47 protein-coding genes and 1 rRNA gene (1 of these 48 only partly in view) are annotated in these 48036 nt (G+C 73.9%); 27 read left to right on the top strand and 21 right to left on the bottom strand.

All coding sequences use genetic code 11. From position 1 onward, the window contains the following. Positions 1-256 precede the first annotated feature (256 nt). Complete coding sequence (locus D459_RS0123140) at positions 257-598, top strand: hypothetical protein (RefSeq protein ID WP_017595390.1); 342 nt, start codon at positions 257-259, stop codon at positions 596-598. Positions 599-602: 4 nt separating this feature from the next. Here D459_RS0123140 and D459_RS0123135 read toward each other — a convergent pair whose 3' ends face one another. Then, positions 603-977, bottom strand: a complete 375-nt coding sequence (locus D459_RS0123135) for a cupin domain-containing protein (RefSeq protein WP_017595389.1) — start codon at positions 975-977, stop codon at positions 603-605. 98 nt (positions 978-1075) lie between these two features. On the opposite strand from D459_RS0123135, the gene D459_RS0123130 reads away from it, so the two are divergent. From D459_RS0123130 to D459_RS0123120, 3 genes are all read left to right on the top strand, one after another. Continuing rightward, the gene (locus D459_RS0123130) at positions 1076-1522 is read left to right on the top strand and encodes a MarR family winged helix-turn-helix transcriptional regulator (RefSeq protein ID WP_017595388.1); all 447 of its coding nucleotides are present in this window, start codon (positions 1076-1078) and stop codon (positions 1520-1522) included. A 103-nt stretch (positions 1523-1625) separates the two neighbouring features. Continuing rightward, positions 1626-1744 (top strand): 5S ribosomal RNA (rrf, locus tag D459_RS0123125). Positions 1745-1912: 168 nt separating this feature from the next. Beyond that, entirely contained in the window at positions 1913-2548 is a 636-nt protein-coding gene (locus D459_RS0123120) for a suppressor of fused domain protein (protein ID WP_017595387.1), read from the top strand. 86 nt (positions 2549-2634) lie between these two features. On the opposite strand, the gene D459_RS32475 is transcribed toward D459_RS0123120, so the two are convergent. Continuing rightward, positions 2635-3657 carry a DMT family transporter gene (locus D459_RS32475; protein WP_051065518.1) on the bottom strand — a complete coding sequence of 341 codons (1023 nt, stop codon included), beginning with the start codon at positions 3655-3657 and terminating at the stop codon, positions 2635-2637. Positions 3658-3731: 74 nt separating this feature from the next. On the opposite strand from D459_RS32475, the gene D459_RS0123110 reads away from it, so the two are divergent. After that, positions 3732-4625, top strand: coding sequence for a LysR substrate-binding domain-containing protein (locus tag D459_RS0123110; protein ID WP_017595385.1), 894 nt, complete (start codon positions 3732-3734; stop codon positions 4623-4625). A gap of 48 nt (positions 4626-4673) precedes the next feature. Here the strand turns inward: D459_RS0123110 and D459_RS0123105 are convergent, their stop codons facing one another. The 4 genes from D459_RS0123105 to D459_RS0123090 form a co-directional block, all read right to left on the bottom strand. Then, positions 4674-5525 (bottom strand): inositol monophosphatase family protein, encoded by an 852-nt coding sequence (locus D459_RS0123105; RefSeq protein ID WP_017595384.1) that lies wholly within the window; start codon positions 5523-5525, stop codon positions 4674-4676. Between the two features lie 97 nt (positions 5526-5622). Continuing rightward, positions 5623-6834, bottom strand: coding sequence for a phosphoserine phosphatase SerB (serB, locus tag D459_RS0123100; protein ID WP_026120688.1), 1212 nt, complete (start codon positions 6832-6834; stop codon positions 5623-5625). 101 nt (positions 6835-6935) lie between these two features. Then, on the bottom strand, positions 6936-7559 hold the full coding sequence (locus tag D459_RS0123095; RefSeq protein ID WP_017595382.1) for a DUF1707 SHOCT-like domain-containing protein: 624 nt from the start codon (positions 7557-7559) through the stop codon (positions 6936-6938). 50 nt (positions 7560-7609) lie between these two features. Further along, on the bottom strand, positions 7610-8245 hold the full coding sequence (locus tag D459_RS0123090; RefSeq protein WP_017595381.1) for a DUF1707 SHOCT-like domain-containing protein: 636 nt from the start codon (positions 8243-8245) through the stop codon (positions 7610-7612). A 144-nt stretch (positions 8246-8389) separates the two neighbouring features. On the opposite strand from D459_RS0123090, the gene D459_RS0123085 reads away from it, so the two are divergent. Together D459_RS0123085 and D459_RS0123080 are read left to right on the top strand one after the other, a co-directional pair. Next, positions 8390-9175, top strand: coding sequence for an ABC transporter ATP-binding protein (locus tag D459_RS0123085; protein WP_026120686.1), 786 nt, complete (start codon positions 8390-8392; stop codon positions 9173-9175). Positions 9176-9394: 219 nt separating this feature from the next. Beyond that, positions 9395-10333, top strand: coding sequence for an SPFH domain-containing protein (locus tag D459_RS0123080; protein WP_017595379.1), 939 nt, complete (start codon positions 9395-9397; stop codon positions 10331-10333). Between the two features lie 27 nt (positions 10334-10360). Here the strand turns inward: D459_RS0123080 and D459_RS0123075 are convergent, their stop codons facing one another. After that, positions 10361-10651: a WhiB family transcriptional regulator gene (locus D459_RS0123075; protein WP_017595378.1), complete on the bottom strand. Its 291-nt coding sequence runs from the start codon at positions 10649-10651 to the stop codon at positions 10361-10363. A 369-nt stretch (positions 10652-11020) separates the two neighbouring features. Between D459_RS0123075 and D459_RS0123070 the strand changes: the two genes are divergently transcribed. Then, on the top strand, positions 11021-11779 hold the full coding sequence (locus D459_RS0123070) for a sulfite exporter TauE/SafE family protein (RefSeq protein WP_017595377.1): 759 nt from the start codon (positions 11021-11023) through the stop codon (positions 11777-11779). Between the two features lie 16 nt (positions 11780-11795). Here the strand turns inward: D459_RS0123070 and D459_RS0123065 are convergent, their stop codons facing one another. Further along, on the bottom strand, positions 11796-12416 hold the full coding sequence (locus tag D459_RS0123065) for an HD domain-containing protein (protein WP_017595376.1): 621 nt from the start codon (positions 12414-12416) through the stop codon (positions 11796-11798). A gap of 140 nt (positions 12417-12556) precedes the next feature. On the opposite strand from D459_RS0123065, the gene D459_RS0123060 reads away from it, so the two are divergent. Continuing rightward, a complete protein-coding gene (locus tag D459_RS0123060; protein ID WP_020380302.1) occupies positions 12557-13924 on the top strand; it encodes an FAD-dependent oxidoreductase in 1368 nt (455 codons plus the stop codon). 116 nt (positions 13925-14040) lie between these two features. On the opposite strand, the gene D459_RS0123055 is transcribed toward D459_RS0123060, so the two are convergent. Next, a complete protein-coding gene (locus D459_RS0123055) occupies positions 14041-14703 on the bottom strand; it encodes a TetR/AcrR family transcriptional regulator (RefSeq protein WP_081620672.1) in 663 nt (220 codons plus the stop codon). Between the two features lie 116 nt (positions 14704-14819). On the opposite strand from D459_RS0123055, the gene D459_RS0123050 reads away from it, so the two are divergent. Together D459_RS0123050 and D459_RS0123045 are read left to right on the top strand one after the other, a co-directional pair. Beyond that, positions 14820-16208 carry a GH1 family beta-glucosidase gene (locus D459_RS0123050; protein WP_017595373.1) on the top strand — a complete coding sequence of 463 codons (1389 nt, stop codon included), beginning with the start codon at positions 14820-14822 and terminating at the stop codon, positions 16206-16208. After that, positions 16205-17668 (top strand): aldehyde dehydrogenase (NADP(+)), encoded by a 1464-nt coding sequence (locus tag D459_RS0123045; RefSeq protein ID WP_020380301.1) that lies wholly within the window; start codon positions 16205-16207, stop codon positions 17666-17668. Before D459_RS0123050 ends, D459_RS0123045 begins: the two co-directional genes overlap by 4 nt. Positions 17669-17802: 134 nt before the next feature. Here D459_RS0123045 and D459_RS0123040 read toward each other — a convergent pair whose 3' ends face one another. Together D459_RS0123040 and D459_RS0123035 are read right to left on the bottom strand one after the other, a co-directional pair. Then, entirely contained in the window at positions 17803-18753 is a 951-nt protein-coding gene (locus D459_RS0123040; protein WP_449289438.1) for an NAD(P)-dependent oxidoreductase, read from the bottom strand. A 591-nt stretch (positions 18754-19344) separates the two neighbouring features. Then, the gene (locus tag D459_RS0123035) at positions 19345-19752 is read right to left on the bottom strand and encodes a type II toxin-antitoxin system VapC family toxin (RefSeq protein ID WP_017595370.1); all 408 of its coding nucleotides are present in this window, start codon (positions 19750-19752) and stop codon (positions 19345-19347) included. A 213-nt stretch (positions 19753-19965) separates the two neighbouring features. Between D459_RS0123035 and D459_RS0123030 the strand changes: the two genes are divergently transcribed. The 4 genes from D459_RS0123030 (at position 19966) to add (ending at position 23693) form a co-directional block, all read left to right on the top strand. Beyond that, positions 19966-21000: a hypothetical protein gene (locus D459_RS0123030; protein WP_241485109.1), complete on the top strand. Its 1035-nt coding sequence runs from the start codon at positions 19966-19968 to the stop codon at positions 20998-21000. A 108-nt stretch (positions 21001-21108) separates the two neighbouring features. Next, on the top strand, positions 21109-21474 hold the full coding sequence (locus D459_RS0123025) for a VOC family protein (protein WP_017595368.1): 366 nt from the start codon (positions 21109-21111) through the stop codon (positions 21472-21474). A 288-nt stretch (positions 21475-21762) separates the two neighbouring features. Then, the gene (locus D459_RS0123020) at positions 21763-22584 is read left to right on the top strand and encodes a helix-turn-helix domain-containing protein (RefSeq protein ID WP_017595367.1); all 822 of its coding nucleotides are present in this window, start codon (positions 21763-21765) and stop codon (positions 22582-22584) included. 65 nt (positions 22585-22649) lie between these two features. Continuing rightward, complete coding sequence (add, locus tag D459_RS0123015; RefSeq protein WP_017595366.1) at positions 22650-23693, top strand: adenosine deaminase; 1044 nt, start codon at positions 22650-22652, stop codon at positions 23691-23693. A 6-nt stretch (positions 23694-23699) separates the two neighbouring features. Here add and D459_RS0123010 read toward each other — a convergent pair whose 3' ends face one another. Next, positions 23700-24797 carry a CapA family protein gene (locus tag D459_RS0123010; RefSeq protein WP_017595365.1) on the bottom strand — a complete coding sequence of 366 codons (1098 nt, stop codon included), beginning with the start codon at positions 24795-24797 and terminating at the stop codon, positions 23700-23702. 605 nt (positions 24798-25402) lie between these two features. On the opposite strand from D459_RS0123010, the gene D459_RS0123005 reads away from it, so the two are divergent. The 3 genes from D459_RS0123005 (at position 25403) to D459_RS0122995 (ending at position 29947) form a co-directional block, all read left to right on the top strand. Then, on the top strand, positions 25403-26539 hold the full coding sequence (locus tag D459_RS0123005) for a chaplin family protein (RefSeq protein WP_017595364.1): 1137 nt from the start codon (positions 25403-25405) through the stop codon (positions 26537-26539). Between the two features lie 72 nt (positions 26540-26611). After that, positions 26612-27445: an SURF1 family cytochrome oxidase biogenesis protein gene (locus D459_RS32470; protein WP_338044451.1), complete on the top strand. Its 834-nt coding sequence runs from the start codon at positions 26612-26614 to the stop codon at positions 27443-27445. A 150-nt stretch (positions 27446-27595) separates the two neighbouring features. Beyond that, a complete protein-coding gene (locus D459_RS0122995; protein WP_017595362.1) occupies positions 27596-29947 on the top strand; it encodes an ATP-binding cassette domain-containing protein in 2352 nt (783 codons plus the stop codon). A gap of 78 nt (positions 29948-30025) precedes the next feature. Here the strand turns inward: D459_RS0122995 and D459_RS0122990 are convergent, their stop codons facing one another. After that, positions 30026-31681: an OmpA family protein gene (locus D459_RS0122990; RefSeq protein ID WP_241485108.1), complete on the bottom strand. Its 1656-nt coding sequence runs from the start codon at positions 31679-31681 to the stop codon at positions 30026-30028. A gap of 105 nt (positions 31682-31786) precedes the next feature. Between D459_RS0122990 and D459_RS0122985 the strand changes: the two genes are divergently transcribed. The 4 genes from D459_RS0122985 to D459_RS0122970 all read left to right on the top strand — a co-directional run bounded on the left by D459_RS0122985 (position 31787) and on the right by D459_RS0122970 (position 35392). Beyond that, positions 31787-32644 (top strand): class I SAM-dependent methyltransferase, encoded by an 858-nt coding sequence (locus D459_RS0122985; protein WP_017595360.1) that lies wholly within the window; start codon positions 31787-31789, stop codon positions 32642-32644. A 9-nt stretch (positions 32645-32653) separates the two neighbouring features. After that, entirely contained in the window at positions 32654-32905 is a 252-nt protein-coding gene (locus tag D459_RS0122980; RefSeq protein WP_017595359.1) for a Smr/MutS family protein, read from the top strand. A 127-nt stretch (positions 32906-33032) separates the two neighbouring features. After that, entirely contained in the window at positions 33033-34643 is a 1611-nt protein-coding gene (locus tag D459_RS33825; RefSeq protein ID WP_051065515.1) for a serine/threonine-protein kinase, read from the top strand. A gap of 140 nt (positions 34644-34783) precedes the next feature. Next, on the top strand, positions 34784-35392 hold the full coding sequence (locus D459_RS0122970; RefSeq protein ID WP_017595358.1) for a DM13 domain-containing protein: 609 nt from the start codon (positions 34784-34786) through the stop codon (positions 35390-35392). 20 nt (positions 35393-35412) lie between these two features. Here D459_RS0122970 and D459_RS0122965 read toward each other — a convergent pair whose 3' ends face one another. The 6 genes from D459_RS0122965 to D459_RS0122940 form a co-directional block, all read right to left on the bottom strand. Beyond that, positions 35413-36984 carry a long-chain-fatty-acid--CoA ligase gene (locus tag D459_RS0122965; protein WP_026120682.1) on the bottom strand — a complete coding sequence of 524 codons (1572 nt, stop codon included), beginning with the start codon at positions 36982-36984 and terminating at the stop codon, positions 35413-35415. A 117-nt stretch (positions 36985-37101) separates the two neighbouring features. Then, positions 37102-38019 (bottom strand): amidohydrolase family protein, encoded by a 918-nt coding sequence (locus D459_RS0122960; RefSeq protein WP_017595356.1) that lies wholly within the window; start codon positions 38017-38019, stop codon positions 37102-37104. A gap of 10 nt (positions 38020-38029) precedes the next feature. Continuing rightward, on the bottom strand, positions 38030-38695 hold the full coding sequence (locus D459_RS0122955) for a class I SAM-dependent methyltransferase (protein WP_017595355.1): 666 nt from the start codon (positions 38693-38695) through the stop codon (positions 38030-38032). A 207-nt stretch (positions 38696-38902) separates the two neighbouring features. Next, positions 38903-40006 carry a serpin family protein gene (locus D459_RS0122950; RefSeq protein ID WP_017595354.1) on the bottom strand — a complete coding sequence of 368 codons (1104 nt, stop codon included), beginning with the start codon at positions 40004-40006 and terminating at the stop codon, positions 38903-38905. Continuing rightward, complete coding sequence (locus tag D459_RS0122945) at positions 40003-40758, bottom strand: DUF2306 domain-containing protein (RefSeq protein ID WP_017595353.1); 756 nt, start codon at positions 40756-40758, stop codon at positions 40003-40005. The genes D459_RS0122950 and D459_RS0122945 overlap by 4 nt, the downstream gene beginning before the upstream one ends. A 147-nt stretch (positions 40759-40905) precedes the next feature. Next, positions 40906-41397 (bottom strand): hypothetical protein, encoded by a 492-nt coding sequence (locus tag D459_RS0122940; protein WP_017595352.1) that lies wholly within the window; start codon positions 41395-41397, stop codon positions 40906-40908. A gap of 508 nt (positions 41398-41905) precedes the next feature. On the opposite strand from D459_RS0122940, the gene D459_RS0122935 reads away from it, so the two are divergent. The 4 genes from D459_RS0122935 (at position 41906) to argG (ending at position 46694) form a co-directional block, all read left to right on the top strand. Beyond that, entirely contained in the window at positions 41906-43366 is a 1461-nt protein-coding gene (locus D459_RS0122935) for an amino acid permease (protein WP_017595351.1), read from the top strand. Between the two features lie 111 nt (positions 43367-43477). Then, entirely contained in the window at positions 43478-44398 is a 921-nt protein-coding gene (locus D459_RS0122930; RefSeq protein WP_017595350.1) for a helix-turn-helix domain-containing protein, read from the top strand. A gap of 69 nt (positions 44399-44467) precedes the next feature. Further along, positions 44468-45130: a dioxygenase family protein gene (locus D459_RS0122925; RefSeq protein ID WP_017595349.1), complete on the top strand. Its 663-nt coding sequence runs from the start codon at positions 44468-44470 to the stop codon at positions 45128-45130. 112 nt (positions 45131-45242) lie between these two features. Then, a complete protein-coding gene (gene argG / locus D459_RS0122920) occupies positions 45243-46694 on the top strand; it encodes an argininosuccinate synthase (RefSeq protein ID WP_017595348.1) in 1452 nt (483 codons plus the stop codon). 96 nt (positions 46695-46790) lie between these two features. On the opposite strand, the gene D459_RS0122915 is transcribed toward argG, so the two are convergent. Both D459_RS0122915 and D459_RS0122910 read right to left on the bottom strand, forming a co-directional pair. Then, a complete protein-coding gene (locus D459_RS0122915; protein WP_020380299.1) occupies positions 46791-46988 on the bottom strand; it encodes a DUF397 domain-containing protein in 198 nt (65 codons plus the stop codon). 10 nt (positions 46989-46998) lie between these two features. Beyond that, the gene (locus tag D459_RS0122910; protein ID WP_017595346.1) at positions 46999-47847 is read right to left on the bottom strand and encodes a helix-turn-helix domain-containing protein; all 849 of its coding nucleotides are present in this window, start codon (positions 47845-47847) and stop codon (positions 46999-47001) included. A gap of 185 nt (positions 47848-48032) precedes the next feature. On the opposite strand from D459_RS0122910, the gene D459_RS36205 reads away from it, so the two are divergent. Next, positions 48033-48036, top strand: the 5' portion of a protein-coding gene (locus D459_RS36205) for a hypothetical protein (RefSeq protein WP_152523085.1). The gene runs 335 nt beyond the window's last position; only the first 4 of its 339 coding nucleotides appear in the window; the start codon lies at positions 48033-48035; its stop codon lies beyond the right edge, outside the window.

The following is a 48036-nucleotide window of genomic DNA, read 5'->3' as shown; positions in this document are numbered from 1 at the left end:
CTGCGCCGATGGTACTGCCTCCATGGTGGGGGTGGGAGAGTAGGTCGCCGCCGCATTTCTTTTGGGGAGGGGTTTTCGGTGCCTTGGGGTGCCGGGAGCCCCTTTTTCCATGCCCTTCCTTGTGAACAAGTGAAAACTTGTCTGGGAATGAAGAAGGATTTGAGGGCCCGCCGGCTGCTTTTCTGCCCCGGGGGCCTTTCGGTGCCGTTATCGGATGTCTCTACTCTTGGGTTGCACATCCCCAGATCGGAGCACCATGCGCCACATCCACCTCACCTCCGCCCTCCTTCTCGTGGCCCTGGGCGCCACCGCGTGCGGCGGCTCCGAACCCACCCCTGAGAACGCCGTGGCCGGGTGCGAGGACCACATCGAGCGCGATCTGGAGCGTGACCTGGAAGCCCGGGTGGACCTGGAGTTCGATGCCTCCCCCGAAGTCGCCATGACCGGTACCGAGTGGGTGCAGTACGAGGTCGCCGGCGGCTACGACATGGGGAACGGTTCCGGCGAGACGACGCACACCGACTACACGTGCGTGATCGTCAAGAAGAAGACGACCTCCGGTTGGGCGGTGGTGGATCTGCGGACCACCGAGGAGTAGGGGGTCAGCCGGCCCAGGGCGGGGCGACGATCGAGCCGTCGGCCAGCACGCCCGCCAGGCCGACACCGGTGGTCACCCAGGCCGAGGCGGGGCCGGAGGAGAGGTTGTCCAGACGGAGCTCGGAGCGGGCCGGGGCGATGGCGACGTCGCCCGCGCGGAGCCGCTCGGTCCGGCCGTCGATGGTCAGGTGGAGTTCCCCCTCGGTGACGAGGAAGACCTCCTCTCGGGTGATGGTGTGGGCGGCTCCCCGGGTGCCTGCCGGGGTCTGCACGCGCCAGGCGCACAGCTCCCTGCTTCCGGTGCCGGGGTTGGCGAAGGCGGTGAACGTGCTGCCGTGCATCTCGTGGACGACGGCGTCGGCGGGGCGGACGACGGGCATGGGGGCTCCTCGGGCGGTCGCGTCGAATGGTCAAGCCGCTTGACGGAAGCGGGTGAGAACATGGTCAAGGAGCTTGTCTTTTCTGTCAAGATGGGGACATGAGCGATGACGACGGACTGGGGCTCGCGGCCCTGCTGCTGTCCGCGGCCGGGTCCCTGGTGGACCGGATCGACGAGGGGGTGGCCCGGCGGGGCTACGGCGGGCTGCGGCCGGCGCACGGCTTCGCCTTCGTGCGCCTCTCCCGGGGCGGGGCCTCCGTCACCGAGCTGGCCGAGCACCTCGGGGTGACCAAGCAGGCCGCCGGGCAGCTCGTCGACGAGCTGGAGCGGAAGGGGTACGTGCGCCGCGGTCCGCACCCGGCGGACGCCCGGGCGCGCCTGGTGGTGCTCACCGACGCGGGCCGGGCCTGTACCCGGGCGGCGGAGGAGGCGGCGGCCGAGGCGGCCGCCGAGTGGGCCGGGGTGCTCGGCGAGCGGCGCCTGGCCGAGCTGCGGCGGAGCCTGGGGGAGGTCGCGCCCCCGGGGCCGATCCGGCCGACCTGGTGAGCGCGGACCGCGTCGATTTGGCGTCGACCTGGGATGTTGCTATGCTCAGGAGCAGCTGAAACGCACAGGTTTCCGTGCCCCTCGCGGGGTGGCGGGCTAGGGTTTCGGCGGCCATAGCGGGAGGGTCACACCCGGTCTCATTTCGAACCCGGTCGTTAAGCCTCCCAGCGCCGATGGTACTGCCTCCATGGTGCGGGGTGGGAGAGTAGGTCGCCGCCGGACTTTCTTTCGAAGAGGGGATCCGCAAGGGTCCCCTCTTTCGTGTGCCCGGAGTCCCCTCCGGGGCCGGCCCGTCCGGAGGCGGACCGGGGAGAACGGGCGCAGGAGACGCCGCTCCAGGGGAACCGGATCCGGTGCGGGGCCGTCGGTACGGCCATGACCGGAGAAGGCATGACCGAAGAAGAGGACACCGCCGTCGGCTGGCAGGCCATCGGCGCCGCGCTGGAGCGGATCTACGGGGACGCGATGCCGCTGCACGCGGGGACCGAGCACCCGTGGGCGCTGGGCGGGCCGGACCCGCTCGACGGGATCGACTTCTACCCGCGCACCGAACCGGTGCCGCACTGGCACCTGGTCGGCTACGGCATGACCGAGCTCTACACCAAGCAGACCGACGACCCCGCCGAGTCCGGCTGGGGCTTCGAGTTCACCGTTCGGGTGGCCCGCGCCCCGGAGGACGAGCGGCCGCCGATGTGGGCGGCGGTCCTGCTGCAGAGCCTGGGAAGGTACGTCTTCCAGTCGGGCAACCCGTTCGCGGCCGGCCACACCATGCGGGTGGGTCAGCCCCTGGGCGGCCCGGACAGCACCTCGCAGGTGCACGCCCTGGCCTTCACCGAGGACCCGGAGCTGGGGGCGATCGGCACGCCGCACGGCCGCGTCCGGTTCCTCCAGGTCGTGGGCCTCACCCTGGACGAGTACGAGGCCGCTCGGGGCGGCAATGCGGCCGAGGTGCTCCGCGCCCTGGAACCGCGGCTGCCGCTGTACGTCACCGACATCGACCGGGGCTCCCTGCTGGCCGCCCCCTAGCGCCGCGCTCCGCCGCCGCTCGCGGCCGCCCGCCGCCATCGCCGAGGATCCCGGCGGGCGGCGGGCGGCGCGGGCCGGGCGCCGTCTCAGGCCTGTTCGCGCGGCCGCCCGCCGGCCTCCGGCAGGCCGTCGAGGTCCTCCGGGGCGGGCCGAGCGTCCCCGCCGGCGTCGCCGCCGGGAGCGGTGCCGCTCTCGGCGGCGGGCTCCGGCCGTCCCCGGGTGCCGCGGCGGGCGGCGCGCTCGGTCCCCCAGACCGCCAGGACCACCAGCAGGCAGCCGGCGATCTGCAGGACCGAGGGGTACTCGCCGAGGAACAGGGCGCCGACGCCGACCGCCAGCACCGGGGGCAGCACCAGCACGGCCGCGCCGGTGCTGGGGGCGAGCCGGGGCAGTGCGGCGCCGACCAGCAGCCAGGTCAGCACCTGCCCGGTGAGGGCGAGCAGGGCCAGCCAGCCCCATCCGGCCGGGTCCAGCTCCCCCGGGTGGATCCCGGTCCACAGGCCGCCGACGATCGCGGCGGCGACGGCCGCCCCCATGGTCGAGGTGCACACCGGGGTCGAGGAGTGCCCGCGGCCGCCGCCCAGCCGGGACAGGAAGAGGTAGCCGGCGTAGGCGACCCCCGCGGCGCAGCCGTAGACCAGGCCGAGGAGCGCGTCGCCGCCGTCCCCGGCGGTGCCGGAGCCCGGGTCGGCGATCCCGGCGGCCAGGGCCACCCCGGCGAGCATCACCGGGGCGGCGACCAGGAACGAGCGGGGCGCCCGGGTGCCGGTGAAGACCAGGGCGAGCAGCGGGAACACCACCAGCTGGATGTTGAGCAGCACGGTGGCGATGCCCGCGCCGACCTGCTCGATGCTCGCGGTCCACAGCACGTAGTCGGTGCCCAGCAGCAGGCCGGCGGCGAAGTCGGTGGCGAGGAACCGGGCCGGGCGGCGGCCCAGCCGGCGCAGCTCGACGACGGCCATCGGCGCCAGCAGCAGCAGGGCGAGGACGCAGCGCACGAAGGCCGCGGTGCCGGGGTCCGCCCCGGACGCCTTGACGAAGGCGCCGGAGACGGAGATGCAGGCCGCGCCCGCGAGGGCGAGCAGTACCGGGTCGGATCGCTGGAGCATGATCACTACTCTGGCCCGATCGACCGGTCATTAAAAGCGATGATTCGTCGCCGGTATTCGGTAGATTCGGTGATGTGTTCAGTATCGAGCGCCTCCGGGCCCTGGTCGCGGTCGCCGAGCACGGCTCCATCGCGAAGGCGGCGCAGGCCCGCAACGTGACGCCGTCGGGCATGTCCCAGCAGCTCGCCAAGTTGGAGCGGGAGGCCGGGCGCCCGCTGCTCGAACCGGACGGCCGCACGGTCCGGCTCACCCTGGCCGGCCGGGTGCTGGTCGGCCACGCCGAGCGGGTCCTCGACCGGCTCGCCCGGGCCCGCCGGGACCTGGACGACCTCGGCGAGGAGGTGATGGGGCCGCTGCGGATCGGGGGCGTGGGCAGCGCGGTGCGCACGCTGCTGGTCGGGGCGCTCTCCCGGCTGCTGGCCGAGCACCCCCGGGTCGAACCGCGGGTGCGCGACGGCGAGGTGGACGACCTGCTGCCCTGGCTGATGCGCGGCGAGCTCGACCTGGTGCTGGTGGAGAGCTGGGCGTCCCGGCCGATCCCGCTGCCCGCCGGGGTCTCCGCCGTCGACCTGGTGGACGAGGAGGTCTACGTGGCCTTCCCGGAGGGGCGCGGGCCGGCCGGGCGCGACCGGGTGGCCCTGGAGGAGCTGGCCGACGCGGTGTGGGCGAGCTGCCCGCCCGGCACCGGGCCCTGCGAAGGGCTGGTCCAGGCGGCCCGCGCCGCCGGCTTCGAGCCACGGATCTCCTTCTCCCTCACCGAGCTGCCCACCCAGATGGCCCTGGTGGAGGCCGGGCTGGCGGTGGCGCTGGTCCCGGAGATGGGCCGCTCCCCAGGACCGGAGGGGGTCCGGTTCGTCCCGGTGCGGCCGTCGCTGCGCCGCACCATCAGCGCGGCCTGGCGGACCGCGGCCGAGGCGCCCCCGGTGACGGCCTGCGTGGACGCGCTGCGCGCCGCGGCCGCCGGCTGAGCGGCTCCTCCGCCCGGCCGCCGGGGGCGCCGGGCGGGCGGAGGGGGCTCACTCCACCAGGCCGGCGACCCGCTCGGTGAGGCGGCGGCCGAAGGCGCGGGCGCGGGCGCCGGGGGCGGTCGCGGTGAAGGCGGGGGCCAGCTCCGCGGGCACCGGGTCGCCGTGCGGGTCGGGGGGCGGGGCGCCGATCGGGGTGTAGACGCCCCCGGCGCAGCGGACCAGGGCCGCGCCGCCGGCGACGTCCCAGGGGCGGACGCCGGTGTTGCAGGCGGCGTCGGCGCGGCCCGCGGCGACCCAGGCCAGCGCCAGCGCGGTGGAGTAGATCCGGCGCACCTCGGCCAGGTCCAGCAGGTCGGCGAGGAAGCGCAGCTCCCGCTCGCCGGCCCGGCCGGGCAGCGGGATGTCGGTGAGGACCAGCGGGGCGGGCGCGTCGGCGGCGGCGGTCGGCCGGAGTGCGGCGTTGACCCGCAGCGGCAGCCCCGGCCCGCCGGAGAAGCACTCGTCCCGGGACAGGTCGTAGACGCACCCGGCGACCAGCCGCCCGCGCACCGCGGCGCCGACGGAGATGCAGGCGAGCGGGATGCCGCGCAGGTAGTTCCCGGTCCCGTCGATCGGGTCGACGTACCAGGTGACCCCGCCGGGGTCGGCGCGCCCGCCGCCCTCCTCGCCGACCACGGCGGAGCCGGGCACCGCGGTGCGCAGGGTCCGGCAGAGGTGCTCCTCGGCGGCGGTGTCGGCGTCGGTCACCGGGTCGAACCTGCCCTTGGCGGCGACGGTGAGCGGTCCGGTGGCGGAGGTGAGCAGGCGCGCGGTGTCCCGTACGCAGCGCTCGGCCGCCGCGGCGAGCGCGGCCGGGTCGGGGCCGCCGGCGGGCGGTCGGACGGAGCCGTTGGAGGGCAAGGGGGCCTCGCAGGGGAGAAGCGGAGGAGAGGGCCGGGGGCCCGCGATGACTCCGCAGCGTACGCTCTCGCTCACCCGTTGTGGAAGGGGGAGTCGGTCAGCCCTGGCGGTCGGCGGCCTCGACCTCTTCGCGGGAGATGCCCAGCAGGTAGACGATGGTGTCCAGGTAGGGGACGTTCACCGTGGTGTCGGCCTGGGCGCGGACCACCGGCTTGGCGTTGAACGCGACGCCGAGGCCGGCGGCGCGGAGCATGTCCAGGTCGTTGGCGCCGTCGCCGATGGCGACCGTCTGGGAGAGCGGGACGCCGGCCTTCTCGGCGAAGCCCTCCAGGGCGATCGCCTTGCCCTTGCGGTCGATGACCGGGCCGACCAGGCCGCCGGTGAGCTTGCCGTCGACGATCTCCAGGGTGTTGGCCGCGGAGTAGTCCAGCGAGAGCCGGTCCACCAGGGCGTCGGTGATCTGGGTGAAGCCGCCGCTGACGATGGCGAACTCGTAGCCGAGCCGCTTGAGGGTGCGGACCAGGGTGCGGGCGCCCGGGGTGAGCACCAGCCGCTCGCGGACCGCGTCCAGCGCGCTCGCGTCGAGCCCCTTGAGCAGGGCGACCCGGCGGCGCAGCGACTCCTCGAAGTCGAGTTCGCCGCGCATCGCCTCGGCGGTGACCCGGGCGACCTCGTCGGCGCAGCCGGCGTGCTCGGCGAGCAGCTCGATCACCTCGCCCTGGATCAGCGTGGAGTCGACGTCCATCACGATCAGGTGCTTGGCGCGGCGCTGCAGGCCGGCGGGCTGCAGGGCGACGTCGATCTGCTGGGTGGCGGCCTCCATGGCGAGGTCGCCGCGGAGCCGCTCCGGGTCGGCCCCGGAGACCTCCAGCTCGATCGAGGTGACCGGGTAGCTGGCCAGCCGCTCGATCCGCTCGATGTTGGCGCCGGCGCGGGCGACCGCGGAGGTGATCGCGCTCAGCGCGCCGGGGCGCAGCGGGTCGGCCAGGACGGTGACGTGCAGCCGGCCGTCGGGGACCGCGGTGACCCGGTCGTCGCCGGAGGCGAACTCGGCGTCCATCTCCAGGTCGATGGAGGTCTTCTCGACGGCGCTGCGGACCTCTTCGAAGACCCGGTCCCGGCTGACGCCGGGGGCGACTCCCTCGTCCACGGCGAGCAGTGCGCCGAGGACCAGCCGCCCTCCGATCACGACCTGGTCCAGGTCGACGAGGACCACGGGGAAGACGGAAAGGGTGGACAGCAGCCGGGCGCTCACGCCGGGGCGGTCGCGTCCGGTCACCGTGACCAAGAGGGTGGAGTGCTCGTTCATCGCGTTGACCACGGTACTCGGCCGCCCCGAGGTGCAGGTGGGCGGGGCGGGCGGCGGGCGCGCAGCGTTCCACCCGCCGTTACCTTCCCGTTACCTGAAGGTCACCACCAGGACTCGCCCTTCTTCCGCTTCGGCGACTTGGCCTTGGCGTCGATTCCGCCGAAGAGGCAGGTCCCGGTGAGGCGGACGACGGGTGCGTTGGGGTCGACCACGGCGTCGGTGCCGTGCAGCGAGGTGCCCCCGAAGATGGCGGTTGTGTTGTTCACCACACGCACGCCCGGGGGGACGATGATGTCCACCCCGCCGAACAGCACCGCGCACTGGATGGTGACCTCGCGCTGGGAGAGCACCGCCTCGCGCAGGTCCAGCGAGATGCCGCCGAACATGGTGGAGGCGTTGGTGCGCGGTTCGACCAGCCACCGCCCCTTGCGCTCGGCCCCGCCGAAGACCGCGACGATGTTCTCCCGGCCCTGGCCCGAGGCGGCCAGCCGGCGGGCCTCGTCGGTGGAGAGGCTGGCGGGCTCCTGCCCGTGCCCGCCCGGCTCCGCCGCGGGGAGGTCCTGGGTGACCAGGGCGAGCTCGCCGACGGTCTTGGCCCGGTACAGCTCGTCCAGCCGCTCCTCGTGCTCGGCCTGGTCCAGCCGGCCCTCGGCCAGGGCCTCGCGGAGCCGGTCCGCGACGCGCTCCCGGTCGGCGTCGGAGGCGCGCATCTTCTCCGGATCCATGACGGCCTTCCCCTGTTCGGTGCTGTGTGACGAATATGCCATGCCGGGGCTCAGACCGGGGAGTCCGCGGGGGCCTCGGTGCGCACCGAGACCGAGCCGAGCAGGGTGACGCCGGTCAGCACGACCGAGGCGCGGCCGCCGGCGCCGCCGGCGTCGGAGCGGGCGACGTCGGAGCAGCCGAGCACGGAGGCGGTCCGGTCCCGGACGGTGACGCCCGGCGGCACGATCACCTCCAGGCTGCCGAGCAGCACGGCGCACTGCACGGTCACCGAGGGCTGGGCGAAGACGGCCTCGCGCATGTCCAGCACCACGCTGCCGAGCAGGGTGGAGGCGTTGGTGCGCGGCTCGACCAGCCACCGCCCCTTGCGCTCGGCGCTGCCGAGCACCGAGACGATGTTCTCACTTCCGGCCGCCTGGGCCGGGGCGGCGGGGGCCGCCGCGGCCGCGCCGATCGGGGCGGCCGGGCCGAGGTCGGCGGTGAGCTCGGCCAGCTCGCCGAGGGTCTTGGCGGCGTAGGCGGTGTCCAGCCGGCCCAGGTATTCCTCCTGGTCGAGGCGGCCGTCGCTGAGCGCGTCGGCGAGCACCGCGCCGGCCTGCTCGCGCTCGGCGTCGGAGGCGCGGATCCCGGACGGCCCCGGCGTGCGGGGCGCGTCCGCGATGACGTGGGTTCCGGGAGATTCGTTCATGGCTACGAGTATGGTCCGGCGGGCCGGTCGCGGGATCGGGAGGCGACCCTGGTGTTCCCCGGATCCGCGGACCGGGGTGCGTCAGGGTCGAGTAGGTTCGCTGGGGGTGGCAAGCCCGCGGCGTCAGGGAGGACGGGAGCGTCGATGAAGGGCCATGTACTGCGGATGAGCGGCGTGGGGGTGCGGCGCGACGGCGCCGATCTGCTGCGCGCCGTGGACTGGACGGTGGAGGAGGACGAGCGCTGGGTGGTGCTCGGCCCGAACGGGGCGGGCAAGACCACGCTGCTCGCCGTCGCCGCCACCGAGCAGCGCCCCGCCGAGGGCGCGGTGGAGCTGCTGGAGGAGTCGCTGGACGAGGCCGACCCGGCCGACCTGCGCCCGCTGGTGGGCTTCGCGAGCTCCGCGGTGGCCAACCGGATCCCCGACTCGGCCGCGGTGCTGGACCTGGTGATCAGCGCCTCCTACGGGCTGCTCGGCCGGTTCGGCGAGGAGTACCAGACCCCCGACTTCGGCCGGGCGCGGGCGCTGCTCTCCCAGTGGGGCGTGCTCTCCCTGGAGGGGCGCCGGTTCGGCACCCTCTCCGAGGGGGAGCGCAAGCGGGTGCTGATCGCCCGGGCGCTGATGGCCGACCCGGAGCTGCTGCTGCTCGACGAGCCGGCGGCCGGGCTGGACCTGGGCGGCCGGGAGGACCTGCTGCGCCGGCTGGGGAGGCTGGCCGGAAGCCTGGAGTCGCCCGCCCTGGTGGTGGTCTCGCACCACGTGGAGGAGATCCCGCCCGGGTTCACCCACGGGCTGCTGGTCCGCGGCGGCCGGGTGGTCGACGCGGGCCCGCTGGAGCAGGTGATGACGGCGGAGAACCTCGGCGAGACCTTCGGGCTGGAGCTGAAGGTGGAGCGGAACGGCGAGCGGTGGACGGCGCGCGCGGTGTGACGCGTGTAGCGGATGAGGGGAAAGGGGGCATCCCGGTCGGCCGCAATGGGCCGCTCCGGAATTTCCGTTCCCTTTCCTGAACCGCGAATGAGCAGGTAAGACGGGGCGTCGGGCGGCTTTGCGGGGTACTTCCGCAAACGCCGCCGTTCTCCGGGTTTTATGATCGCGGCGTACGCCCGAACGTGCCGCCCCCGACAGGAGAGTCCGGAGTCGCCCCCGATGCTTCCAATAGTCCTCATCCTGCTGGTCTTCGTGGCGATACTGCTCGTCATCGGCTGGCGCAGCGTGTGCATCGTCCCGCAGTCGATGGTGTTCGTGGTGGAGCGGTTCGGCCGCCACCACCGCGACATGAAATCGGGATTCAACATCGTGATCCCGTTCGTGGACCACATCCGGGAGCGCATCGACATGCGCATCCAGGTGGTGAGCTTTCCGCCGCAGGCGGCCATCACCCAGGACAACCTCTCGGTCAATGTGGACACCGCGGTCTACATCAAGGTGACCAATCCCTATAACGCCACCTACAAGGTCGCGAACTTCATCCAGGCCGTCGAGCAGCTCGCCTCGGCGACGCTGCGCAACGTGGTCGGCGGCATGGACCTGGAGCAGACGCTCACCTCCCGGGACCAGATCAACCGCGAGCTCCGGTCGGTCCTCGACGACGCCACCGAGGAGTGGGGCATCGAGGTCAGCCGGGTCGAGCTGAAGGCCATCGAACCCCCGGAGTCGGTCCAGGAGGCGATGGAGAAGCAGATGCGCGCGGACCGGGACAAGCGCGCCGAGATCCTCACCGCGGAGGGCCAGAAGCAGTCGGCCATCCTGCGCGCCGAGGGCGAGCAGTCGGCCGCGGTGCTCCGGGCCCGCGGTGAGGCCGACGCGGAGATGATCGCGGCCAAGGCGGAGGCCGACGCCAAGACGCTGCGCGCCCGCGGTGAGGCCGACTCCATCCAGATGGTGTTCAAGGCGCTGCGCAACGGCGACGTCAACAAGGACATGCTCGCCTACCACTACCTGCAGAAGCTCCCGGAGATCGCGCAGGGCGAGGCGAACAAGGTGTGGATCGTCCCCTCGGAGATGTCCCGGGCGATGGAGGGGATCGGCGACGCGTTCGGCCGGATGAAGCTCGGGGAGACCGACGGGGCCGGGCCCGGGGACTAGGGCGCCGGCCGCGGGGGGAACCGCCGCCTACCCGGCGGCGTCGGCTCCCTCGTACTGGCGGCGGGCGCTCTCCAGCAGGTCCCACCAGGAGGTCACATCGGGGCGGCGGCGCAGCAGCGCCCGCCGCTCCCTTTCCGTCATACCGCCCCAGACGCCGTATTCGACCCTGTTGTCCAGCGCCTCGGCCAGGCATTCGGTGCGCACCGGGCAGCCGCGGCAGATGAGCTTCGCGCGGTTCTGCGCGGCGCCCTGCACGAACAGCGCGTCGGGGTCGGTCTCGCGGCAGTTGGCCTGGAGACTCAGTTCAGCGGTCCACATGTCGCCCCACTCCCAAGATCAGCATGTGTGTACACGTACGGGGGACGGGCGCCATCGGGCCGGGCGGGACGCGCTTGCTCCGGTCCGGTGCGGACACCGGCCCCTCCCGGAGAGCGGTCGAATCGGTCGTTTCGGCGCGCGGCGCCCCTCCGCACCGCTGGGGACGAAACTACGGACCTCGGCACATGATCAACAGTCCCCATTCGGCCCATTTCTGAAATAGCCCGTGTGGGCCATAGCCAAAACGGCGAAGAGCGAGCACGTGTCCACGGAACGTGATCGGGGGCGCCCGGTGTCCGCCGAGGTGCGTCGAGTGCGTAGATTGTATGCAGTATTGCCCAGTGTGATCCGAACACCGAAGGTCGACCGATGGAACTGTGGGAAGCGCTCGCGATCCTGGCCGCGGGCATGGGGGCCGGCGCGATCAACGCGGTGGTGGGCTCGGGGACGCTGTTCACCTTCCCGGTGCTGCTCGCCCTGGGCTACCCGCCGGTGACCGCCACCATCTCGAACAGCATCGGGCTGGCCCCCGGATCGCTGAGCAGCGCCATCGGCTACCGGCGCGAGCTGCGCGGGCAGCGCCGCCGGGTGCTGCGCTTCGGCGCCATGTCGCTGCTGGGCGCGGTCACCGGCGGCGCGCTGCTGATCAACCTCCCGGCGGGGGTGTTCGAGCGGGTGGTCCCGGTGCTGATCGGCTTCGCCTGCGTGCTGATCATCGCCCAGCCGCGGATCGCCGCCTGGGCGCGGTCCCGCAGGGCCGCCGCCCGGCCCGACGGCGGCCCGCTGCTGCCCGTCGGGGTGTACAGCGCCGGGGTGTACGCCGGCTACTTCGCCGCGGCCCAGGGCATCGTCCTGCTCAGCATGCTCGGCACCGCGCTGGACGACAGCATCCAGCGGATCAACGCGCTCAAGAACGCGCTGGCGTTCATCGTCAACGCCACCGCCGCGGTCTTCTACATCGTCTTCGCCGACCCGGCCTGGGCCGCGGTGGGGCTGATCGCCGGCGGGTCGGTGATCGGCGGCTACGCGGGTGCGAGCCTGGGCCGCCGGCTCCGCCCCGGGGTGCTGCGCGCCGTGGTGGTGGCGGTCGGGCTGGCCGCGGTCGTGCAGCTGGTGGTGCAGTTCTGAGCGGGCCGGCGGCGGCTCAGCGGAAGTAGCCCCGCCGGTCGGCGTCCTCGATCAGCGCGGCCGCGTACGCGCCCAGCGCCTCCGACCCCTCGGCGATGACCTTGACCTTCTCCATCACCTGGGCGCGGGTGACCCCGTTGCGCACCCAGGTGCCGCCCTCGGTGTGCCAGTTGGCCAGCATCGGCGCCAGCCGGTCCACGGCCTTGGCGAACCGGGCCTCGGGGGTGGCGCGGGCCTCGAACTCGTCCCACAGCGCCCGGGTCTGCGCGGCCTGGTCCTCCGGCAGGATCGCGAAGATCCGGTCGGCGGCGGCCCGCTCCCGCTCGTCCTGGGTGGCGGCGCCCTCGCTGTCGTAGACGAAGGTGTCCCCGGCGTCGATCTCCACGATGTCGTGGACCACCAGCATCTCCACCACGCGGTCGATGTCGGTGCCCGCGGGCGCGTACTCGGCGAAGATCCGCGCGGTCAGCGCCAGGTGCCAGGAATGCTCGGCGTCGTTCTCCCTCCGGGAGCCGTCGACCAGCAGATTCCGCCGGAGAATACGCTTGAGCTTGTCCGTCTCCAGGATGAACCGGAGCTGGGACGTGAGTCGTTCGTGGTCGACCCCGCCGGTGAATACCGGTGCCGGTTCCGTCACGTACGTCGCCCTCCTAGACAATCGTGGGTGATCACGGAGAAAGCCACCAAGTCGCCCGACCGTCGCTCAGGGATGATCCCATGGAACGCGGGCGGGCCGAAGCACCGGTATCCGGCGGGAGAGGCCGTATGAAGCGAGAGATGAACGCCCGGCCACGCCTCGTCGTCGTCGGCGGCGACGCGGCGGGCATGAGCGCGGCCTCCCAGGCGCGCCGACGGATCGGTCCGGAGGACCTGGAGATCGTCGCCCTGGAACGAGGCTCCCACACGTCCTACTCCGCATGCGGCATCCCCTACCTGGTCGGGAAAACCGTACCCAGTCCGGAGGACCTGATCGCCCGGACCCCCGAGGTCTTCTGGCGCGACCACGCCATCGAGGCGCGCACCGGGACCGAGGTCACCGCGATCGACACCGAGCGCCGCGAGGTCACCGCGACCGGCCCGGGCGGCGCCTACACCGAGCGCTACGACCGCCTGGTGATCGCCACCGGCGCCCGGCCCCGCCGCCCTGACCTGCCCGGATTCGACGCCTACGGGGTGTTCGGGGTGCAGACCCTGGACGACGGCACCGAGGTCTCGGCGTTCCTGGAGCGGCACGGGCCGCGCCGGGCCGTGGTGGTCGGCGGCGGCTACATCGGGCTGGAGATGGCCGAGGCGTTCCTCACACGCGGCCTGGAGGTCACCGTCGTCGACTCCGGGCCCGAGCCGATGGGCACCCTCGACCCGGACATGGGCGCACTGGTGCGCGGGGCGATGGAGGAGATGGGCGTCGCGGTGCGCACCGGGGAACGGGCCACCGCGGTCGCGGTCGACGGCGGCCGGGTGAGCGCGGTGCACACCGACACCGGCGGCGAGTACCCCGCCGACATCGTCTGCCTGGGCCTGGGCGTGCGCCCGGACAGCCGGCTGGCCGAAGAGGCCGGCCTGGAGACCGGCCCCACCGGCGGCGTCAAGGTGGACGCCCGGATGCGCACCTCGGTGCCGGGCGTGTGGTCCGCCGGGGACTGCGTGGAGGTGTTCCACCGGGTCAGCAGGGCGCCGGCCGCGATCGCCCTGGGCACCCACGCCAACAAGCAGGGCCGGGTCGCCGGCATCGACATCGGCGGCGGCTACGCCCGGTTCGAGGGGGTGGTGGGCACCGCCGTCACCAAGATCTGCGCGGTGGAGGTGGCGCGCACCGGCCTGAACGAGGCCGAGGCCGCGGCGGCCGGGTTCGCCTACGAGACGGTGGTGATGACGTCGGACTCCCGGGCCGGCTACTACCCCGGGGCGCAGCCGATGACGCTCAAGCTGCTCGCCGAGCGGGACACCGGCCGGCTGCTGGGCGGCCAGATCGTCGGCCGGGAGAACGCGGCCAAGCGGGTCGACGTGCTCGCCACCGCGCTCTGGAACGGCATGGACGTCCTCGACATGAGCGGCATGGACCTCGGCTACGCCCCGCCGTTCTCCCCGGTCTGGGACCCGGTGCTGATCGCCGCCCGCAAACTCGCCGAGCGGGTGCACGGCTAGTCCCCGGCGGGATCCGGTGGTCTTGGCGTTGCGGGGGTATCAGAGCGCTCTGATACCCCCGCAACGCCAAGACCACCGCCCTTCCGCGGGCCCGGTTCCGCGGAAGGGGACGGGGCTCAGTCCACGTGCCGGCCGAGGTAGGCGCGGAGCATCACCTTGGTCTCCTCGATCAGGGCCGGGTCGCCGTCGGGGTCGCGGCGGAACGCCAGCTTCAGCACCGCGTCGGCGGCCTCCACCGCCACGGTCACCGCCCGGTCCAGCCGCTCCCCCTCGGACGCCCCGGCCAGCGCGGTGAGCAGCTCGCGCAGGCGCGTCGCGATGACCCCGTTGTTGTCCGCGCCGGAATCGAGCAGGTTCACGTCGACCACGTCGCCGAAATGCAGGCTGCGGAATCCCGGGACGGTTCGGTGCATGTCCAGGTATTCGTCGATGACGACGTCGACGGCCTCGCTCCAATGGCCGAATCCGCCCGCTTCGATGCGCGCGCCCACCCGGGAGCTGAACATGTCCAGATAACGCAGGCCGAGGGCCTGGGTGATGGCGCGCTTGTCCGGGAAGAACTGGTAGACGGAGCCGATGGCGACCCCGGCCCGCTCCGCGATCCGGGTGGTGGACAGCTCGCTGTAGCCGGCCTCGTCGAGCAGCTCGGCGCAGGCGTCGAGCATTCTGCGGACCCGCTCCCTGCTGCGCTGCTGCGCCGGGCGGCGGCGGAGCGGGGCGTGGGCCAGTGCGGGTTCGACGGACAGCGCCGTGCCGGTGGAACTGCGAGAGGTAGTCATCACGAACCTATGATGCCTTTCCGGAAACGGACGGTTCCCGTAATATCCGGGGCGGCCGCCCGCTACCGGCGGGGACACCGGTTTGGCCGATTCCGGCCTGTTAAGGAGCGCGCTTCGTGATCCCGTCCGGGCCGCAGAGCGTCCCGCAATTCCCGAGCGGTTTCCTGTGGGGCACCGCGACCGCCTCGCACCAGGTGGAAGGGGGCGCCGGCGAGCGCGGCCCGTCGATCTGGGACGCCTTCGCCGCCGAACCCGGGCGGATCGCCGGCGGGGCCACCGCGCGCACCGCCTGCGACCACTACCGCCGCTACGCCGAGGACGTCGCGCTGATGGCGCGGCTGGGCGCGAACGCCTACCGGTTCTCGCTGGCCTGGCCGCGGATCCTGCCCGCCGGGCGCGGCGCGGTGAGCGGCCCCGGCGCCGCCTTCTACGACCGGCTCATCGACCGGCTGCTGGAGGCGGGCATCGAACCGGTGCCCACCCTGTACCACTGGGACCTGCCGCGGTCGCTGGAGGAGGAGGGCGGCTGGCTCTCCCGCGCCACGGTGGACGCGTTCGCCGAGTACACCGCGGCCGCCCTGGAGCGCTACGGCGACCGGGTGCGGCGGTGGGGGACCCTCAACGAGCCGTTCGTGCACATGGCCTTCGGGTACGCCTTCGGTGTGCACGCACCGGGGAAGGCGCTGCTGGCCGGCGCGCTTCCGGCCGCCCACCACCAGCTGCTGGCGCACGCCCGCGCCGCGGCGCTGATCCGCGCCGCCGGCCGGGAGGCGATGCTGGTGGACAACCTGACCCCGGTGCGGCCGCTGCCCGGCGGCGGGGACGCGGCCGAGGAGGCCGCCCGCGCCTACGACGCCCTGCACAACCGGGTCTTCCTCGACCCGCTGCTGCTCGGCGCCTACCCGGAGCTGCCGGACGGCTGGGCGGAGCCGCTCGCCGGCGCGGTCCGCCCCGGCGACCTGGCGGAGATCCACGGCTCGGCGGACGCGCTCGGCGTCAACTACTACAACCCGACCCTGATCGCCCCGCCCGGCCCTGAGGACGGCCTGCCGTTCGCGATGCCGCCCTACACCGACGCCTTCCCGGACACCCCGGTCACCGGCTTCGGCTGGCCGGTGGTCCCGGACGGGCTGCACGAGCTGCTCACCGGGCTGCAGGAGCGGTACGGCCGCGCGCTGCCGCCGATCCTCGTCACCGAGAACGGCTGCTCCCGGGCGGACGCCCCGGACGCCGCCGGCCGGGTCGCCGACCCGGAGCGCATCGCCTACCTCGACGGGCACCTGCGCGCGCTGGCCCGCGCCGCCGCCGACGGGGTGGACGTGCGCGGCTACTTCGCCTGGTCGCTGCTGGACAACTTCGAATGGGCCGAGGGGTACACCCAGCGGTTCGGCCTGGTCCACGTCGACTTCGGCACCGGCGAGCGCACCCCGAAGGACTCCTACGAGTGGTACCGGGCCTGGATCGGGCGGGCCCGGGCCGCGGACGCGGAAAGGACACGGCCATGACGGGCATCCCCGCCGACACCACCGAGGAAGCGCTGGACCGGGTGATGGAGCGGGCCGCCGAGGCCGCCCCGGTGCTGGCCGCGATGCGCCCGGCGGAGCGGGCGGCGCTGCTGCGCGCCGCCGCGGACGCGCTGGACTCCGCGGCCGAGGAGCTGGTCCCGATCGCGATCGAGGAGAGCTCCCTGCCCGAGCCGCGCTGCCGCGGCGAACTCGGCCGCACCACCTTCCAGCTGCGGTTCTTCGCCGACCTGGTGGAGCAGGGCGGATACCTGGAGGCCTCGATCGACCGGGCCGACGGCAAATGGGGGATGGGGCCGCGGCCGGACGTGCGCCGGATGCTGGTGCCGATCGGCCCGGTCGCGGTGTTCGGGGCGAGCAACTTCCCGTTCGCGTTCAGCACGGCCGGCGGCGACACCGCGTCGGCGCTGGCCGCGGGGTGCCCGGTGGTGGTCAAGGCGCACCCGGGGCACCCGCGGCTGGCCCGCGCCACCGGCGAGGCCGTCGCCGCGGCGCTGGCCGGAGGGGGCGCGCCCGAGGGGGCGTTCGCGGTGGTCTACGGGGAGGAGACCGGGCGCCGCGCGGTGCTGCACCCGCGCACCCGGGCGGTGGGCTTCACCGGGTCGATCCCGGGCGGGCGGGCCCTGTTCGACCTGGCCTCCTCGCGCCCGGACCCGATCCCGTTCTACGGCGAGCTGGGCAGCGTGAACCCGGTGTTCGTCACCCGGGCGGCGATGGCGGCCCGCGGCCCGGAGATCCTGGAGGGCTACGCCGGGTCGTTCACCCAGGGGGCGGGGCAGTTCTGCACCAAGCCGGGCGTGCTGCTGGTGCCCCGGGAGGCCGACCTGGGGCCGCTGGTCGCCGACATCGAGGGCCGCGCCGCGGCCCGGCTGCTCAACGACCGGGTGGCCGGCGGCTTCGCCGCCGGGCTGGACCGGCTCTCCGCCCGCCCCGGCGTGCAGGTGCTGGTCCGGGGCGCCGACGGCGGGGCCGACGGGTGGACCCCGTCGCTGCTGGCCGCCGACGCCGACGCGCTGCTCGCCGACCCCGAGGGCCTGCTGGAGGAGTGCTTCGGCCCGGCGTCCCTGGTGGTCCGCTACGACGACGAGGCCCGGCTGCCGGAGATCGCCGGGACGCTGCACGGCCAGCTCACCTCCACCGTGCACGGCGAGGAGTCCGACGAGGTCGCCCCGGCCCTGCTGGCGGTGCTCTCCGAACACGCCGGCCGGGTGCTGTGGAACGGCTGGCCCACCGGCGTCTCGGTCACCCACGCCATGCACCACGGCGGCCCCTACCCGGCGTCCACCTCGGTGCTGCACACCTCGGTCGGCTCCACGGCGATCCGCAGGTTCCTCCGCCCGGTCGCCTACCAGTCCGTCCCCGACCCCCTCCTCCCGGAGGCCCTGCGCGACGCCAACCCGCTCGGCATCCCCCGCCTGGTCGACGGCGCCCCGGAGAAGTAGCCGCCCCGCAGAGCGGAGAGGAGGGCGGCCGGCCGCCCTCCCCGTCTCCGCGCCGGACCCGCCGCCCGCGAGAGGAGGCGGAGGAGGGGCGGTGGCGGCCGTTTCCGTCCCCGCCGCCGCGGCCCGGGAAGGCCTCAGCCGCGCGGGGGAAGCAGCTCGAACAGGGAGGAGAAGCCCTGGTCGCCGTGGCCGTCGGCGATGCGGCGGTCCATCAGCCGCTTGACCTCGCGCATCCGCACCGCCTCCACGCCCAGGGACTCCCGGTGGGAGATCATGTCGTCCATCAGCGCCGCCTGGACGTTCAGCGACCCCAGGTCCGGGCCGTACTCGCCGGTCTTCACCGCCTTGGCCATCGATTCCAGCAGCGGCGGGTAGCCGGCCATCGAGGCCGCCACCCGGCCGGTGAACTCCTCCGCGTCGACGCCCTCGGCGCGCACCAGCCGGAGCGTGTGCAGGAAGCCGATGAGCAGCTCGTAGCCGACCGCGACCTGGGCCATGAACTCCACCGCCGCCGCCCCGGCGTCCTCGCCGTGGTAGGCGATGGTGCCCAGCTCCTTCAGCGCCGCCTCGTGGGCCTGGAACGCCTCCCGGGAGCCGCTGAACGGGAACATGATGTTCGGGGTGCCCACGTACGGCGGGTCGCCCATGATCTTGCCGTCGATGTAGTCGGCGCCGTGCTCGCCGGCCCACCGGGCGTGGCCGCGGGCCTGGGCGGGCGATCCGCTGGTGAGGTTGACCAGCACCCTGCCCTCCACCGCGTCCCCGAGGGAGGCCAGCACCTGCTCGACCGCCGCCGTGTCGAGCAGGCAGACCACCACCAGCGGGCTCGCCTGCGTTGCCTCGGCGGCCGTCGCGGCGACCGCTGCCCCGGCCTCGGCCAGCGGCGCGGCCTTGCCCGCGGTCCGGTTCCACACCGTCGTGCGGTACCCCCGCTCGGCGAAGGTCCGGGCGATCGCCGACCCCATGTCACCCAGGCCGAGCACGCTCACGCGCGGGGCCGCGTCCGCGGAGCCGCCGGTGGTCGAAGTCGCCATGATGTCCTCTTCCGTTTCCGTGTCCCGAGCCGCACGGGCGGCCGAACGCAGGTCACGGTAGAAGTTCGAGTGCACTGGAGGTCAAACCCCCGGAACCGGGGAATCCGCGAGGGCGGCCCGGCGGCCCGCTCACGGCCTCCGGTCCAGCCGGTCCACGAGCGCACCGGACTCGTCGAACCTCTCGCGCAGCAGCAGCCGCCCGTCGGGGCCGAACAGCGAGCGGCGCCGGACGCCCCCGTCCGGGTACCGGTCGGTCCATTCGCCGACCGCCCGGTTCCGGTGGACGGTACCGGCGCTCTTCGGGGCGCTTCGGGGCGCCGTCGGGGTACCAGGCCCGGCTGGGGCCCTGCCCGAAGCCGTTCTCGTAGGTCGCCGGCTCCACGGGCGTGCCGTCCGCGGCGCAGGCCGCCATCCGCCCCGTGTACGGCTCGCCGCGGTAGAACATCAGGGCGAGGTCCGGGTCGTACTCGGCTTCGGGGCCGCAGAGGCCGACCGGCCCGCCGTCCCGTCCCGTTCCTCGGCCTTCCGGGCTCGTGGCCGATGCCGCAGCGGCGGAGGGCCGGTGGTCCGCGCATCCTCCAGCAGCCGAGCACGGCCGGTCCGAGGGCCCCGGGGCGGGCATCGGTGCTCCGGCCGGCGTGGTCATTCCTGCGGGTAGTGCAGGACCCGGGCCCGGTGCCCTGCCGCCTTGGCGAGTTCCGTGTCGTCAGTGAGGAGCGGAAGCTCCAGCCCCTCGGTGAGGGCGACGTACATCGCGTCGTAGGCGGTGAGGTCGTCGCGCAGTTCCTGCACGCGGAGCTGGAGCGGCTGCATCGGGTGGCGCGTGGTGTGCAGTCCCCGGTAGCGGGCGAGCATCGTCCGCGCCCGCCGCTCGGTGATCCGTACGTTGGGCTTACTCGTGCCGGACAGCCCGCGGATCACGCCGGAGACCTCCGCGTCCAGTAGCGCAGGCGCGTGCACCCGACGCGTGAGGCGATGGCGCAGCAGGTCGTCCTCCCGGCGGGCGGCCAGGAGCCTGATGGCGATCGAGCAGTCGACGATGTAGCTCATCGGTGACCATCCGCCCTGAACTCCCGTAGGTCCGCTGCGGTGTAGTCGATCGGCTCGTCTTCGGCGAGGCGTGCCATCACCTCATCGAGCTCTGGAAGAGAGGCCTCCTCCAGGATCAGCTCGCGGAGAGTGGTAGTACCGCATCACGGAGCTCATGGCGCCCACGGCGGGGGGGAGAGCATGTCGGTGTTCGCGTGCGCAGGGTGCGGGGCCGTGCTGAGTGCTCCCGTGTCGCGGGTCGCGCTGCCCCTGCACGCCCGCCAGAGCTGGGGGAACGGGCTGCTGCTCCCGGCGCTGATGGAATCGGGCACCTATGCGGTCGACCCGGAGCCCTCCGGGCCTCCGTGGCGGCGGTGGGACGAGATCGGAGCGGACGAGGCGGCGGCCCGCGGCGTGTTCGCACCGGTGCACGCCCTGTCCTTCGGCGCCCCGGGGGCGATCGTCGTCGCGCCCGGCGACACGCGCGGCACCGCCCTGATCCCCGGAAGGTACGCGGGCAACTGCTGCGGGCTGGACGGAAGCGACGGGCCGAACCTCGCCTGCGAGCGGTGCGGGCGGGAGGTGGCCACCTGCATCGACGACTGCTCGTACTGGCGGGCGGTCTGGTTCGACCCGGAGGCCGTGCGCGATGCTGCGGACGGCGGGCCCGCCGCCCGGGCGGCGGACCGGGACGAGGCGCCGGCGTGCGAGCGGTGGGACGTGCCGCCGGTCGAGCAGACCGGGGGATGGAGCCCGGAGTGGTCGGCGGCCGTCGGCTCGGGCCTGGCGCACCTCCTGGCGGCCTCGGCGGGCGCCCCCGTGGCGGTTCCCGGCGGGCTCTTCGCCGAGCTGTTCACCCCGGCGCTGAACGCACTGCTGCCGGCCGGCGAGCCGGTGCGAAGGGCGGTGTTCGCCGGTCCCGGCCTGCCCGCCCCGGCCGGTGCGTCCGACATCCCGGTGGTGCCGATCCATCCGCTGACCGGGGAGGCCTGGCGGCCACCCGGTGCGGAGCGGCGGACCGTGCCCCTGCCCGCCGGAATGTGGGCGCGGCTGGTCGTCCCCGAGGAGCGGCTGCCGGTCCCCGCGACGGGCGGACTGCCCGCCGGGGTCCTCCGCGACGATCCGCCGCCGATGCGCCCGATGACCCTGATGCGGCCGGACCCGCAGATCTTCCTGCACACCCTGGCGCGGCTGCCGGCGGTCCGGCGGCCGCGGCTGCGCGGGATCTACGACCGGGTGCGGAGCAGGCCGTACGGCCGCCCGTTCTAGAGGCGGGCGCCTGCTCGGAGGCCTCGGAAAAACATGACGGCCCCTGTCCGGTTTCAACGGCACAGTCCTCCACGTCCCGACCACGGCGATCATCTGGAGGACCGGACCATGGCCGACCCGATCGTGTTCATCGTCTACGTCAACGACGCCCCCGCGGCCGCGCGCTTCTACGCCGATCTCCTGGAGATCGAACCGACCTTCGAGACCCCGCGGTACATCTTCTTCGGCCTGGCGGACGGCACCGGCCTCGCCGTGTGGAGCGGTGCGGACGGCGAGGTGGCGCCGGAGACGCGGCGCACCAGCGAGGTCTGCCTGACCCTGGAGGGCGGGCGCGACGCCATCGACGCGCGGTTCAAGGAGTGGACCGGCAAGGGGGTCCGCGTGGTCAGCGAGCCGCGCGACGAGGTGTTCGGGCGGACCTTCGTCGTCGCGGACCCGGACGGCAACCTGGTCCGGGTGGCCCCCGTCGACTGACACGGGACCACCGGGGTCCGGCGGGGCCGGAGGCGGGCGCCTCCGGCCCCGCCCGTTCTGCCCGCGCTGCCCGCACGGCCTCGACCGAGCAGGCCGAGGAGGTAGGCGGCGAGCAGCATGCCCGGGACGGTGCAGGTGTAGGCGACGGCGTCGGCGAAGGGTTCGGAGCAGCAGAGCCGGGAGGGTGCCGACGGTTACGGTCGCCGCGTCGAAGAGGCCCAGCGAGGAGAGAAAACGACTGGTGGGCTGCCTGTCCGGCGACGTCACCTGATCATTCGGCTCAGGCGCATGCGCCGGGACGCCGGCCTCTCGCAGGATGAGGTCTGGAAAGTGCTCGGCTGGAGCAGGGCCGAGCTCCAGCGCCTGGAGGCGGGGGAGTTCCAGCGGCTCGAGGCCGATGACGTCATGGCGCGCTGCCGGCTGTACGAGGCGGACAAGGCCGAGGCGGAAGAGCCGGTCCAGATCGCTCGGGACTCCCGCAAGAACCTGCCCTCGCGGTACCAGTCCAAGGACGTGCTCCCAGGGGCGTTCATCGGCCTGGAGTCTGAAGCGAGCCTGATCCAGGAGTTCGGTATGGGACTGGTACCCGGCCTCTTCCGGACACGGGACTACATCGCCGCTCTGTTCGAGCGAGCCGTTGGTACCCCGGAACAGGAGGCCTCCACACGTCCGGAGGTTCGCCTGGAACGCCAGAGGTCCGTGATGGAGCGGGATCGGCCGCCCGCGATCATGAGCGTCGCCGATGAGGCCGCGATCCACAGGGAAGCCGGCGGCGAAGCGGTCATGAAGGGGCGGATCCGGCATCTTCCGGATCTGTCGGAGCGGCCGAACATCGAGATCCGGATTCTGCCCTTCAAGGCGGGAGCGCACACGGGAACGTCCATCCCGTTCGCGCTGTTCGGGTTCGATGGCGGCGGTGCGGCTGGGAGCCTGGTCTACGCAGAGACGCGCAAGGATGGCTTCTACCTGGAGGAAGAGGAGGAAGTCGCCGACACCCACCCCCGCACGAGCGCCGTGCGCGGCACCGAGAACCGCGGCCTCGGGGCGCTCCTCCTCCCCTCCCCCGAGTGGCAGGCGTTCCTGGACGCGGCCGAGCGCCGCGCCTTCTGACGGATCCTCGTCAAGTGCCGGGCCGGGGCATCGACGCCGCGGTCCGGCCGGAGTAGCTTCCCGGCATGGACCACCACCCCGAGGAACCGGTCGCGCCGGATGTCGAGGCGTTCATCCGGGAGCTGCCCAAGGTCGAGCTGCACGTCCACCTGGAGGGCTCGATGCGGCCGGAGCTGCTGCTCCGGCTGGCGCGGAAGCACCGCGCCGCCGGCATCCCGTCCTCCCCCGACGAGCTGCGCGAGTGGTACGCCTTCACCGACTTCCCGCACTTCATCGACGTCTACCTCACCTCGGTGACCGCCCTCCTCGACGAGCAGGACTTCGCCGACCTGGCCGCCGACGTCGCGGGCGACCTCGCCGCGCAGAACGTCCGCTACGCCGAGGTGCACGTCAGCCTGTTCGGGCATCTGATGCGCGGGGTGGACGCCCGCACCGTCTTCGACGGGATCGAGCGCGGCCGCCGCGCCGCCGAGGACGAGCACGGCATCCGGCTCCGCTGGATCCCCGACTTCCCCGGCGACTACGGCCTGGACAGCGCCGAGCAGACCCTGGACGCCACCCTCCGGCACGGCCCGGACAGCGTGGTCGGCTTCGGCATCGGCGGCATCGAGGTGTCCCGGACCCCCTTCGCCGGCGTGTTCGGCCGGGCGCGCGCCGCCGGGCTGCGCAGTCTGCCGCACGCCGGGGAGAACGGCGGCCCGGAGCGGGTCCGCGAGGCCCTCGACCTGCTCGGTGCCGAGCGGATCGGGCACGGCATCGACGCGGCCCGCGACCCCGAGCTCCTGGCCCGGCTCCGCGACGAGCGGATCCCGGTGGACGTCTCGCCCACCTCCAACCTGCGCACCCGCGCGGTGGCCGAGCTCAAGGCCCACCCGCTGCCCGCCATGCTGGAGGCCGGCCTGATCACCACGCTGAACAGCGACGACCCGCCGATGTTCGGCACCGATCTGCTCGGCGAGTACCGCACCGCGCACCGGATGGGCCTGGGCCTCCCCGAGCTCGCCGAACTCGCCCGCAACGGCGTGCGCGCCTCCTACCTGGACCCGGCCGGCAAGCAGTCCCTGCTCACCGAGATCGACGCGGTGGCCGCCCGGTACGGGGCCGGCTGAGGAGGGTCACCCCTCCGGCTCCGCGGTGAGGCCGGTGGAGCAGGTCTCGCGGAGCGACTCCCAGTCGGCGGCGGCCCGCTCCGCCTCCTCGCCGGTGGAGGGGATCGGGACGCCGCCCTCCAGTCGGGCCGGGGTCCACTCGTCCCCGGTGACCTCGCCGTCCTCCAGGGTCAGGGTGAGCACGCCGCTCTCCGCGGTCGGCCCGGCGTGGCTGTAGAACACGAAGTTGCCCAGCCCGTAGTGGACGTAGCCGCCGCCCAGGTACCCGCCGGGAGAGAGGACGTGGGCGTGTCCGCCGACGACCGCGTCGGCGCCCGCACCGATCAGCCGCTCGGCCAGGTCCGGGGCGTGCGGCAGCGGGCAGTGGTCGCCCTCCAGGCCCCAGTGCAGGTTGACGATGACCGCGTCCGCCCGCTCGGCCGCGTCCTCCACCGCGGTGACGAGTCGGTCGGCCGCCCCGTACTTGGCCGACGCCAGCCCGGGCCGGTCCTCGCCGGCGGTCCAGGGCTCGATCAGGTGCTCGTCCATGACGTCGGCGGCGCCGAGGAACGCCACGGTGTCCCCGCCCGCCTCGACCAGGTGCGGGGCGTAGGCGGCATCGGCGTCGCGGCCCGCGCCGACCAGCGGGAACCCGGCCCGGTCCGCGGCGTCCAGGGTGTCGGCCAACCCCTCCCGGCCGTAGTCCATGCCGTGGTTGTTGGCGAGTGAGGCGACGTCGACCCCGGCGCCGTCCAGCGCCTCGAAGGCGGTGTCGGGGGCGCGGAACCGGAACTCCTTGCCGGGCGCCGGGGTGCCGCCGCCGGTCACCGCGGTCTCCAGGTTGACCAGGGCGAGGTCGGCCTCGGAGAGCACGTCCGCGATCGGGCCCATCGCGGTCGCCGGGTCCTTCTCCAACCGGTCCCGCAGCACCCCCTCGAAGTGGACGTCGCCGCCGACGGCGATGGTGTACGGCTCCTTGGCCTCCGCCGACGGCGACGGTGACGGAGGGACCTGATCGGTCGCGCTCTCCAGGTCGCCCTCGGCCCGGGTGCAGGAGGAGAGCAGTGCGGCGGTGGCCAGCAGGGCGGCGATCCGGATCGGGGAGGCGGGGGTCGTAGGCGTCACGCGCTGCTCCACGGGGGGACGGCGGCCGGGGAGGCCGTCAGGCGGGAGAGGGGGAGTGCGAGGCGGAGAGGGGGCGGGGGGTCGTTGAATGTGACGCCCGCCACTCGCTTCCGGTTGGCGCGATGTGCGCGGATATGTCCGAACCTTCGGTCCGCAGTGCCCTGGAACGGGTCGCCTGCCCGTTCCGAGGCTTTTCTGGTGTGCAGCGGAATAAGGGCGGTATTCGGGTTCCAAGGGCCGTTCGTCCGGCGACGTGGCAGGGGGTTGCACGGAAAGGGGATCGGGCGGAGCGGCGTCTTTTCGGGCGGATGAAAATCCCGTTCGACCTGCACGGTCATGCCGGGGGTAATGCGGGGCATACCCGGCCTCCGATGGGTGAGCGGGGTGAATTCCGCAGAACTCCGGAGCGTTTCGGCCCGCGCTGCTAGCGTTGCGAAGCGCTGGAGGAGAAGGGCCCATTGCGCCGGTTCGGCCGGATGAATCCGCCATTTGCGGACCCGGGCCGCTCCTCCCGCCGTGTCGGCGATCCACCGCGCCCGCTCTGGTGTGCTCTGCGGCACCGGTCAATCACCCGGCGTAGTCTCGTTCGAAAGGCCATCCCTCACATGCACAAGCGGTTCTTCACCACCCCGGCGGCCGTGGCCCTGCTCACCGCCGGCCTGGTCGGCGCCTCCTGGCAGGCGGCCTGGGCCGATGCGCAGACCGACGGCTCCGGCGGCGTGGCCTCCGGCAACCGGATCAACGTCCCGGTCGACGTCGAGGCCGACCTGTGCGGCAACTCCCTCGCGGTGCTCGGCATCTCCAAGGCCCAGTGCACCGAGGTGTCGAAGGTCCTCTACGCCTCCAGCGACGAGGGGAAGGAGAGCGCGCCGGCCACCGACGGCTCCGGCGGGGTCGCCTCCGGCAACCAGATCGACATGCCGCTCGACGCCGCCCTGGACATCTGCGGGAACTCCGCCGCCGTCGGCGGGGTCTCCGAGGCCGACTGCACCAAGGTGGTGAAGAAGCTCGCCGAGGAGAGCGGCGGTTCGGACGGCTCCTCACCGAGCACCGACGGCTCCGGCGGCGTGGCCTCCGGCAACCAGATCGACATCCCGGTGGACACCGCGGTGAACATCTGCGGCAACTCTGTCGCGGTGCTCGGCGCCTCCAAGGCGGAGTGCACCACCATCATCAACATCATCGGCGGCGACGGGGGCGACGGCGGCTCCTCGCCGAGCACCGGCGGCTCCGGCGGCGTGGCCTCCGGCAACCAGATCGACATCCCGGTCAAGGCGGCGGTGAACATCTGCGGCAACGCGGTGTCCGTGCTGGGCGTCGCCGAGGCCGAGTGCCTGGAGAAGGTCGGCCACCCCGACGGCGACGACGGCGGCGGCGACGGCGGCAACGACGACGGCGGCAACGACGACGGGGGCAAGGACGGCGGCGGCGAGGACCCGGGCTCCGAGGACGGCGGGGACGACGGCGGCGACCACAACCCCGGCGGCGAGGACCCGGGCGCGGAGAAGCCGGACGAGGAGCCCGCGGAGGAGCCCGGCGCCGCCGACGGCGGGAAGGACGCCGGCGAGCGGACCCCGGCCGCCTCCTCCACCGGCTCCCTGCCGCTCACCGGCACCGCCCTGGGCGGCCTGATCGCCGCCGCGGCCGCCGCGGTCGGCACCGGCGCGGGCGCGATGTACCTCACCCGCAAGCGGCGCGCGGCCGCGGCCGGAGCCGCCGGCACCGAAGGCGCCGAGGACTGAGCCCCGACCGCGCATCGGCTCTCACCCAGGGCCGATGCGCGGTCCCCCGAGGCATCTCATAGCCTCGAAGACGTGCTTCGCGTCCTGATCTCACCCCGCATGCTGGCGTTCCACGCGCTGGTGCTGGTGGTCGTGCCCTCCTTCATCTGGCTGGGCTTCTGGCAGCTGCACCGGTGGGAGGACAAGTCCGCCGCGGCAGACCTCCAGGAGCACAACCTCGCCGCCGACCCGGTCCCGGTGGACGAGCTCACCGAGCCCGGCACCGACCTCGACCCGGACGACCGGTGGCGCCGGGCCACCGTCACCGGCACCTACGACACCGGGCACGAGCTGCTGGTCCGCAACCGGGACGGCTCCCAGGGCGTCGGCCTGCACGTGCTCACCCCGCTGGTCACCGAGGACGGTACGGCGCTGCTGGTCAACCGGGGATGGGTGCGCCAGCCGCCCACCTCGACGGAGCAGCCCGAGGTCCCCCCGGCCCCCGAGGGCGAGGTGACCGTCACCGCCCGGCTCCAGTTCAGCGAGACCACGGAGAACACCGGCGTCCGGGACCGCGGCGGCCTGCCCGAGGGCCAGATCATGCTGATCGACGTGGACGCCCTCGCCGAGGACCTGCCCTACCCGGTCTACGGCGGCTACGGCGAGCTCACCGAGCAGGAGCCGGCCTCCGACCCGGCCCCCGAGCCCCTCGCCGCCCCCGAGACCAACCTGGGGATGAACCTCTCCTACGCGGTCCAGTGGTGGGTCTTCACCGTCATCGCCGTCGTCGGCTGGGTCTTCCTGATGCGCCGCGAGATCCGCGATGCCGCCGCGGAGAGCACCGACGGGGCCGAGGACGCCTCGGCGGAGACCGGCGGCGCGGACCGCCCCGAGCACCCGGACCGGGCGGACCAGACGGTCGGCTGACCGCCTGATACCGCTGCCGGGAGAAGCCCGCGCCCCTGGGCGATGATCTTGACGTTGCGGGGGTGTCAGAGCCCTCTGACACCCCCGCAACGTCAAGATCATCGGGGGAGGGGAGGCGGGGCGGTCCCCCGGCTCCGGGCCCTGCATACGATGGAGCGGGTGGACCACGACCCTTACCTGCGCGTACGCGGTGCGCGCCTGCACAACCTGCGCGACGTCGACGTCGAACTGCCCCGCGACGCGCTGGTCGCGTTCACCGGGGTCTCCGGATCGGGCAAGTCGTCGCTGGCCTTCGGGACGCTCTACGCCGAGGCGCAGCAGCGGTACCTGGAGTCGGTCGCGCCGTACGCGCGGCGGCTGCTCCAGCAGGCCGCCGCCCCCGACGTCGACGAGGTGTCCGGGATGCCGCCGGCGGTGGCGCTCCGCCAGCAGCGGGCGGCGCCGTCGTCCCGGTCCACCGTGGGCACGCTCGCCCGCACCTCCAACACGCTGCGGATGCTCATGTCGCGCGCGGGCGATTACCCGGAGGGCGCCGAGCGGCTCGACTCCGACGCGTTCTCCCCGAACACCCCGGCCGGCGCCTGCCCGCGCTGCGAGGGCATGGGCGCGGTACTGGAGGCGACCGAGGAGTCCATGGTCCCCGACCCGTCGCTGAGCATCGCCGAGGGCGCCATCGCGTGCTGGCCCGGCGGCTGGCAGGGCAAGAACCTTCGGGAGATCCTGGAGACCCTCGGCCACGACGTGCACGCGCCCTGGCGGGACCTCCCCCCGGAGCTGCGCGAGTGGATCCTGTTCACCGACGAGCGGCCGGTGGTCACCGTGCACCCGGTGCGCGAGGCGCACCGCATCCAGCGCCCCTACCAGGGCACCTACTCCAGCGCCGAGCGCCTGCTCATGCAGGCCTACGCCGGCTCCAAGAGCGAGGCGCGCCGGGCCAAGGCCGCAGCGTTCCTCTCCTCCGAGCCGTGCCCGGACTGCGGAGGCCGCCGGCTCCGGCCCGAGGCGCTCGCGGTGACCTTCGCCGGGCGCGACGTCACCGAGCTGGCCGCGCTCCCGATGAGCGACCTGGCCGCCCTGCTGGAGGAGCACACCGGGCGGGCCGAGGGCGGCGCCGGGGTGCTCGCCGCCGACCTCGTCGGCCGGATCCGGGTGCTGGAGCGGCTGGGCCTGGGCTACCTGAGCACCGGCCGGCCCGCGCCCACCCTCTCCGCGGGCGAGACGCAGCGGCTGCGGATGGGCACCCAGCTGCGGTCCGGCCTGTTCGGCGTCGCCTACGTGCTGGACGAGCCCTCGGCCGGCCTGCACCCCGCCGACACCGAGGCGATGATGGAGGTCCTGGACGGGCTCAGGCGCGCCGGGAACAGCGTCTTCCTGGTCGAGCACGACATGGGCATCGTGCGCCGCGCCGACTGGGCGGTCGACGTCGGGCCGGGCGCGGGCGCGCGCGGCGGCCGGGTGCTGTACAGCGGCCCGGTGGACGGGCTGCGCGCCGCCGAGGGGTCGGTCACCCGCCGGCACCTGTTCGACCCGCCCCGGTACGCCTCCCGCGGCCGCGCCCCGAAGGGGTGGCTGAAGCTCCGCGGCGCCGCCCGGAACAACCTCCGCGGCCTCGACGCCGACCTGCCGCTGGGCGTGTTCACCGCGCTCACCGGGGTGTCCGGGTCGGGCAAGTCGTCGCTGCTGGCGGAGCTGGCCGCGGGCGGGCCCGGCATCGACCGGGTGGTCGAGGTGGACCAGCGCCCGATCGGCCGCACCCCGCGCTCCAACCCCGCCACCTACACCGGGATGTTCGACGCGGTGCGCCGGCTGTTCGCGGGCACCGAGGAGGCGCGGGCGCGCGGCTACGGCGCCGGCCGGTTCTCCTTCAACGTCGACGGCGGCCGCTGCACCACCTGCCAGGGCGAGGGGTTCGTCTCGGTCGAACTGCTCTTCCTGCCCAGCAGCCACGCGCCGTGCCCGGACTGCAAGGGGGCGCGGTACGGCGCCGAGACGCTGGAGGTCGCCTACCGGGGCGTCAGCATCGCCCAGGTACTGGAGATGACGGTGGAGGAGGCGCGGGGCTTCTTCGCAGACGTGCCCGCGGCCGCCCGCGCGCTGCGCGCCCTGGACGAGGTGGGCGTCGGCTACCTCCGCCTCGGCCAGCCCGCCACCGAACTCTCCGGCGGCGAGGCCCAGCGGATCAAGCTCGCCTCGGAGCTGCAGCGCGGCCGCCGCGGCCACACCCTGTACCTGCTGGACGAGCCCACCACCGGGCTGCACCCGGCCGACACCGCGCTCCTCGTCGACCGGCTGCAGGACCTGGTCGACGGGGGCGCGACGGTGGTCGCCGCCGAGCACGACATGGACGTCGCGGCCGGCGCCGACCACGTCGTCGACCTGGGCCCGGGCGGCGGCGACGCCGGCGGCGCGATCGTCGCCCAGGGCCGCCCGGTCGACGTCGCGGCCTGCCCGGGGAGCCGCACCGCCCCGTTCCTCCGCGCCCGCCTGCCGGAAGGGGCCTGACCCGGCCCCGCCGCCGGTCCCGGCGCCGCGGCTCTGCCAGAGCGCTCTGACAGGGCCGCGGCGCCGGGACCATCGGGTTCAGCCGGCGATCGGGACGCCTTCCAGCAGCGCGTGGCCGTCCACGCTGAGGGTCAGCTCGGAGGTGCCCTCCGGGGGCGCCGCCAGGTAGAGGTAGCCGTAGTGGGTGGAGCCGGGGGCCGTCGCGGGCCAGCCGGAGGCGCCGACCCGGGACAGCGGCGACGGCTTGTCCGGGTCGCGGCCCTCGGGCACCGAGTAGGCCTGCGGGTAGACGGTCCCGGTGGCCGGGTCGACGGCGGACAGGGCCAGGTGGCCGGAGCCGCCGAACGGGTGCCGGGCGTCGGGCAGCTCGTCGCCCTCGTGGGTGGCGGTGAACCGGGCGACCAGGAACGCGCCGTCCCGGTAGAACGGGTAGGCCTCGAAGGTCCACTCGTGCCGGCGGTCCCCGTTGGAGGAGTAGGACTGCTCGAAGACCGCGGTGGCGGCCGGCTCCTCGCCCTCCAGCGGGCGGAACGCCGCGGGGGCGCCGGCGTCGGCCGGGTCGACCTCGAACAGCTCCCGCTCGGTGCGCTCCCGGCCCTCCTGCGAGACGGCGGTCTCCTCCTTGAAGGCGTAGGAGATCTCCACCCGGCGGTTCTGCGACCGGGCCCAGGAGTCGTCGTCTCCGCCCTCGGGCTCCACCGGCTCGGAGGAGCCCCTGCCCTCGGTCTCGAAGGCGTAGCCGGAGCCGAGGCCCTCCTCCAGCACCTCGCGGACGGCCTCGGCGCGCTTCTCGGAGAGCTCCTGGTTGTAGCGGTCGGTGCCGATGCCGTCGGTGTGGCCGGTGACGGTGATCGGCGGCTTCTCCGGGTCGGCGCGCTCCTTCGTCTCGGCGATGACGTCCTCGAGCGCGGCGCGGGCGTCGCCGTCCAGCTCCGCCTCGTCGAACCCGAACAGCACGTCGGTGCGGAGCGCCACGGTCTCCCGGTCGCCGCGGGTCTCCCGGCCGGCGACCACGCTCTCGGTGCTGGAGACGATGGTGCGGACCAGCTCCCCCGGGTCCTCCTCGGGGGCGCCCTCGGCAACCGGGACGGTGACCCGCTCGCCCTCGGCCGGCCAGCCGTCGGCGCGGTCCCCGGGCAGCGCGGCCGGGTAGTCCCGGTCCTCCCCGTCGACCACCGGGACGCCGGCGAACTCGCCGACGCCGCCGGGGCCCTCCACGGTGACCTGCTCCGGGTCGCCCTCCAGCTCGGGCAGGAAGACCACCAGCTCGTAGGTGACCCCCGGGTTCCACAGCTCATCGCGGCGGAAGTCGGAGGTGTCCGCGCCGATGTCCTCGAACGGCGCGTAGTGCCGCTGGCCGACCGGGTCGATGATCCGGAACCAGCGCGGGTTCATCGGGTTGAGGGCGGCGCCGGTCTCGATCGACCGGTCCTCCAGGTTGGTGTACTCCGCGGTGAGCCGGGTCAGGCCGCCGACCCGGGCCACCTCGGTCACCTCGACCCGGGCGTTGAGGTGGTCGCCCCAGCTCCCGGTGTTCCCTTCCCGGACGAAGCCGCCCTCCCCGGCGCCGCCGGAGGGGGAGGCCGACGGGTCCGCGCCGCCCGCCCCGCCGCCGCCCGACCCGGGCAGCAGGCCGCAGCCGCCGGCGAGCAGGGCGAGGCCGGCCAGCGCGGCGGGAAGGGCGGGCACCGGTCTGGAGGGGGAGGGGCGGACGCGCTCCGCTCTGTGCGCCAAAGGGGGAATCCTCATACATATCGGAACTGGTCCGTCACCAAGGGTCGACTCCCCGGGAGGCGCCCCGGTTCCGGAAAGGCCGGCGGAGGCTGTGAAGATGGCGCCATGCCCGATGACACGACGCCGCAGACCGCCCCGTGGGCCGAACCGCACGACGACCCGGCGGTCGCCCGGGTCTCCAGGCGCCCGGCCGGACCGGCGGAGAGCGCCCGCGCCAACCGCGGCTGGTGGGACCGGGCCGCCGACGACTACCAGGCCGAACACGGCGGGTTCCTGCAGGACAGCGGGTTCGTGTGGGGGCCGGAGGGGCTGACCGAGGCCGACGCCGGCCTGCTCGGGCCGCGCGCGGCGCTGCGCGGCGCCCGGATCCTGGAGATCGGCTGCGGAGCCGCCCAGTGCGCCCGCTGGCTGGCCGCCCAGGGCGCCCGGGTGGTCGGCGTGGACATCGCCCTCGCCCAGCTCCGGCACTCCCACCGGATCGATGCGCGGACCGGGGCCGGGGTCCCGGTGGCCCAGGCCGACGCGCAGCTCCTCCCGTTCGCCGACGCCTCCTTCGACCTGGCCTGCTCGTCGTTCGGCGCGTTCCCGTTCCTGCCCGACGCCCCCGCCGCCCTCACCGAGGCCGCCCGGGTGCTGCGCCCCGGCGGCCGGCTGGTCTTCTCCGTCACCCACCCGGTCCGCTGGATGTTCCCCGACGACCCCACCGAGGCCGGGATGGCCGTGGTCCAGTCCTATTTCGACCGCCGCCCCTACATCGAGGAGGACGAGCAGGGCCGGGCCGTCTACGTCGAGCACCACCACACCCTCGGCGACTGGACCGCCGCGATCACCGCGGCCGGCCTGCGGCTCACCGCCCTCACCGAACCCGAATGGCCCAAGGAGAACCGCACCGTCTGGGGCGGCTGGGGCCCGCACCGCGGCCGCTACGTCCCGGGCACCGCGATCTTCACCGCGGAGAAATGAGGGGGCGGGGTGAGACTCAAACTCGACCTGCACGACGTCTACAACAGGAACCGCGACATCGACCGGGCGCTGAACGACATCATCGAAGAGGCGCTCCGGAAGAGGGCCAAGACGGTGGAGATCATCCCGGGCAAGGGATCGGGGCAGCTGAAGAAGCGTGTCCTGAGGTTCCTTGAGCAGAAGGAGATCAAGGCCAAATACCACAGGGTGGAAAAGGACGGGAAGAACTTCGGCCGCCTTTTCGTTCATTTCAAGCACTGACGGTGCGAAATCGCCCTTTCGGCTCCGTTCGCGGCGAATTGAATCGATGCCTCTTCGTGACCGCGGCTATCTATCGTTCCTAGCGGATGTACGCCTTTGTCCGCGTCGACGATGCCAGGAGTGAACCATGTTCGCACTCACCGACGGCGACCCCCGCGGCATCGGTCCGTACCGGCTGTTCGCGTCGCTCGGTGCAGGGGGAATGGGGCACGTCTACCTTGCGGCCGGAGCGGACCGGCGCCATCTGGCGGTCAAACGGGTACTGCCGAATCTGGCGCGGGACGCGGGGTTCCGGCAGCGCTTCGCCTTGGAAGTGGCGGCCGCCCGCCGCGTCGAGAGCCCGCACACCGTCCGCCTCGTCGACGCCGATACCGGTGCGGAGCAGCCCTGGCTGGCGTCCGAGTTCATCCCCGGCCCCACCCTGATCCAGCACATCGAGGAGAACGGGCCGCTCCCCGAGCACTTCGTCCGCCGCCTCGGCGCCGACCTCGCGGCGGCGCTGGCCGCGATCCACGGAGCGGGACTCGTCCACCGGGACCTCAAACCCTCCAACGTCATCCTGACCTCCACCGGGGCCAAGCTCCTGGACTTCGGGATCTCGCGCGCCATCGACCATTCCACCAGCGCCGCCCTCACCCAGACCGGCGGCGTCGTGGGCTCACCCGGTTACATGTCCCCCGAGCAGGCGCAGTCCGATCCGCTCACCGAGCGCTCCGACATCTTCAGCCTCGGCTGCCTGCTGGCCGTCGCCGCCACCGGCCGCACCCCCTTCGACGGCCCCTCCATCCCGCAGATCCTCTACAAGATCGTCTACGAACGCCCCGACCTCGACGCGCTCCCCGACTCCCTGCGCGACCCCGTCGGCCGGTGCCTGGCCAAGAACCCCGCGGACCGCCCCGCGCCGGAAGAGCTCACCGCGCTCTTCGCCGGACCGGGGATCGCGGCGGGGCCGCCCGCCTCCGTCGCGTCCTTCATCGAGCGCCAGCACGGCGAGGTGAACGCCCTCATCGACGCGGCGAACCGGCAGGCGACCCTCGTCGACGACGGCCCGACCCACGTCCTCCCGCCCGCCCCCGGCCGGCCCGCCCCGCGGCGGAAGCGCTTCGGTGCCCCCGTCCTCGCCGCCGCGGCCGCCGCGGCGGCCCTGCTGCTGATCATCCCGCTCTGGATCTTCTTCTCCGCCGAGGAGGACCCGCCGACCGGAGAGGGCGGCGGCTCCTCCGCCTCCGAGGCCGGCGGAGGCTCCCAGGCGGAAGAAGGCGGCGCCGGAGCCGGGGAGCCGACACTGTCCGCCCCGTCCGCGGCGGAACTCTGCGAGGCCCTCGACGCCGAAGGGTTCGCGGCCGCGTTCGGACCGGAATGGGAGGTCGAGGAAGTCCGGGAAGAGGACGGCAGCTGCAAGGCCACCGTCCGCGACGGCGCCAACCCCCTCGCCTTTTCGAACATCTCGGTCTATGTGGGCGGCGCCGACCTCGACAGCTGGCTCTTCTGCCCGTTCACCGACTGCGACTACGGCGGTTCGGAACTCATCCCAGGCGGAGAATCGACCGCCAGGCCCTGGGACGGGGGAGGCGTCGTCGACGGCACCCTGGGCCTGGAGATGATCTGGTACAAGGACGACCTGTACGGGCTGGTGCGGGCGACCGAGATGGGAACGGGCGACGCCGAGACGGAGGCTCTCCCCGACTTCCTCACCGAGCAGGGGATCGCGCTGTACGACCTCGCCGCCGGCGGCTGACGCGCCCCACCGCGCCGCCCCCGGCCCGGGCGCGGGGACCGCGCCCCTGAACCGCGCTCCGGAAACGGGGGTTCCGCGGTCGCCCCGCCCCCGGCGGTTCCGAATGGGGAGGAGAGAGCGGGCCGACGGAGGAGGACGGCATGGGCGGGAGCGGCGGAGCCGGGCGGCGCGGACGGAGGCGGCTGCTGCTGTGGGGGGCGGCCGCGTCGGCGGCCGTGCTGCTCGCGGTGGGGCTGTGGGCGTTCGAGCCGTGGCGGCTGGCCACTACCAGGGTGGTCGACGAGGCCCCGCCGACGGCCGGCGGCCGGGCCGCTCCCTCCGAGGGCGCCGAGGCGGCGGAGCCGACCGGGGCGGACGGCGGCATGGAGGAGGCGCCCGCGGAGGGGGCCGGGCCCGAGGAGACCGGGCCCGAAGTGCTCGCCGAGGGCGAGTTCGTCTCACAGGAGCACAGGACCTCCGGCACCGCCGAGGTGATCGAGCTGGCCGACGGTACCCGGCACGTCAGGCTGGAGGGCCTGGCCACGAGCGACGGCCCGGACCTGTACGTCTGGCTGACCGACCAGGAGGCCGGCGGCGACTGGTTCAAGTACCGCGACGGGCGCCACCTGGACCTCGGCGAGCTGAAGGGCACGCACGGCGACGCCAACTACGCGGTCCCGGCCGACGCCGACATCGACGGGACGGCCAGCGTGGTGATCTGGTGCGACCGCTTCTCGGTGGCCTTCGGCTCCGCCCCGCTCGACCTGTGACAGAGGGGGCCCGCGGCCGGCTACTGCCGGGAGACCGCCGAGGCGCCCTTGCGCAGGACGTACTTCTGGATCTTGCCGGTGGCGGTCTTGGGCAGGCGGTCGGCGAACTCGACCGAGGTGGGGGCCTTGAAGTGGGCCAGGTGGTCGCGGGCGAAGGCGATGATCTCCTCCGGGGTGGCCGAGCCGCCCTCGCGGAGGACGACCGTGGCCTTGGGGGTCTCGCCCCACCTTTCGTGCGGGACGCCGACCACGGCGGCCTCCTGGACCGCGGGGTGGCGCAGCAGCACCCCCTCGACCTCGATGGAGGAGATGTTCTCGCCGCCGGAGATGATGACGTCCTTGATCCGGTCCTGGATCTCCACGTAGCCGTCGGGGTGGGTGACGGCGGCGTCGCCGGTGCGGAACCAGCCGTCGCCCATGGCCCGCTCGGTGGCCTCGGGGTCGTTGTAGTAGCCGGCCATCACCACGTTGCCGCGCACCGCGATCTCGCCGATGGTGGCGCCGTCCCAGGGGACCTCCGCGCCGTCCTCGCCGAGGACCCGCAGCTCGCCGGAGGTGATCAGCTCGACGCCCTGGCGGGCCTTGACCGCGGCGCGGTCCGGCGCGGCCAGCCCGGCGTGCTCCGGGCGCGGCTCGCAGACGGTGATGAACGGTGCGGTCTCGGTCAGGCCGTAGACGTGCGTGACGGTCCAGCCGAACCCGTCCTCCAGCCGCTCGATGGTGGCCGCGGCCGGCGAGGCGCCCGCGGTGGCCACGCGCACCCCCGGCGGGACCTCGCCGCGGGCCTCCGCGGGGGTGTTGGCCAGCATGATCAGCACGGTGGGCGCGGCGCACAGCCAGTTCACCCGCTCGGTGCGGATCAGCTCGAACGCCCGTGCCGGGTCGACGGCGCGCAGGCAGACGTGGGCGGCCGCGGCGGCGGTCACCGTCCAGGTGTAGGTCCACCCGTTGGCGTGGAACATCGGCAGCGTCCACAGGTACCGGTCGCCGACGTCCATCCGCAGGTGCAGCAGGGTGCCCACCGAGTTGAGGTAGGCGTTGCGGTGGGTGATCATCACGCCCTTGGGGCGGGCGGTGGTGCCGCTGGTGTAGTTGATGGTCAGCAGGTCGGACTCGCCGATCTCGGGCCGGGGGAACTCCGGCGCGGCCGCGGCGACCAGGGCCTCGTAGTCCTCCCAGCCGTCCCGGGCGCCCTCCAGGGCGATGAACCGCTCCACCCCGGGCATCAGGTCGCGGACCCGGTCGACGGCGGGGATCTGGTCGGCGTGCACGCACAGCACCTTGGCGCCGGAGTGGTCGACGATGTAGGCGAAGTCCTCGGCGGTGAGCCGGAAGTTGATCGGCACCAGCACCGCGCCCAGCTGCGGGACCGCGTAGAAGGACTCCAGCTGGGCGTGGGTGTTGGGGGCGATGTAGGCGACCCTGTCGCCCTGGGCGACGCCCATCGCGTGCAGCGCGGCCGACCAGCGGTCGCACCGGTCGAAGAACTCCTCGTAGGTCAGCCGGAGATCGCCGTCGACCACCGCCTCGCGCTGCGGGTGCAGCCGGCGCGTGCGGCGGGCGAATTCCAACGGGCTGAGAGCGGTTTCCATGGCGCCTTCCCTCCGGGTGAGACCTGCGCCACATGAAAATACGGGGCGGGCGCGCGGCGCGGCAAGGACCGGTTCCCCGGGGCCGTGCACAGCCTGTGGACGGCCGCCGGGCCGGGATCAGGCGGCGGGCGCGCCGAACAGCCGCGCGGCGTTGCCGTACAGCACGGCGCGCAGCCAGTCGTCGCCCAGGCCCAGCCCGGCCAGCGCCTCCAGCTGCTCCAGGTACGGGTAGGGGATGTTCGGGAAGTCGGTGCCGAGCAGGACCCGGTCGCCCAGGCCGGCCAGGCGGGGCAGCTCCGCGGAGGGGAACGGGGCCCAGCGCTCGGTGAAGGCGGTGAACACCATGGTGGTGTCCAGGTGGACCCCCTCGTACCGCTCGGCCAGGTCCAGGAAGGCGGCGTACTCGGGCGCGCCGGCGTGCGCGACGACCGCGGTCAGCCGCGGGTGCTCGCGCAGCACCGCGGCGAACGGCCCCGGCCCGGTGAACGGCCCCGGCTCCGGCCCCGAGCCGCAGTGCACCACCACCGGCGTGCCCGAGTCGGCCAGCGCGCCCCACACCCCGGCCAGCAGGGGGTCCCGCGGGTCGTACCCGCCGACCTGCAGGTGCGCCTTGAAGATCCGCGCCCCCGCGCCGATCGCCTCCTGGGTGCGGTCCGCGGCGCCCGGCTCCGGGTAGAACGTGGCGCTGTGCAGGCAGTCCGGGGTGCGCGCGGCGAACTCCGCGGCCCACCCGTTGAGCCACTCGGCCATGTCCGGCCGGTGCGGGTAGAGCAGCGAGGTGAACCGCCGCACCCCGAACCCGCGCAGCAGCTCCAGCCGCTCGTCCTCGCCCACCCGGTAGGTGATCGGCCAGTACGCCTCGCCGTCGGCGCCGCGCACTCCGTCGAAGTAGGCCCACACCTTGCGCAGCACGTTGTCCGGCATGAAGTGGGTGTGCACGTCGATCAGGCCGGGCAGGCCGAGGCCCCGCCACAGCGCGCGGACCCGCTCCCGCTCGGCGCCTCCGGGGATGTGCTCTGCCGCCGCTCTGCCCACGGCGGCCAGGTTACGGGGCGCCCCGCCGGCCCGCCGAGGGAGGCCGCCCGTTCCGCCGCAGCAGCCACTGCAGCCCCCGGATCGGGTGGCCGTTCATACTGGTCATCTCCACCTCCTCGGCGTGCACCCGGGTGCAGCCGGGGAAGAGCGCGGCCAGGTGGGCGGGGTCGTGGTGGCGGAAGACGCCGCCGTCGGGGGTGGTGAAGACGCCGTGCACCGGGGAGGCCGAGGCGGCGTACCGCTCGGTGTGCCGGGGGTGGTCCTGCAGCGGGAAGTCGCAGAGCAGCACGGTGCCGCCGGGAACGCAGAGCCGCTCCGCCTCGGCGGCGATCCGGCGCTGCTCCGCACCGTCCGGGACGACGGCGAGCACCGAGACCAGCAGCACCGCGTCGAAGGAGCTGGCGGGGAACGGGAGCGGCGGCTCGGGGACGTGCCGCAGGTCCAGGTCGGGGCGCTCGCGCCGGCCGCGCGCGATGAGCGCCGCCGACGGGTCGGTGCCGACCGCGCGGTACCCGGCGTCGGCCAGCTCCCGCAGCACCCGCCCGTACCCGCAGCCGAGGTCGAGGACGCGCGCGCCGGGCCGCAGGCGCTCGCGGAGCAGCCGGTAGGGCACCGGATGGGTGAAGTCCTTGGCCGCGCCCGGCCCCTCCCAGTACTCCCTGTGCTCCGCGGACACGCCCGCTCCTTCCGCCGACCGCCTCGGACTCCCCTCCCGGGCGCCCGCTCCCGGGAGGGGTCCTGCCCGCACCGGCGCGGGCGAAGCGGGGTCTCTCCGCCCGCCGGCGCGCGGAGCGCGGGCCGGCGGGGGCCGGCCCGGGGCCCGCCTCCGCCGGCGGCGCCGCGGGAGCGGCTCACCGGAGCGGGCGGGCGGCCCCGCCCGGGGTCAGCCGGCGAGCGGGTCCGCCGGGGAGGCGACGCGGCCGAGGAAGAGGGCGGCCGGGCCGCGGCGCAGCACGAAGCAGAACGGCCGGTCGGCGGTGAACCGCAGCGGCCGGACGGCGCTGCCGGGGGCGGCCGGGACGGCCGTCGCGGCGGCGCCCTCCGCGCCGTCCTCGTCCACCCGGAGCCGGGCCTGGTGGACCACGCTGTCGACGAGCAGCGGCTCGCCGGTGATCCCGTCCAGCTCCGCGGCCGGGGAGAACAGGGCGCGCACGCCGGCGGCCCGGAGCGGGCCGGCCAGGTCGGTGCGGTGGGCGGCCTCGAACCGGGGCAGCGCGATCGAGACGAGCCGCCACCCGGCGGCCCGGTACAGGGCGTCCAGGTCGGCTCCGGCGGGCACGGCGGCCGCGGGGTCGTCCGGCAGCAGGACGTCCAGGAAGAAGCCGCCCCGGCCGAAGAGCGAGGCCATCCGCCACCCGGCGGCCTCGGCGTAGGGCACCCCCGCCGTCCGGTGCATCATCGGGACGCTCCGCTCGCCGCCCGGCGTGCGGAACGGCAGCGGCGCGGTCAGGGCGGGGTCGAACGGGTGCTTCCAGCGGAGCCGGACCAGCAGCGCCGAGAGCAGCAGCGCCCGGGTGCCCGGCCGGACGGACTCTGGGCCGAGCAGCTCCGGGAGGAGCCCGCCGGTGGCCGCGGAGACCTCCGCGTTGGCCTCCCGCCGCACCCCCTCCGGGTCGCCGGCGAAGTCGGCGGTGCGCACCGACGCCCCCGGCCGCGCGGCCAGCGCGGCGGCGAACCCCGGCAGCACCCGGGCCCCGGAGCGGACCCGCAGCGAGACGGCGGCCCGCAGGCCGGGCGCGTCCTCGGCGGCGGCGCGCAGCGCGGCGGCGTGCCCGCCCGCGCCGCCGCCGAGCACCCCGTCCAGCTCGGCGCGGGTCCGGCCGCGGGCCCCGGCGGAGACCAGGGTGAGCGCCTCGGCCGCCGAGTAGGGCGACCAGACGTGCCCCCCGTCCCGGGCGAGCGCCTCCTTCGGGAGGTCTCCGGAGACCAGGGCGTCCAGCCGGGAGGCGAACTCCAGGTGCGCGGGGTGCAGGGGGGTGCGGGTCATGCCGCTCCGACGGCCGCGCTCCGGGCCCGGTTCCCCGGCCGGGCGCGGCGCTGCATCCACCACTCCACGGCGATCAGGTTGACGGTCCAGCTCAGCCAGCTGGAACTGGAGGCGATGGCCGCCATCATCGCGGCCTCGTCGCCGCCGAACGCGGTGTCCAGGAAGGGCGACATGGCCGCGGCGCAGACGCCGGCCCAGATCCGGTTCAGCGCGATCGCGAAGATCAGCGCGAAGCTGCGCAGCATCCACGCCCGGTGCTCGGCGTAGCGGCGCCGCCGGGCCGCCAGGTAGCCGGCGGCGGTGCAGGCGATCCAGAGCAGCGACCAGACGATGTTGCTCACCGCGGTGCCGGGGCCGGTGCTGCTGAGCGGGGCGATCGCCAGCGAGGCCAGGCCGACCAGGGGGAGGCCCGCCCAGACGTAGACCCGGCCGCTCCACCGGTGCACCGCCGGGTGGCGGCGCCGCAGCCGCGGCCAGACCTGCAGGCAGACCGCGAGCATCGCCACCGCCCCGGCGAAGATGTGCGTGACCAGCACCGGGTAGTACCAGTCGTACCGCCACGCGGGCCCCTGGCCGTAGAACATCGCCTGCTCCGGGTCGAGCGAGGCGTAGCGCGGCAGGGAGAAGGAGAGGAAGACGAGGACCGCCAGGGCGAGCGGCGCCACCCAGGGGCGGCGCCACCAGGGGGTGTTCTTCTTCTCCGGGCGCCGCGGCCGTTCCGCCGAGGCGGCGCCGAGGGTGGGGGAGGCCATGGCCGCTCCTTCCGCAGGGTGCTGCGCAGAACGCTACGGAAGGCGCTCACCGGCGGCGATGGTGCGCGCACCTGAACCGGGGTGGGAACCGGGGGCGCTCTTCGCGGTGGTGCGCGCACCACCGCGCGGCCCGGTGCCGCCGGGCGCTCAGCCGCCGCGGCCGACCTTCGGCACCCGGGCGCGCTCCAGGCTCTCCGGGTGCAGTGCGCCGAGCAGGCAGTCCCGGTGCGCGACCACCGAGTGCGCCTCCGGGCCGCCGGCGGCGCGCACCTCCATGACGACGCCGTCCCCGCCCGGGCCCAGCACCGTCCAGGCCATGCAGAAGTCGCACCGCCACCGGAGCCCGGCGAGGTCGGCGGCGCGGGTGGAGAGCCGGACCCACCCCGGTCCGCTCCACTGCCGCAGCTGCTGGACGACGGCGTCCACCTCCTCGCCGACCCGGGGCCGCTCCTCGGGGAGCGCGATCGGGGCCCCGGAGGGGCTCTCCATCGCCGCGGCGTCGATGGAGGCGGGGACGCCCTCGTGCCCGAGGATCCTGGCGGTGGCGCCCCACGGGTGCTCCCCGGTGACCACGGCCCGCACCGGTGTGCCGGGGACCGGGAGGGCGAGGGCGGGCGGGGCGGATCGGTCGGAGGCCATGCCGGCACGGTACCGCCGCCTTTTCCGGCGCGGCCGGGCCGCGCGCCCGGAAAGCCGGGGGGCCCGGGCGGCGCTGCGGCGGCCCGCGAAGTTTTACCCGCCGGGCCGGGCGGCGCCGGGCGGCCCGGCGGCGGGGCGGGACGCTCCGGAACCGCTGCCGTGTCGGGGCTCACTCGAGAGGAAAGCACGCAGAGTGTCGAAAACAGGATTTCCGGTATGAAACTTCGTGATCCATGGCACGTCCCGAGCTGAAACCGGCCCTCGCCACCTGTGGTTACGCTTTCCGCTGGATCTGCGTCACACAGTCGTGGCTCTCGGTTTCCCTCGGCGGCCGCCCCCCACCCCTCACGGGCGGCCGCCGCAGGCCTGCGTGCGGTGCCACCAGCACCGGCAAGGCCGGAGGCTCCCTCGCTGCGCGGGCGTGAGTTCGGCCCGCGGGCGCGGAGCCGTGCCCGCGTTCGTGCGGCGCGGTGGCGACAGCACCGCTCGACGACGAGGAAACGTGTACATGAGGGAAGAGATCCCGCCCACCGCGGAGCGGACCCGGCACGTCGACGCCGGGGACGCCGGATACAGCAAGGCGCTGAGCGCACGGCACATCAACATGATCGCCATCGGCGGCGCCATCGGAACGGGTCTCTTCCTCGGAGCGGGCGGCCGGCTGCACGACGCCGGCCCGTCGCTGGCCCTGGCCTACGCGGTCTGCGGCGTGTTCGCGTTCTTCGTGGTCCGCGCGCTGGGCGAGCTGATCCTGCACCGCCCCTCCTCCGGGTCGTTCGTCTCCTACTCCCGGGAGTTCATGGGGGAGAAGGGCGCCTACGTCGGCGGCTGGTTGTACTTCCTCAACTGGGCCACCACCGGCATCGCCGACATCACCGCGATCGCGATGTACACCCACTACTGGAGCCTCTTCTCCCCGGTGCCGCAGTGGGCGCTGGCGCTCGCGGCGCTGGCGGTCGTGCTGGTGGTCAACCTGATCTCGGTGAAGATCTTCGGCGAGATGGAGTTCTGGTTCGCGATCATCAAGGTCGCGGCGCTCGTCCTGTTCATGTTCATCGGCATCTTCCTGCTGGCCACCGGCCGGCAGGTGGGCGGGCACGACGGCGGAGTGCACCTGCTGGTCCAGGACGGCGGCTTCCTCCCGAACGGGATCCTTCCGCTGGTCCTGGTCATCCAGGGCGTGGTCTTCGCCTACGCCTCGGTGGAGCTGGTCGGGGTGACCGCCGGCGAGACCGCCGAGCCGGAGAAGATCATGCCCAAGGCGATCAACTCGATCATGTGGCGGATCGGCGTCTTCTACGTCGGCTCGGTGCTGCTGCTCGCGATGCTGCTGCCCTCCTCGGCGTTCAGCGCCGACGAGAGCCCGTTCGTCACCGTCCTGTCCCGGCTGGGCGTGCCCGCCGCGGGCGACGTGATGAACCTGGTGGTGCTGACCGCCGCGATGTCCAGCCTCAACTCCGGCCTCTACTCCACCGGCCGGATCCTGCGCTCGATGGCGATGGCCGGCTCGGCGCCCCGGTTCACCGGGGTGATGAGCCGCAACCAGGTCCCCTACGGCGGCATCCTGCTGACCAGCGTGGCGTGCATCTTCGGCGTCGGCCTCAACTACGCCCTGCCGGAGAAGGCGTTCGAGATCATCCTCAACTTCGCGGCGATCGGCATCCTCGGCACCTGGGGCATGATCATCCTCTGCCACATCCTGTTCGTCCGGAAGGCCGGCGCCGGAGAGGCGGTCCGCCCCTCCTTCCGCCTCCCCGGCTCCCCCTGGACCGACCTGGCCACCCTGGCCTTCTTCGCCGCCGTCATCGTGCTGATGTGGTTCGACGAGGCGGGCCGCTACACCCTCATGTCGCTCCCGGTGCTGGCCGCGGCGCTGTTCATCGGCTGGTTCGCCGTCCGCGGCCGGATCACCGCCATCGCCGCCGAGCGCGACCGGGACGGAGACCGGGCGGCGGTGCCCGCCGAGTAGCACTCCGCCCCCGGCGGCCCCGGAGCCGGCCACCCGGCCCCGGCCGCCTCGGCCGAGGGACGGCCCCGGCGCGCGGAGTAGCGGGCCCGCGCACCGGGTAGGAGAGCGCGCATGGAGACGGCCTCCCCCATGGAGCTGCACCGGCTGGAGGTCCCCGCCCCGCAGCTCTTCCCGTTCGCCATCGGGACCTTCGACACGATCGGCCCGCTGTCCCGGGCCGCCTTCCCGCACCGGCACACCTTCCACGAGATCGTGCACGTCACGGCCGGCGCCGGCGAGCACGTCATCGACATGCGCCGGTGGCCGATCACCCCGCCCAACCTGGGCGTCCTCGCCGCCGGCCAGGTGCACCACTGGGCCCGCGCCCGCGGCGTGAACGGCCACGTCGTCCTGCTGGAGGACGCCTTCCTGCTGGACCGGCCGGGCGACCGCGAGCTGCTCCGCCGGCTGGCCGCCGAGCGCCCCTGGCAGGCGCTGGACGCCGGGGCCGCCGCCGAGGCCGCCGGGGTCCTCGGCGAGATGCTGCGCGAGTTCCGCGCCCGCCGCCCCGGCATGGCCTCGGTGCTCCGCGCCTACCTGCACATCCTGCTCACCCGGGCGGCCCGGTCGGCCGACCGGGGGGCGGCGGCGCGGCCCTCCGCCGCCGCGGACGACCCGGCCGAGCGCTTCCTCCGCCTGCTCGACGGCCCCGCCGCGGCCGCCGGGATGACGGTCGCCGAGGCCGCCGCCGAACTCGGGGTGACCCCCGGGCACCTGGCCGACGCGGTGAAGCGGTCCACCGGCCGGACCCCCGGCGCGCTGCTCCGCGGCGCCCGCACCCTGGAGGCGAAGCGGCTGCTGGCCGGCACCGGGCTGACCGTGGCCGCGGTGGCCCGCGCGGTCGGCTTCACCGACCCCGCCTACTTCTGCCGGTTCTTCCGCCGCGAGACCGGGACCAGCCCGGGGGAGTACCGCCGCCGGTCCCGGGCCGCCCCGGAGAAGGACCACGCCCGCCGGGATCCGTCCATCGCCCGCCCCGGGGACGGACCGTAGCCTCGTGCTCACCCGCAGGGAGTCCCGGCCGGGCCCCGCTCCCCCACCTTTCCCGCGAGGAGCACCACCATGGCTGAGCACGCCGACCGCCCCGACCGGCCGGAGCCGGACGGGCCGACCCGCAAGACCCTGCTCAAGGCCGCCTTCGTCGCGGCCCCCGCCGCGGCCCTGCTGTCCGCATCGGGGGCGGTCCCCGCGCTCGCCCGCGACCGGGCCGCGGACGAGCGCCTGCTGGACCCCACCCCGCAGTGCGACGACGGCGACGACCCCACGCCCCCGCAGATGGAGGGCCCCTACTTCAAACCGAACTCGCCGAACCGCTCCGACCTGGTGATCCCGGGCGACCCCGGGGTGCCGCTGGCGGTCTCCGGCTACGTCTTCACCCGGGACTGCCGCCCGGTGGCCGGCGCGCTGCTGGACTTCTGGCAGGCCGACGACGCCGGGGTCTACGACAACGCCGGCTACGACTACCGCGGCCACCAGTACACCGGCGCGGACGGCGCCTTCCAGCTGACCACCATCGTCCCCGGGCTCTACCCCGGGCGCACCCGCCACCTGCACGTCAAGGTGCAGGCCCCGAGCCGGCCGGTGCTCACCACCCAGCTCTACTTCCCGGGCGAGCCGCGCAACGAGACGGACCTGATCTTCGACCCGCGGCTGCTGATGAACGTCCGGGACGACGCCTCCGGCAAGGCGGCCGAGTTCGACTTCGTACTGGACTTCACCGCCTGACCGCCTGAGCACCTGACCGCGCGCGGCGGCCGGGCCCGCGGAGCCCTTCCGCAGGTCCGGCCGCACCTCCCTTGATTTGCATGATCATTCATAGCCATGCATACTTATCAACATGTCCAAGGTGCTCACTTCCCTGCCCGCCGGCGAACGCGTCGGGATCGCCTTCTCCGGGGGTCTCGACACCTCGGTGGCCGTCGCGTGGATGCGCGAGAACGGTTCCGTTCCGTGCGCCTACACCGCCGACGTCGGCCAGTACGACGAACCCGACGTCGCCTCGGTGCCGGGGCGCGCCACGGCCTACGGGGCGGAGGTCGCCCGGCTGGTCGACTGCCGCGCCGCCCTGGTGGAGGAGGGCCTCGCGGCCCTGGCCTGCGGGGCGTTCCACATCCGCTCCGGCGGCCGCGTCTACTTCAACACCACCCCGCTCGGCCGCGCGGTCACCGGCACCCTGCTGGTCCGCGCGATGCTCGAGGACGACGTGCAGATCTGGGGCGACGGCTCCACCTTCAAGGGCAACGACATCGAGCGGTTCTACCGCTACGGCCTGCTCGCCAACCCCGCGCTGCGGATCTACAAGCCGTGGCTGGACGCCGACTTCGTCAGCGAGCTCGGCGGCCGCAAGGAGATGTCGGAGTGGCTGCAGGAGCGCGGCCTGCCCTACCGGGACAGCACCGAGAAGGCCTACTCCACCGACGCCAACATCTGGGGCGCCACCCACGAGGCCAAGTCGCTGGAGCACCTCGACACCGGCGTGGAGATCGTCGACCCGATCATGGGCGTCCGGTTCTGGGACCCCGAGGTCGAGATCGCCACCGAGGACGTCGCCATCGGCTTCGAGCAGGGCCGGCCGGTGACCATCAACGGCAAGCGCTTCCCCTCCGCCGTCGACCTGGTCCTGGAGGCCAACACCATCGGCGGCCGGCACGGCCTGGGCATGTCCGACCAGATCGAGAACCGGGTCATCGAGGCCAAGAGCCGGGGCATCTACGAGGCCCCGGGCATGGCGCTGCTGCACGCCGCCTACGAGCGGCTGGTCAACGCCATCCACAACGAGGACACCCTGGCCGCCTACTACAACGAGGGCCGCCGCCTCGGCCGGCTCATGTACGAGGGCCGCTGGCTGGACCCGCAGGCGCTCATGCTCCGCGAGTCGCTGCAGCGCTGGGTCGGCACCGCGGTCACCGGCGAGGTGACCCTGCGGCTCCGGCGCGGCGAGGACTACTCCATCCTGGACACCACCGGCCCGGCGTTCAGCTACCACCCGGACAAGCTCTCCATGGAGCGCACCGAGGACTCCGCCTTCGGCCCGGTGGACCGGATCGGCCAGCTGACCATGCGCAACCTGGACATCGCCGACTCCCGCGCCAAGCTGGAGCAGTACGCCGGCCTCGGCATGGTCGGCGGCGGCCCGCACCCGACCCCGATCGGCGCCGCCCAGGCCGCCTCCAGCGGCCTCATCGGCGCCATGCCCGAAGGCGGCGCCGAGACCATCGCCTCCAGCGGCCAGGCCCCGGCCGAGGACGACCCCCTGGACCGCGCCGCCATGGAATCCGGCACCGACTGACCCGCACCCCGGAAGCCCCACCGGCACCGCCCCCGGCCCCTGAAGGGACCGGGGGCGGTCGTCGTTCTCCGCTCCCGGCGATGCCCTTATTCCAGGTCAGAGCCGGGTGTGCTTCACCGCGTCGAGGAAGGCGGTCCACTCGACTGCAGGGATGTCCAGTCGGCCCTTGTGCGGGTGTCGGGAGTCGCGCACGGCGATGGCGTTCGGGGTGCGGGCGCACTCGACGCAGTTTGTGTTGGTGCCGCTGTAGGAGCTCTTGTGCCAGTCGGTGGGCGGCAGGAGGGGCATGCTCATCTTGTGGCCCTCATCCTTCACGGTCGAGTTCTCGGACGATGCCGGCGATGAAATCCACTGATTCAGCGGGATTCAGCGCGCTTTCCCTCAGGCTATCGGCCTCTTGGCGGTAGAACGCGGTCTCCTGCTCTTCTTCCAGGAAGAACGCGGAGATCTTGTGCTCCACATGGACCACGCTCCGCAACTTCGCGAACTCCAGCAGCATGAAAGGTCCGTCCAACCCTCGGTGACCACCAAGGGAGAGCGGAAGGACCTGGACGGTGACGGTGGGACGTTCCGTCGCCTCGATGATGTGGCGGAGCTGGCGCGCCATCAGTCGGGGCGGTAGCAACGGGCGGCGCAAGGCGCATTCGTCGATGACGAATTCAGTGCGCGGCGGGGTCTGGCGGCTGAGTAGCGCCTGCCTGCCCAATCGCGCGGCCGTGCGGACCTCGGTGTCCTCTTCTGAGATGCCCCCTGTCGTCATGAGGGCCCGGATGTAGTCAGGGGTCTGCAGCAGTCCGGGAAGGATCAGCGGCTCCAGATTGAAGATGCCGGTGGCCTCCGCTTCGAGCTGGATGAGTGTTCTCGACTCCCGGGACATCCCGCTCTGCTTCTCCCACAGGCCGGCCTCGTCGCTGTTCTCCGCTTTCGCGATGAGGTGGTCCCGCTCGTGGCCGATCACCCCGTAGACGGCCAGCAGCGAGGCCACGTCCGCGGCTCTGATGCTCTGCTTCCCGTTTTCGATCTTGGAGATCTTCGACTGCGGCCAGCCGAGCCGCTTGGCGACCTTGGTGCTGCTGAGCTTGTGCTCTTCGCGGATCGAGCGCAGCTCGGCGCCCAGGCCGCGTCCGGCCACGGTGGGCTGGTTGGCCGCCACGAAACCTCCTGGTGGACAGGGTTCTGACATCGCGAGCCTAGCGAGAAGCAAGCCACCCCTCCTCACTTCGGGGTGAGACCGGTGTATCCCTCCGGATGGAATTTTTCAAAGCTTGAGAATGGAAAGAGAATACATGCTTAACTCATTCTCGTCGTCAGAGGTGTTCTCGATGAGGAGGAGTCGCCATGG

Source organism: Nocardiopsis potens DSM 45234 (assembly GCF_000341105.1).
In the GTDB taxonomy this organism is placed as follows: Bacteria; Actinomycetota; Actinomycetes; order Streptosporangiales; family Streptosporangiaceae; genus Nocardiopsis_A; species Nocardiopsis_A potens.
This window is presented reverse-complemented; position numbering and strand designations above follow the sequence as displayed.

Excerpts from the sequence above, each read along its gene's own strand:
- D459_RS0123140 (WP_017595390.1), top strand. The coding sequence starts at position 257 with ATGCGCCACATCCACCTCACCTCCGCCCTCCTTCTCGTGGCCCTGGGC.
- D459_RS0123135 (WP_017595389.1), bottom strand. The coding sequence starts at position 977 with ATGCCCGTCGTCCGCCCCGCCGACGCCGTCGTCCACGAGATGCACGGC.
- D459_RS0123130 (WP_017595388.1), top strand. The coding sequence starts at position 1,076 with ATGAGCGATGACGACGGACTGGGGCTCGCGGCCCTGCTGCTGTCCGCG.
- D459_RS0123120 (WP_017595387.1), top strand. The coding sequence starts at position 1,913 with ATGACCGAAGAAGAGGACACCGCCGTCGGCTGGCAGGCCATCGGCGCC.
- D459_RS32475 (WP_051065518.1), bottom strand. The coding sequence starts at position 3,657 with ATGCTCCAGCGATCCGACCCGGTACTGCTCGCCCTCGCGGGCGCGGCC.
- serB (WP_026120688.1), bottom strand. The coding sequence starts at position 6,834 with ATGAACGAGCACTCCACCCTCTTGGTCACGGTGACCGGACGCGACCGC.
- D459_RS0123095 (WP_017595382.1), bottom strand. The coding sequence starts at position 7,559 with ATGGATCCGGAGAAGATGCGCGCCTCCGACGCCGACCGGGAGCGCGTC.
- D459_RS0123090 (WP_017595381.1), bottom strand. The coding sequence starts at position 8,245 with ATGAACGAATCTCCCGGAACCCACGTCATCGCGGACGCGCCCCGCACG.
- D459_RS0123085 (WP_026120686.1), top strand. The coding sequence starts at position 8,390 with ATGAAGGGCCATGTACTGCGGATGAGCGGCGTGGGGGTGCGGCGCGAC.
- D459_RS0123080 (WP_017595379.1), top strand. The coding sequence starts at position 9,395 with ATGCTTCCAATAGTCCTCATCCTGCTGGTCTTCGTGGCGATACTGCTC.
- D459_RS0123075 (WP_017595378.1), bottom strand. The coding sequence starts at position 10,651 with ATGTGGACCGCTGAACTGAGTCTCCAGGCCAACTGCCGCGAGACCGAC.
- D459_RS0123070 (WP_017595377.1), top strand. The coding sequence starts at position 11,021 with ATGGAACTGTGGGAAGCGCTCGCGATCCTGGCCGCGGGCATGGGGGCC.
- D459_RS0123060 (WP_020380302.1), top strand. The coding sequence starts at position 12,557 with ATGAACGCCCGGCCACGCCTCGTCGTCGTCGGCGGCGACGCGGCGGGC.
- D459_RS0123055 (WP_081620672.1), bottom strand. The coding sequence starts at position 14,703 with ATGACTACCTCTCGCAGTTCCACCGGCACGGCGCTGTCCGTCGAACCC.
- D459_RS0123045 (WP_020380301.1), top strand. The coding sequence starts at position 16,205 with ATGACGGGCATCCCCGCCGACACCACCGAGGAAGCGCTGGACCGGGTG.
- D459_RS0123035 (WP_017595370.1), bottom strand. The coding sequence starts at position 19,752 with ATGAGCTACATCGTCGACTGCTCGATCGCCATCAGGCTCCTGGCCGCC.
- D459_RS0123025 (WP_017595368.1), top strand. The coding sequence starts at position 21,109 with ATGGCCGACCCGATCGTGTTCATCGTCTACGTCAACGACGCCCCCGCG.
- D459_RS0123020 (WP_017595367.1), top strand. The coding sequence starts at position 21,763 with ATGCGCCGGGACGCCGGCCTCTCGCAGGATGAGGTCTGGAAAGTGCTC.
- add (WP_017595366.1), top strand. The coding sequence starts at position 22,650 with ATGGACCACCACCCCGAGGAACCGGTCGCGCCGGATGTCGAGGCGTTC.
- D459_RS0123005 (WP_017595364.1), top strand. The coding sequence starts at position 25,403 with ATGCACAAGCGGTTCTTCACCACCCCGGCGGCCGTGGCCCTGCTCACC.
- D459_RS0122995 (WP_017595362.1), top strand. The coding sequence starts at position 27,596 with ATGGAGCGGGTGGACCACGACCCTTACCTGCGCGTACGCGGTGCGCGC.
- D459_RS0122985 (WP_017595360.1), top strand. The coding sequence starts at position 31,787 with ATGCCCGATGACACGACGCCGCAGACCGCCCCGTGGGCCGAACCGCAC.
- D459_RS33825 (WP_051065515.1), top strand. The coding sequence starts at position 33,033 with ATGTTCGCACTCACCGACGGCGACCCCCGCGGCATCGGTCCGTACCGG.
- D459_RS0122970 (WP_017595358.1), top strand. The coding sequence starts at position 34,784 with ATGGGCGGGAGCGGCGGAGCCGGGCGGCGCGGACGGAGGCGGCTGCTG.
- D459_RS0122965 (WP_026120682.1), bottom strand. The coding sequence starts at position 36,984 with ATGGAAACCGCTCTCAGCCCGTTGGAATTCGCCCGCCGCACGCGCCGG.
- D459_RS0122950 (WP_017595354.1), bottom strand. The coding sequence starts at position 40,006 with ATGACCCGCACCCCCCTGCACCCCGCGCACCTGGAGTTCGCCTCCCGG.
- D459_RS0122945 (WP_017595353.1), bottom strand. The coding sequence starts at position 40,758 with ATGGCCTCCCCCACCCTCGGCGCCGCCTCGGCGGAACGGCCGCGGCGC.
- D459_RS0122940 (WP_017595352.1), bottom strand. The coding sequence starts at position 41,397 with ATGGCCTCCGACCGATCCGCCCCGCCCGCCCTCGCCCTCCCGGTCCCC.
- D459_RS0122935 (WP_017595351.1), top strand. The coding sequence starts at position 41,906 with ATGAGGGAAGAGATCCCGCCCACCGCGGAGCGGACCCGGCACGTCGAC.
- D459_RS0122930 (WP_017595350.1), top strand. The coding sequence starts at position 43,478 with ATGGAGACGGCCTCCCCCATGGAGCTGCACCGGCTGGAGGTCCCCGCC.
- D459_RS0122925 (WP_017595349.1), top strand. The coding sequence starts at position 44,468 with ATGGCTGAGCACGCCGACCGCCCCGACCGGCCGGAGCCGGACGGGCCG.
- argG (WP_017595348.1), top strand. The coding sequence starts at position 45,243 with ATGTCCAAGGTGCTCACTTCCCTGCCCGCCGGCGAACGCGTCGGGATC.
- D459_RS0122915 (WP_020380299.1), bottom strand. The coding sequence starts at position 46,988 with ATGAGCATGCCCCTCCTGCCGCCCACCGACTGGCACAAGAGCTCCTAC.